This is a genomic window from Gemmatimonadota bacterium (assembly GCA_040388625.1).
Classification (GTDB): Bacteria; Gemmatimonadota; Gemmatimonadetes; order Gemmatimonadales; family Gemmatimonadaceae; genus Fen-1247.
Genome location: JAZKBK010000001.1, coordinates 346,029 through 403,699, shown reverse-complemented (window position 1 = coordinate 403,699; position 57,671 = coordinate 346,029). Strand labels below are relative to the sequence as shown.

Below are 57,671 nucleotides of genomic sequence, written 5' to 3'. Positions count from 1 at the left end.
CGGGATGATGTGCGCTGGCTTAACCGCGTAGTCGAATCGCGGCGAAAAGCAGATCGATATGTCCATCTGCCCGCGCGTGCACTTCACCTCCCGGTGAATCTCGGCGAGACCCGGACGCCGTCCGTCCTGCCCCACGGGCATGAAGTCGCACAGCTCGAGCGTGCCCGTACTGTCATGAAAGGCTGTAACGAGCACGTTGGTCGCAGGCAGATATCTCTGCTCGCTCGTGTGCGTTCCAGCAGGCACGATCTGAAAACGCCCGCCGCGCGACTCGTCCAGAATCGCCGCGAACGTGGACGGAGACGGGAACTCCGGCAGGCAGCACCAGTCGATCGATCCGTTGAGACCGACGAGCGCCGCAGTCCGCATGTCGCCGATCACTGCATACGCCGAGATCGGCGGGTACGCGGAAGTCGCAGCCGAAGACCACGCTGCCGGCGCCTGATTACTCGCCGAAGTCGCACCTGCAATCGCACCGCCAGTCGCGCTCTGCGAGGGTTGCAGCGCTGGTATCGACGTCGCTGTCATGATCTCGAGGCGGCAAGCAAATCCAGCAGGTCGTGGATTTCGCGGGGAGTGTCCACGGAGAATTGTGCATCTGTCGTTGCGTCCGGCGCCCCTACGCGAACGGTTGTCGCATGCGGAAACGCCCGCAATGCGCGAAAGCCATCTTCATCGGTCACGTCGTCGCCGGCGAACAGAATGGATGCATCGGGCGACTCGCCGCCGAGCTCGTGAACTATTTCCAGCACAGCATCGCCCTTGGTCAGACTCTCGCTGGCGAGGACGTTGATCACGCACTTGCCGGGTGCGAGCGTAACGCCGCGCTCCCGCGCGATCTCCGCAACGCGCGCGTCGAGTGCTGGAAGCAGCGCCATGTCCATTTCGCGGAAGTGTAGTGTCAAGCTGAACCCCTTGTCCTCGATACTGGTTCCGGGAAACCGAGCGACGACCGCGTCCAGATCCTTCCGGGCGTCGCGCAGCGCGAGTCCTGCATCTTCCCACCCCTCCGGCCCTGTAATGTTTCCCGACTCCGACAGGTGCTCCATTCCGTGATTCCCATAAATCGTCACGCCGCCGATCGACAGCATCCGGCGCGCATCTGCGACGGAGCGACCTGTGACAAACGCAACATGCACGCCGCGGTCGCGCCTGGCGATCAGCGCGCGTAGCGACTCGCGCGCTGATCCCGGGATGCTCGCCACGTCGGCACGTTCGACGATGTCACATAGCGTTCCGTCGATGTCCAGCAGGATGATGAGCGGCGTTCCTCTCAGCCTTCGCGCAATTTCGTCCGGCTCGGCGGGCGTCACGGGATCACAGAGCTGCCGCTCCGCCTTCCGCCGCGTGGTCGGCCGCCTCGGCAGCCGCGAGTATCCCTTCCAGCCAGTCCTCGATTGTGGCGTTGGTGACGCGGTCCCTGAGCGCAGTCATGCGCTCCACGCGTTCGTGCCGCGGCATGTCGAGCGCGACTGCGAGTGTATCCGCAAATGCGTCGATGAAAAACGGATTCACCAGCAGCGCCGCACTCAGCTCATCCGACGCACCGGCGAAGCGGCTCAGAACCAGCACGCCGTTTCCGTCGGTTCTGCAGGCGATGAATTCCTTGGCCACGAGGTTCATTCCGTCCTGAAGCGACGACACGACGCACACATCGGCAGCACGGTACACGGCAGCCAGCAGATCCGCGTCGACGTTCTCGTGCACGAGCACGATTGGCGTCCAGTCGAGCGTGCGGAATTCATCGTTGAGCCGCTCTATCGCTTCGAGCACGTCGCGCTCCAGCCTGGCGTACGCTGGAATGTCAGTACGCGATGGCGTCGCGACGATCAGCATCGTGAACGTTCCGCGGCGTTCCGGACTGTCCGTCCACATGTGTTCCAGCGCCCGCAGTCGCCGTTCGATTCCCTTGGTGTAATCCATTCGATCGACGCTGACGACCAGTTGCCTTTCGCGCGGTGCGTATCGTTGACGAAGCGTTCTGCACACATCCGTCGTGTGCGGCAACGCAGCCAGTCGTTGCCATTCCGCAACATCGATGCTGATCGGAAACGCTCCGACTCGCGTTTGCCGCCCATCCAGATGGATGACACTCTGATCCAGACTCACCTGGGCCTCCGGCAGAGTACGCGCGACACAATCCATGAAATTCCACGCGAAGCCATCCGTCTGAAACTCGATCAGATCGTTTCCCAACAGCCCACGCAGCAGCGAGTCCTGCACTCCGACCGGCAGAATGCCAAAGACATCCGGCGGAGGAAATGGAATGTGCCAGAATTGATGGATCAGTGCGTCCGGAACCAGTGGTCGTATCAGTGACGGCGCGAGCGCAAAGTGATAGTCATGCACCCACACCATCGGTGCGCCGCCCACGCGCTCGGCCTCCTGCACCACGGCTGCGGCGAACATTCGGTTCGCGTGCTCGTAACTCTCCCAATCACTTCGCCGGATATCGACCTTGCTCACGAACAGATGACACAACGGCCACAACGCACTGTTGGCGAAGCCGAGGTAGAAACCCTCGACGTCGTTCTCCGACAGCCACACGCGGCGTAGCGTGTATGACGGATCGCCAGGTGGAACCGCCAGGCGCCCGACGTCGTCCGCGACGGTGCGATCGGCATTTCCGGACGCCCACGCGACCCAGGTTCCGTGCGTACGACGGAGAATCGGATCCAGCGCCGAGACCAGACCGCCTGCGGGGAATCGCACTTCGATTCCATTGGGCTTGTGTACGTGCTCGTACGGCTCGCGATTGGAGAGCAGTATGAGCGGCCGGTCCAGCATTGCGTGAATTTTGGATTGCATCTAGATCCCTGCCTGAGCACGCACCATGCCCGTGCGGCTCTCATACACGACGAGCGGCGAGCCCTACTCCGACGTCTGCTCTCGCCGCGACACTTCTGTGACACCCTTCACGCGCCTGATTGCGCGCAGCGTCTTGCGGAGATGTGGAAGATTCTCGACCTGCACCTCTATCATGCCGAACACGCGCGCATCCTCGCTGCGCAGCTCGAAGCTTCTGATATCGGTCTTGGTCTCGCTGACCGCGGTCGCAATGTCCGCGTACAGCCCGCGGCGGTCGCTCGCCTCGACTGCCAACCGCACGAGGAATCGCTCGCCCTGTACCTCCTGCCAGTCTATTTCGAGCCTGCGCTCCGGCTCGTCGTCCAGGAGCATGAGGTTGGGGCAGTCGGCGCGGTGAATGCTCACGCCGCGTCCGCGCGTTACGTAACCCGAGACAGGATCGCCGGGCACCGGTTGACAACATTGCGCATAGCGCACGAGCAACCCATCGGCGCCCTGAATCCGCACGCCGCGACCGGTCCCCCGCACGCGATCGACCAACCGCTCCAGCCGATTCGGCCGCGGCGGCTCGAGTTCCGTATCGATTTCCGGATGCAGACTGCGGATGACGTCGCGACCACTCAGCTCCCCCTGACCGACGGCGCTCACGAGGTGTCCGCGATCGTTGAGCTTGAGCGTCTTCGCCGCCGTGTCGAGGTCGTCATCGGTCGGACGCAGCACCCGGCGACGCTTTGCTTCCTTGTCGATCATCTCGCGGCCCAGCTTGATCGACGCCTTCTGCTCCTCCATCCGGAGGCGCTGCTTGATGCGATGCCGCGCGCGGCCCGTGCGTACGTGCGCGAGCCAGTCACGATTCGGACGCGCCGACGGTGACGCGATTATCTCGACCGTGTCGGAGTTCTTGAGCTCGCGCGAGAGCGGCGCCATGCGCCCATTCACTCGCGCACCGTTGCAATGGAGGCCAACTTCCGTGTGCACGGCGAACGCGAAATCGATCGGCGTCGCGCCCTTGGGAAGCTGGATCACATCACCAGTCGGCGTGAATACGAATATCTCGTCCTGGTACAGATCCAGCTTCAGGAACTCGAGAAACTCGTCCGGCGTCTTGGCATCGAGCTGAAGTTCGAGCACCTGCCGGAACCACTGGAGATGCCGGTCGAGCTCGTCGGAGTTGCGCGCGTTTTCCTTGAAGCGCCAGTGCGCCGCGATTCCGTATTCCGCCGTGCGGTGCATTTCGCGCGTACGTATCTGGATCTCGAACAATTGCCTGCCGGGTCCGAATACAGTCGTGTGCAGCGACTGGTATCCGTTCGACTTCGGCTGCGCGATGTAGTCCTTGATACGTTCCTGAACCGGCGTCCACCCGTCGTGGATGACGCCAAGCGCGTGGTAACAATCAGGCACACTGTTCACGAGCACGCGAATCGCGAGAAGATCGTATATCTCCTCGTATGGCTTGTCGCGATTCACCATCTTCTTGTAGATGGACCAGAGATGCTTCGGTCGTCCGGTGATCTCCACGTCGGTGATTCCGGCTCGCGCCATTTCCGCGGTGAGCGGCTTCCGCATCCGCTCGACGAGATCGTCGCGCTCCGCACGCTTCTGCGCCACGAGACGCGCAAGGTGGCGATATGCATCCGTCTCGAGATGCTTGAACGCGAGATCCTCGAGCTCCCAGCGGACCTGCGCCATTCCGAAACGGTGGGCCAGTGGCGCGTACAGATCGCGCGTCTCCTGCGCGATGCGCCGGCGCTTCTCTTCCGGAAGCGACTCGAGCGTGCGCATGTTGTGCAGGCGATCGGCGAGCTTGATGATGATGACGCGCGCATCCTTGGCGATCGAGAGGAGCAGCTTGCGATAGTTCTCGACCTGCGCGTCGCGCGGCGCATGCGCCGGCAGGTGCTCGATCTTGGTGAGCCCATCCACGATCCCCGCGACTTCCTTGCCGAACTCCAGTTCGATGTCGGCGAGGGTGAAGCGGGTGTCCTCGATCACATCGTGAACGAGACCCGCGATGACGGTCGTGGTGTCGAGGTTGAGCCCCGCCAGGATCTTGGCGACCGCGACGCAGTGGAGTACGTAATCCTCTCCCGATTGCCGCTTCTGGCCCCGGTGCGCATCCTCGCTGAACCGGTAGGCGCGCAGAAGCTGCTCCACGTCGATCCGCTCGGGAAGCGGATCGACGACGAAGTCCCAGCCGGGGATGAGCCCGCTCCCGGCCATAACCTCTGGCCTACCGACACTGACCGCCATGTTTCAATATGACGCCATGACCGTGCCAGGCAAACTGGCTGGAGGCATATTTAGATCACAAAGATGGTTGGATCGGCGAGTCTGTCGCCGCATCACACGAGGATGCCGCTCTCCGCGAAGCTGGTGAACCGACCTCTGCCGATGATAATGTGGTCGAGGACGTCGATGCCGAGCAGCTTGCCGGCCGATACCAGCTGCGAGGTGACCACCCTGTCCTCCGGCGACGGAGTCGGGTCACCGGACGGGTGATTGTGGATGAGAATCACCGCATATGCGTTTTCCGCGATCGCCTGGCGAAATACTTCACGCGCGTGAACGAGCGACGAGTTCAGTATTCCCCGCGTGACGAGAATGTCGTTCTCGAGCCTGTGTTGTGCATCGAGCGTCGCTATGTGAAACTCCTCTACCGGAAGATCCTGCATCCGAGCCGAGTATGCATCGTACACGTCGCGCGCTTCGCGCATCGGCCTTCCCTGCTCCCGCTGCTCGGCCATCATTCTGCGGCCGAGTTCGAGCGCAGCGTGGACCGTGATCGCGCGCGCAGGTCCAACGCCCGCAACGGAAGTGAGTGAAGCGACGGGGCGCGATGACAGCCGTCGCAGAGAGCCTTGCGACGCTGCGAGAACGTCACGTGCGAGATCTATCGCGGACCGCCCCTCGCCACCTGAACCAAAGAGGATCGCGACCAGCTCGACAGCGCTCAGCGCCTGAGCACCATGTTGCTTGAGCCGCTCACGCGGGCGTTCGGTTACGGGAATTTCGCGAATTGAAATGGCGGACATGTGAGCTCCGGAATGGGGTCCCACATGAATACATGCAACTACGGCCGCTAAGATCGGGCAATCGCGAGCGGCCGGTGTCGATTTGACGCACGTAATTTCGAATGTCGATTGCGCGTAAATGGGCCAGGCGCGTGCTGGGTCATGATGACGCGACCGTCATCCAATTCCGATTGCAGCCGACCGGGCCAGGCGCGGATACGTCCGCGCCCTACGTATGACCACCAATTCGGTGCGTAACCGAGCGTCGTCGGGATGACCATCAATTCATCGCGCGGCGACGTTACGCCATCACGGCCCCGTGACACTTCTTGAACTTCTTGCCGGAACCGCACGGACATGGATCGTTGCGCTTCACGTTCGTCCAGTCTGCACCGGCGGGTGCGCCGCCGGAGACGCCTGGCACACCAGCGGGCGCTTGCGGCGTGAGCGACTTCTGCCGGCCCAGCCCGACGACCGCGGGATCGGCACGCGTTGCCGCGACTTCCTGCGTCGGGGTTTCCGCGGGACCGATGTCCATGTCCTCGTCGGTGCCCGTCGCCGCGCGCGTAACGTCTTCGACGTCTTCCAGAATTCCGAGCGCGTTGTAATGCCGTGTCGGGCGCGGCGGCGCTGGCGGTGCCGCGGGCTGGCCACCGTCGCCACCCTGCTGACCCTCGAACACAATCTGCGCGCGCGCGAAGCGCTCGGTGAACGTGTGCTGCATGTCCTGCATCAGGTCCACGAACATCGTGTACGCTTCCTGCTTGTACTCGACGAGCGGATCCTGCTGGCCCCATGAGCGATAGTGGATCGCGTTACGCAGCTGATCCAGATCGTAGAGATGATCCTTCCACTTCTCGTCCAAAACGTTCAGCATCACGAGCGACAGCAGACGACCGGCAAATTCGTTGAGTCCGCGCATCTTCGCTTCGAACGCCGCGATAGCCGCAGTCACCGCAGCCTGGCGCGCGGATGCGATCGTCGTCGGCCATTCGCCCGCCTTCTCGAACTCGGGAACGATCAGCATGTAATTCTGCATCAGCTCCTGACGCAGAAGCTCGATGTCGAATGCGCCGTCCTCCTCGGTCTCCGCAAGTGCCGTCTCGACGCGCTTGCCGACGGCCTTCTCGATCATGCGCTCCGCCTCGCCGCGCAGTTCCTCACCACCTTCCAGCGCGAACGACCGCAGCGAGTACACAACCTCGCGCTGCTGATTCATCACGTCGTCATATTCGAGCAGACGCTTGCGTGACTGGAAGTTCTGCAACTCCACGCGCTTCTGTGCCTGCTCGATCGACCGTGTAATGAGCGAGTGAGTGAGCACCTCGCCCTCCTTCGCCCCCATCGCATCCATCAGCTTCGCGATGCGATCGGATCCGAAGAGACGCATGAGATCGTCTTCGAGCGACAGGAAGAACTGCGAGGCGCCGGGATCACCCTGACGTCCCGCACGACCGCGCAACTGCCGGTCGATGCGCCGCGACTCGTGCCGCTCCGATCCGATTATGTGAAGTCCGCCATCCTCCATCACGTCGACGATCTTGCCCTCGGCGTCCTTCACCTTGGACGGCTTGGCCGTCGTTACACCTTCGCCAAGCTTGATGTCCGTTCCGCGGCCGGCCATGTTGGTCGCGATCGTGACTGCGCCGGGATGACCTGCCTCGGCGACTATCTCGGCCTCGCGCTGGTGGTACTTGGCGTTGAGCACGTTGTGCGGAATGCCGGCGCGCTTGAACAGCTTGGACAGTGTCTCGGAAACATCGACGTTCACCGTTCCGACGAGCACCGGGAAACCGAGCTCGTGCAGTCGCTGCGTCTCTTCAGCTATCGCGTTGTACTTCTCGCGGCGTGTCTTGAAGACGAGATCGTTGCGATCGTCGCGCACGACGGGACGGTTCGTCGGAATTACAGCGACACCAAGCTTGTAGATCTGATGGAACTCGGATTCTTCCGTCTCTGCTGTGCCGGTCATACCGGACAACTTGTCATACATGCGGAAGTAATTCTGAATCGTGATCGTCGCGAGAGTCTGAGTCTCGCCCTTCACGCTCACGCCTTCCTTCGCCTCGACGGCCTGATGCAGACCTTCCGACCAGCGGCGACCCGGCATGGTACGGCCCGTGAACTCATCCACGATCAGAACCTCGCCTTCCTGCACGACGTAGTTCACGTCCTTCTCGTACAGCGAGTGCGCACGCAGCAGCTGATGGATGATGTGCAGCTTCTCGGACTTGGCTGCGTACTCCGCATTGATCTTGTTTCGCTGCTCGATCTTCTCAGCCGGTGTCATCTCCGGATCGTGATCGATCAGATGAACCTGCTGCGAGATGTCGGGGAGGATGAACTGCTCGCGATCGTTCGGCGACATGAAGTCGATGCCGCGGTCCGTGAGATGGACCGCCTGTCCCTTCTCGTCCAGAACGAAGAGCAGATCTTCCTCGATGTCCCGCATTTCCTGACGGCTCGCCGTGACGCGCCGATCAGCGATATGCTTGAGCTCCATGCCCTGCACCAGCTGCTTGACCCCGGGCTCGTTCAGCAGCTTGAGGAGTCGCTTGTTCTTGGGGGCGCCTAGACGCGCCTTGTACAGCAGCGTCGCCGCGGTCTCGGTGTCGCCCTCGCGCAGCGCGCGCTCGCCGTCAGCGGCGAGCGTGTTGGCCATCTCGCCCTGCATGCGCACGAGCCGCGCGACTGCGGGGTTGTGACGTGCATACTCCTCATCCACCTCGTTACCGACCGGCCCCGAGATGATGAGCGGAGTGCGCGCCTCGTCGATGAGCACCGAATCGACTTCATCGACGATCGCGTACGCATGAGTCCGCTGCACGCGCTGATCCAGCGACACCACCATGTTGTCGCGCAGATAGTCGAAGCCGAACTCGTTGTTGGTACCGTACGTGATGTCGCACTCGTAGACCATGCGACGCTCGTAGCTGCCCGGCTCGGTATCGTCCAGACAGCCGACTGTCAGGCCGAGATACTTGTAGAGATGACCCATCCACTGCGAATCGCGGCGGGCCAGGTATGAGTTGACGGTGATGAGGTGCGCGCCGCGGCCCGGCAGCGCGTTGAGATACAGTGGCAACGTCGCGACGAGCGTCTTTCCCTCGCCCGTCGCCATCTCGGCGATGCGTCCGCGATGCAACTGGATTCCGCCGATGAGCTGCACGTCGTAGTGGACCATGTTCCACTCCTGATCGTGCCCCGTGACGTTCACCGTCGTGCCCAGCAGGCGGCGCGCAGCCTCGCGCACCGTGGCGAACGCTTCTGGGAGGATCTCTTCGAGCGTGCGCGCGACCACGTCGCGTAGCTGCCCCTCGAGACCGCCCCTGCCGTCCGATCCGCCCAGCTCGTCGTCCAGCTTCTCGCGCTCCGCCGCGGAGCTCGCCACGTGCTTCTGCTCCTTCAGCTCGGCGATGCGTGCTTCGAGCTCGCCCGTGACTTCCTTGATGTGCGCGCGGAACTTGGCCGTCTGGCCGCGCAGCTCGTCGTCCGACAGCGAGTGCAGTCGCTCGTATTCAGCGTTGATCTGATTGACCAGTGGCTGCACACGCCTCCGTTCCCTGTCGTGCCGGGTGCCGAAGACGTTCTTGATCAGACCAGTAACCTCTGTCACCATTGATACAACCTTTCCGATTCGATGATCTCAGCGACCGCGTCCAGCACGAAGCCGCGCACCGACTTCCCCGCACGCGCCCGCGCGCGGACCTCAGTCGATGAAACCTCAACAACGCGGCCGGCGAATTCACTCTCCGTCTTCCGCGCAAGAATCTCTATATGAACGAGCGTTCGAATAGTCTCCGGCTCGCGCCATTCGTCGAAGCGCGACCAGGCATCTTCCCCTATGAGCAGATACAGCTCCACGCCCGGGAATGCCGCCACAAGCGATTGTACGGTCGCAACCGTGTAAGATAACCCGGGCCGGTCGATTTCGATCCTGCTCGCCTCGAAGATCGAGTTCTCTGCAACCGCAGCCTGTACCATTCTGAAGCGCTGATCAGCCGACGCGACGTGCTGCGCTCCGGCCTTGAGCGGCTGCTGGGCGGTCGGCACCCACAGCATGCGATCAAGCCCCAGGCGCTCGGCGGCATCCACTGCCGCGAGATAGTGCCCTATGTGCGGGGGGTCGAAGCTTCCGCCGAAGACGCCGAGCCGCACTGCTTGGCAACCTCCTTGTCATTGGGGTAGGCCTTGAGCGCTGCTGTACAGAGATCCTTCGCATCTGCGTCGTACTTGATCGCGCGATACGCCGTCAGCAAGTCGAGGTACGCCTTATGTGTCGCCGTGGCCGTCGGGTGCTTCTTGATGACGTCCTTGAGGTAGATGATCGCCGAATCATATGCGCCACGTCGGAGATAGTGGTCGCCGACGTCCAGATCCTTGGTCGCAAACATGTTGTCCAGACGCGCGATCGCGGCGTTCGCCTGCGGCACCAGATGCGAATCCGGATACAGTGACACCAGCGACTCGAACGTATTCAACGCAGACGTGCCATAGGTGGGATCGAGCTCCGGCTTGCGCCACATCTTGGCGTACGACCGCCCGCCGGCGAGAAGTGCCGTGGGAGCAAGACTGTCGTCGGGGAACGCGTCCGAGATGCGAGTGAAGCTCTGCGCAGCCAGAAGGTGGTCACCGTTCTTTTCCTGAGACTCTCCCAGGTAGTAGTAGGACAGCGGCAGCAACGCGTCGCGGGCAGGCAGGTCGTGCGTGAGCTGCTCGAAGCCCTTGGCCGCGTCGTCGTAGTGATGCGAGTTGAACTGCTTGAGTGACGCCGCAAATAGCGACTCGGGATTGCTGGCGTACACCTTTGGATCGAAGTTGCCGTGGCACGCCGTAGCGAGGGCGAGCGCCAGGAGCGGTCCGAGAACTACAAACGAGTGGCGAGCACGGTTCACGCGGTTTTTTCCTGGGCGCCGTTGTGCTGGCGTCCTATCGAGTAGTAAGTGATTCCGACATTGGACATCTTTTTGGGATCGTACAGATTGCGACCGTCAACCACGATCGGCCGCTTGAGCGTAGCCTTCAGACGGTTGAAGTCCGGGTGCCGGTATTCGTTCCAATCCGTAACGATTACCAGCGCATCAGCGCCGGCCAGAGCATCGTACCCCGTTTCGGCGTAGCAGATCTTGCCCCCGCGATCGCCGATCCGGCGACGAGCTTCTTCCATTGCCGCAGGGTCGTGCGCGCAGACAGTTGCGCCCCACCCAAGCAGCTGTTCGATCAGAACGAGTGCAGGTGCTTCCCGCATGTCGTCGGTTCCCGGCTTGAACGAAAGCCCCCAGACGGCCACGCGAACGCCTTTGAGGTGATTGTTTTCTGAATCGCCCAAATCGCTATCCGGCAACAATTTATCGCGCCCTGGTTCATGTACTACATGAGACAGTAAGGCGTGACGGACTTTCTCGCCGAGCCGTCGCTTCTGACGCTCGTTGGAGCTATCGACCGAGCTGAGTATCTCGAGCGGGACGCCGGACTGCGCACCGGTGCGCACCAGCGCCTTTACGTCCTTGGGGAAGCAGCTTCCGCCATACCCTGGCCCCGGGAACAGAAAGCTTGGACCGATGCGCGTATCGCTCCCGAGTCCTCGGCGAACCTCATCGACATCCGCACCGGTCGCCTCGCACAGCGCGGCGATCTCGTTCATGAAGCTGATCCGGGTCGCCAGCATCCCGTTTGCGGCGTACTTGGTCATCTCAGCAGACGCGATGTCCATGTAGATGACCGGGCGGCCGGTGCGCACGAACGGAGCGTAGAGCTCGCCCATGACAGTGGTGGCGAACTCGCTCTCGACACCAAGGACTACGCGGTCAGGCTTGAGGAAGTCCTCGACAGCGGCGCCCTCTTTGAGAAACTCGGGATTGCTGACGATGTGGAACGGAAACCGCGCGTGCCTGGCGACCGCCTTCTTGACCAGCGGAGCGGTACCCACGGGAACGGTGGATTTGGTAACGACGACCGTCTCGCGCGTGATCGAGCGCCCGACGGTGTCGGCGACGGCAAGGACATGGGACAGGTCAGCGGATCCGTCTTCGTCCGGCGGCGTGCCGACCGCGATGAACACCACTTCCGCATCCGCGATGGCGGCTTCGACGTCCGTGGTGAAGACGAGCCGGCCGTCAGCTTGGTTCCTTTCGACGATCGCGTCCAGGCCGGGCTCGAAGATCGGGATCTCGTTTCGCTTGAGGCGTGAGATCTTCCCTTCGTCCAGGTCGGCGCAGATCACCGCGTTGCCCGTTTCAGCGAGGCACGCCCCGGCGACCAGGCCGACATAGCCCGTTCCTATTACAGCGATGTTCATGTTGCGCTAGGCCGCGTCTGCCGACAGCGGCACGATGCGCCCGGTCTTGGACGTGAGACCCTTGGTGGCATTGCGTGCATCCACTACGACAGGCGCCAGATCGACGACTCGCTGATAGTTCACCGCGTCGTGATCGGTGACGATGACCACTGCGTCCGAGTGCTTGAGCACGGCATCCGTCAACTCGACGCTCGTGAAGGTGTGACCGTCCTCCCTGAACGTCGGCACGTGCGGGTCGTGGAACGAGACCTTTGCACCACGTCCCTCCAGCAGCTTGATCACGTCGAGTGCCGGACTCTCACGCATGTCGTCGATGTTCTTCTTGTAAGCGACGCCGAGCACGAGAACCTTGCTGCCATTCACTGATTTGTGCTCGTGATTGAGTGCCTGCGCGACCTTTTCGACGACGAGGGCCGGCATCTGCGAATTGATCTCGCTGGCCAGATCGATGAAGCGCGTCTTGTAGTTGAGCGTGCGCATCTTCCAGGCGAGGTAGTGCGGATCGAGCGGGATACAGTGGCCGCCGATTCCAGGGCCCGGTGTGAACTTCATGAAGCCGAACGGCTTGGTGGCCGCGGCGTCGATCACTTCCCAGACGTTGACACCGAGCTTCTCGCAGACGATCGCCATCTCGTTTGCCAGCCCGATGTTGACCGAACGGAAGGTGTTCTCGAGCAGCTTGACAAGCTCTGCAGTCTCGGTCGAAGTGACCGGCACGATGGTGTCGAGGCAGCTCTGGTACAACGCAGTCGCTACTTCCGTGCAGGCGGGCGTTATTCCGCCGACCACCTTGGGTGTGTTCTTGGTATGCCAGACCGGATTGCCGGGATCGACGCGCTCGGGGCTGAAGGCGAGGAACACGTCGCTACCGATCTTGAGACCGGCGGATTCGAGCTTCGGCTGCATCAGTTCGCGCGTGGTGCCGGGATACGTCGTGCTCTCGAGCACTACGAGCATGCCGGGATGTGCGTAGTCGCTGATGGTCGCGGTCGCGGCGACGACGTAGCTCATGTCGGGGTCGCGTGTCTTGACGAGCGGAGTCGGAACGGCGATCGAGACGCAATCCATCTCCTTGATGCGCTTGGGATCGGTCGTGGCCTCGAACAACTTCCTGCCGACAACGTCGGCGAGCTCAGCCGATGGAACGTCCTGGATGTGTGACTTGCCGGTATTGAGCATGTCGGTCAGGCTCTTGGTTACGTCGAAGCCGATGACCTTGAATCCGGCTTTCGCGAACTCGACCGCGAGCGGAAGTCCTACGTAGCCAAGTCCGACAACGCCGATGACGGCGGTGCGGTCGGCGATTTTGTCGAGAAGACGCTGCTTGTTATCCATTCGTTTGGAGGGCCCTCAACGGCCGTAGAAAGCGCGAACCGCCGAGATTACCTCGTCGCGCTGTGAGTCGGTAAGCTCCGGGTATACCGGCAGCGATACAACTTCCTTTGCCGCACGCTCGCTCTCCGGAAAATCGCCTTCCTCGTAGCCGAGGTAAGCGAAGCACGGCTGGAGATGCAGCGGCAGCGGATAATAGACAGAGTTGCCGATGCCGCGTTTCTTCAGAAATTCCTGAAGCTCGTCGCGGCGCGCGGCGCGCAGCGTGTACTGGTTGTAGATCGACTGATTCCTGCTGTCGATCACGGGGGTACGCACACCGTCGAGATCCGCGAATGCCCTGTCGTAAAGCGATGCGTTACGACGACGCGCGGCGCTCCATGCTTCCAGGTGCGGCAGCTTGGCCGACAGCACGACGGCCTGCAGCGCATCGAGTCTGCTGTTGTAGCCGACCTCTTCGTGAAAGTACGTCTTGACGCTGCCGTGAGTCCTGAGTCTCCGGAGACGCGCGGCGAGCTCATCACTCTGAGTGACGGTCATGCCGCCGTCGCCGTAACCGCCGAGGTTCTTGGAGGGAAAGAAGCTGAACGTACCGATGTCAGCGATCTCACCGGCCATCACCTGACGTCCATCGACGTGTCTGCTTGCGCCGATGGATTGCGCGGCGTCCTCGATGACGGGCATTCCCTGCGGGAGCACGTTCCGGATCTCGTCGATCGCTGCCATCTGTCCGAACAGGTCGACCGCAATGACAGCCTTGGCGTCGGGCGTGCTGCGCACCGTTTCGTCAACGGCTTCGGGAGAGATGTTGAACGTATCGGGATCGATGTCGGCGAAGACCGTTCGCGCACCGACGTTGTGAATTGCGCCGGCGGTCGCGAAGAACGTGAACGGAGTCGTGACGACTGCGTCGTCGCGTCCGATGTCAAGAGCGCGCAGCGCGAGCAGGATCGCGTCTGTGCCGTTGGCACAACCGATCGCGTGCGTCGTGTGCGAGAGCTGGGCAACCTGTTTCTCGAGGCGTTCGACAGGCTCGCCGAGTATGAAAGTCTGCCCGTCGACGATGGGCATGATTGCGGCGAGGACTTCGTCGCGAATCGTCCCGTGTTGGGCTTTGAGGTCTAGAAGGGGTACGGCCATGATATTCGGGGTTGCGGGCGCCGTCCAGCGAGGAGGCTGGACAGACGACGATACAGCCTGGAAAGATCGCCGGTCGGAGCGCCCTAAGTCAATTAATTTCCGCTATGGGCGCCAGGTGTGCGCCCCCGCAACTCTTGCCGCGAGGAAGGATGGATCCGTACACCGCCCACACTATCATCCGCGATGTCACTTTCATTGCCATCGCGGCGATCGCGGGAATCGGCTATCCCATGGCGCGAGCCTATGGCAAGCGGGTCGAGAAGGGGATCGCCAACCTGCCACGGTCGCTCCAGTCAGCGGAGGCTGCCGAGGCGCGGATGGAGCGGATAGAGAGGGCCGTCGAGGCGATGGCGCTGGAAGTGGAACGGATGGCGGAGGGCCAGCGATTCATGACCAAGTTGCTGGCGGAGCCGGGCCGGCTCAAGCCGCCGGAGAATAAGGACTGACCCGTCAGATCGTGATTCCCGCCAACGCGTGGCATCGCCTGCCTTTCCCTACAGACTGACTACCTTCCCGGTCCGGGCCGACTCGTAGATCGCGAGAATGATCTCCAGCGACTTCCGCCCTTCCCGCCCATCCGTATCCGGCACGGCCTCTCCCCTGAGCACGCGGAGGACGTTCCGGTAGTAGCCTTGGTGGCCGAACCCGTAAACTGTCGGGGGCGTGGTAGCCGCTGATTCGATCAGCTTGTCGTCGTCGTCGTAGTCCTCGAACAGCCACGTATCGACCCGGTTGACGGCTGTGCCGCCGATCTTCACGGAGCCGCGGTCGCCAAGGATGGTGAGCGAGCCTTCCAGGTTCTTTGGATAGGTCAGCATCGTCACGTCAAGCACGCCGATCGCGCCGTTCTGGAACCGCAGCACGGCCGCTCCGGAGTCCTCGGCTTCGATCTTCCGCTCCTGCGTGGCGGTCATCGCTGCAACGCTCTCGACCGGCCCTGCAAGCCACTGAATCAGGTCCACGTAGTGCGAGGCCTGGTTCATGAACGCACCGCCGTCCATGGCCCACGTACCGCGCCACGGAGCCTGGTCATAGTACTCCTGAGGCCGTGCCCAACGGACGGTGCAGTTGGCGGAATGGATCCGTCCGAAGCGGCCCTTCTCCACTGCACGCTTCACGAGCTGGATCGCCGGGTTCAACCGGTTCTGCTTCACCACGAACAGCCTCACACCGGCTTCGGAGCACGCATCGATCAACGAGTCTGCACCGGCCAGTGAGATGGCCATCGGCTTCTCGCTCACCACGTGCTTCCCCGCGCGCGCGGCTTCGATTCCGTGCACGGGATGCAATCCGGACGGCGTCGCAACGGTAACGACGTCGCACTCTACCCCCGCCAGCATTTCCGCGAGTGACGCGAAGGCAGGAACGCCATTCGCAGTCGCCGCGGCTTCGGCGCGCGACGGAACCACGTCGGCGACCGCGACGAGATCCAGCCCGTCGACGCGCGCTATCGCGTCGAAATGATTCTTCGCGATGCGTCCGCATCCGACCAGCGCTACGCGAAACTTCTCAGACACGAGCAATGGAGTTGCCGTGATTCACATATTGCTTGCCGCATGCTTCGCACCCGGGCGCATCTCCAGCGGGAAGCTTCTCACCGCACTCGCACACCCAGCCCACCCGGCGCGCCGGCACGCCGACCATCAGCGCGTACGCCGGAACATCCTTCGACACGACCGCTCCCGCGCCAATGAAACAGAACTCACCCAGGGTCGAGCCGCAGATGATCGTTGCGTTGGCTCCGATGGACGAACCGCGCTTCACGAGAGTTGCGCGGTATTCGTTCTTCCTCGACACATGGCTGCGTGGATTGATGACATTGGTGAACACCATCGACGGTCCACAGAACACGTCATCTTCGAGCGTCACACCTTCGTAGATGGACACGTTGTTCTGGATCTTCACGTTGGCGCCGATACGCGTGCCGTTCATCACGACGACATTCTGGCCGAGCGAGCATCGCTCGCCGATTACCGCACCGCCGAGTATGTGACAGAAGTGCCACACCCGAGTTCCGGCGCCGATCTGCGCGCCTTCATCGACGAACGCCGATTCGTGAATGAAAACGTCGTCGCTCATCGCGCCTCGACGGGGCGCTCGATCCGCGAGTGCCATTCCTGCAGCGAAGTGACCGACGCGGGGCGCGATCGCATGGCCAGCACGGCGTCACAAGCGGCGCTGGCCGCAGACAGTGTCGTGGTGTACGGTACGTGGTGCGCTATGGCCGCCTGGCGCATGGAGTAGTCGTCCTTCTGTGCGCGCTTGCCCATTGGCGTGTTGATGAGAAGCTGGACCGTTCCGTTGACGATGAGGTCGATCACGTGTGGCCGGCCCTCATGCACCTTGTATACCCGCGTCACAGGAATGCCGAGCTTGCGCAGATGACGGCCGGTCCCCTCGGTTGCATGGACGGTGAAGCCGAGCTCGTGGAATCTGCGCACGATCGGCGTAACCGATGCCTTGTCGGAGTCATTCACCGAAACGAATATGCCGCCACTCATCGGCAAGCCGTTATCGGCGGCCAGCTGCGCCTTGTAGAACGCGGTTCCGAACGACTCGGATACACCCATCACTTCGCCCGTCGATCGCATCTCGGGCCCCAGAATGGGATCGAACTCGCGGAACTTGTTGAATGGGAAGACTGCTTCCTTCACGGCGACATACGGCGGAAGCACTTCTTCAGTGAAACCGATGTCGGCGAGCTTCTCGCCCGCCATGACACGCGCCGCGATCGACGCGAGTGGAACACCGATTGTCTTCGACACAAATGGAATCGTGCGACTGCCGCGTGGATTCACTTCCAGCACGTACACCACGCCGTTCTTGATGGCGTACTGCACGTTGATCAGCCCGATGACGCCGAGCGCCTCGGCTAGCGCAACAGTATGAGCGCGCATCGCTTCCTGCTCATCCTCGCCGATCAGGTACGGAGGGAGAACGCACGCGGAATCGCCGGAGTGAATGCCTGCATCCTCGATGTGCTGCATGATTCCGCCGATGACAACCTGATCACCATCGGATATCGCATCGACGTCGGCCTCGAATGCATCTTCCAGAAACTGGTCGATCAGAACTGGCCGGTCTTCCGATACACGCACCGCGCGCTCGAAGTAATCGCGCAGAGAATCCTCGTCGTACACGATTTCCATCGCCCGGCCGCCAAGTACGTACGACGGTCGTACCAGCACCGGATAGCCGATTCTCGTCGCGGCTTCCACCGCGCCAGCGATGCTGGTGGCCGTTCCGTTTTCGGGCTGCCGAATTCCGAGCTTGCGCGCGATCGCGTCGAAGCGCTGCCGGTCCTCGGCGATATCGATCGCGTCGGGCGATGTACCGAGTATCGGAACTCCTGCGGCTTCGAGACCACGCGTCAACTTGAGCGGCGTCTGACCACCGAGCTGCACGATCACTCCGACCGGATGTTCACGGTCGACGATTTCGAGAACGTGCTCGAGCGTCAACGGCTCGAAATACAGCTTGTCCGAGATATCGAAGTCGGTCGAAACAGTTTCCGGATTCGAGTTGATCATTATCGTCTCGAAACCCTGCTCGCGCAGCGCGAGTGACGCGCGCACACAGCAGTAGTCGAACTCGACACCCTGACCGATGCGATTCGGACCGCTGCCGAGTATCACGATGGACTTCCGGCCCGTTGGCGGCGCCTCGCTCTCCTCGTCGTACGAGCCGTACAGGTACGGAGTCGCAGACGGAAACTCGCCGGCGCACGTATCCACCATCTTGTAGGCCGGACGCACGCCGAGCGCCCAGCGCTGTGCGCGCATCTCGCCCTCGGATACGCTGCGCAGGTCGCCGAGCTGGCGATCGGAAAAACCCATGCGCTTCATGCGGCGCATTTCGGTCGCCGTGACTTCCGGCAACGCAGTCCACCTGCGCTCCGCTTCGGTCAGCTCGTGCAGCTGCTCCAGAAACCATGGATCGATCCACGTCAGCTCGAATATCTCGGCAACAGTAAAGCCGGCGAGCATGGCGCGCTTGATCTGAAACATTCGCTCCGGCGTCGGCTGGCGCAGCGCGGCACGCAACGTATCCGCGGAGTCATCGGCGAGGCGATCATCGATGAGACGAGCGCCAACTTCCCAACCGGAGCGGCCAGTCTCGAGTGCGCGCAGCCCCTTCTGGAATGCTTCCTTGAATGTACGGCCGATCGCCATCGACTCACCGACAGATTGCATCTGCGTGGTGAGGTGTGCCTTTGCGGAGGTGAATTTCTCGAACGCGAAGCGTGGGCACTTGACGACTACGTAATCGAGCACGGGCTCGAACGACGCCGGCGTGGTGCCAGTGATGTCGTTCGGGATCTCGTCCAGTCTGTAGCCGACAGCGAGCTTGGCGCCTATGCGCGCGATCGGGAATCCGGTAGCCTTGGACGCGAGTGCGGATGAGCGCGACACGCGCGGATTCATCTCGATGACGATCATCTCACCGTCGGCAGGATTCACCGCGAACTGGATGTTGCATCCGCCGGCTGCGACGCCGATCTCGCGTATGATTGCCACGGAAGCGTCGCGCATCACCTGGTACTCGCGATCGGTGAGCGTCATCGCTGGCGCGACTGTTATCGAGTCGCCCGTGTGCACACCCATCGGATCGATATTCTCGATGGAGCATACGATGACGACGTTGTCCGCCGCATCGCGCATCACTTCCAGCTCGAATTCCTTCCACCCGATGAGGCTGCGCTCCACGAGCACCTGGCTCATCGGCGAAAGATCGAGTCCGCGCTTCACTATCTCCTCGAACTCATCGCGGTTGTAAGCGATGCCACCGCCGCTGCCGCCGAGCGTGAACGCAGGTCGGATGATCGACGGGAAACCGGTGTCCTCGACCAGCACGAGTGCTTCCTCGAACGTCGTCGCCGTTCCGCCGCGAGCGACCTGCAGTCCGATGCGTTTCATCGCCTCGTTGAACAGCGCGCGATCCTCGGCAGTGCGTATCGCACGCTGGTCGGCGCCGATCAACTCGACACCGTATTTCTCGAGCACGCCGTTCTGTGACAGCGCCATCGCGACGTTCAGCGCGGTCTGGCCACCCATCGTCGGCAGCAGCGCATCGGGACGCTCCTTCTCGATCACGAGCTCGACGAACCGGGGCGTGACGGGCTCGACGTACGTCGCGTCCGCGAACTCCGGGTCGGTCATGATGGTGGCGGGATTCGAGTTGATGAGAATCACCTCGTATCCCTCTTCCTTCAAAGCCTTCGTCGCCTGGGTGCCCGAGTAATCGAACTCGGCGCCCTGACCGATGACGATCGGTCCGGAGCCAATGACGAGGATGCGGTGGATATCAGTACGCTTGGGCATTTCGACCTTCTAAGATACAAAAACGGGGCGACTGACGAGTCGCCCCGAATGAGGAGGAATCTGAAGCCGGCACGGCGTTCAGGCTACCGCCTGACTCCGCGGCGCGCGGACAACCTTGCCGGCGGCGAGACAGCTCGTGCAGACCTTGACCTTGATGATCTTGTCGGCGACGGCGACGCGTGCTACCTGAAGATTTGGCTTCCAGGTGCGGCGCGTCTTGTTGTTGGCGTGCGAGACGTTGTTACCGAATGTAACGCCCTTGCCGCATGCGTAACACTTGTTCCGCTCGATCGCCTTGGTGCGCTTTTCAGCGAGTTGGCTCTTGATCTTCACTTGGTCTCCGGCATGAGCTCGATACGGGCCATCTCGGCGCCGTCACCCTTGCGATGGCCAGTCTTGAGGATGCGTGTGTAGCCGCCCTGGCGCGTCGCGAACTTGGGTGCGACTTCCTGGAACAGCTTATCGTTCACGGTGCGCTGCTGCACGTGACGAGCCGCAAGACGGCGCGAGTGAAGCGTGCCTTCCTTCGCCTTCGTGATGAGCTTCTCGACGAAAGGCCGCAGCTCCTTGGCCTTGGCTTCCGTCGTTTCGATCGCGCCGTGCTGGATCAGCGACTGCGCAAGGTTCCGAAGCAGAGCGAGGCGCTGCTCGGGGGTGCGCCGAAGTTGCCGGCCGACTTTTCTATGTCGCATCTGGATATCCTCTAAAATCCATGAACTACAAACCTGTAAGGGCAGGCCCCCGCGCCTGCCCATTTTCTGGCTGGCACCAAGCTTCAATCGTCGTCGTGCTGCGGGCGGGCATCGAGGCCCGCACCTACAAAATCCACCTACCGCTACTACTAATCCTCGTCGTCGCCGATGGCGGCCTCGGCGAGCGCGGCGCGGTTCGGGGGGGTGCCCCGATCCGTGATCCGCACGCCTTCTTCCGACTGCTCGAACTTCATGCCGAAGTTCAGATTCTCGCGCTCGAGCAGCTCTGCAATTTCATTGAGCGACTTCTTGCCGAAATTCTTCACATCGAGGATCTGATCCTCGGTGCGCTTGACGAGATCGCCGAGCGTCCGGATCTCGCTGTTCTTGAGCGAGTTGACCGAGCGTACGGAAAGCTCGAGGTCTTCGATCGGCGTCGAGAGCAGCTGCGCGAGCCGGGCTGCGTCGTTGCCGCCCATCTCGCTGGCCGCCGTGATCGGAGCCGAGGTGTGCGAGCCGAAGCCCGCGAAGTACTGGAAGTGCGTCTGCGCCAAAGCTGCGGCATAGCTCACCGCTTCTTCGGGCGCGATCGTGCCGTTGGTCTCGACGAGCAGCGTAAGACGATCGTAGTCCGTGCGCTGGCCGACGCGGGTCGCGTCAACGCTGAAGTTGCAGCGACGAACCGGATTGTAGATCGAGTCGATGCGAACGAGGTCGACCGGAAGATTCCGGTCGGCGACGTGCTGATCGGCCTCGACATAACCGCGGCCGTGATTCACGTACAGCTCGAAGGTGATGTCGCGATCGTCCTGCAGCGTGAAGAGATGATGGTCGGGCTCGAGAACCGTGAGTCCGGCCGCTCCGGTGATGTCGCTGGCCTTGATCGCTGCCGGTCCGGTCTTGGTGACGCGAACGACGGTGGTCTCGGTCGCATCGTCGAGGCTCAGGACGAGCGTCTTGAGGTTCGCGATGATTTGATGGACGTCTTCCACGACACCCGGAATGGTCTGGTGCTCGTGTACGACGCCGTCGATGCGGAATCCCCAAACGGCAGAGCCGCGCAGCGATGACAGAAGCATGCGGCGCATTGCGTTGCCGAGTGTGTAGCCGAAGCCGCGCTCGAGCGGCTGCAGCCGGAACTCGGCGACATTGGGTGTGTCCTCGCGCTTGGTGGACTCTACCAGCTGCGGGCGTACGAGCCCGCGGAGATCGATTGCGTTAGCCATGATGTTTGTCTGATTTAACCGTTACCCCGCCCCTAACGCGTGGTAAGTCGGTACGAAGGTTAGGGCCTCGTCACTACACCTGCCGGGTGCCTGATCGATACGGAAATCGTAAGGGCAGGCCCCCGTGCCTGCCCCATCTCCGGGCTGGCACAAATCCTAAAACGTCGTCGAACGGCGGGCGGGCACGGGGCCCGCCCCTACAACATCCACGCCCTACTTGGAATACAACTCGACGACCAACTGCTCCTGGGCCGCGATCGGGATGTTCGGACGCGTCGGGCGCTCGAGCATCCGGCCGCTGAACGACTCCTTGTCGACTGCGATCCACGAGAGCGGAGCGCCGCGCGAAGCCTGATCCATCGAAACGATGATCGAGGCCTGCTCGCGCGACTTGGCGCGAACGCGCACTTCCTGTCCGGGCTGCACGAGGAAGCTGGGCACGTCTACCGACTTTCCGTTCACCTCGACGTGACGGTGACGAACGAGCTGGCGAGCTGCCTTGCGGCTCTGCGCGAAGCCCATGCGGTAGATGATGTTGTCCAGACGGCTCTCGAGTGCGGCGAGAAGATTGTGTCCGGTCACGCCAGGCAGCGTCGTGACGCGCTCGAACGTGTTGCGGAACTGCTTCTCACTCACGCCATAGATGCGCTTGATCTTCTGCTTCTCACGCAGCTGCTTGGAGTACTCCGAAACCTTGCGGCGACGGGCAACGCTCGCGCCATGCTGGCCGGGCGGTGTCGGGCGACGCTCGACGGGGCACTTCTCGGTGAAGCACTTGGTGCCCTTGAGGAAGAGCTTGGTCCCCTCTCGGCGGCACTGACGGCAGCTTGGTCCTGTGTAACGCATGTACTAAACCCTCCGCCGCTTGGGCGGACGGCAACCATTGTGTGGAATCGGTGTTACGTCGCGAATCGACTTGACCTGCAGACCAGCGGTGGCGAGCGCCTGAATGGCGGACTCGCGACCGGAGCCCGGTCCCTGCACGCGCACGTTCACGCGGCGGACACCAGCCGAGAAGGCCTCGCGTCCAGCCTGCTCGCCCGCAACAGTCGCGGCAAACGGCGTGGACTTCTTGGACCCCTTGAATCCGGCCTTTCCTGACGAGCTCCACGAGATCGTGTTGCCGCGGTTGTCCGTGATCGTGATGGTCGTGTTGTTGAACGTCGCCGACACGTGAGCGAGGCCCTCGGCCTCGACGATCTTCTTTACTTTCTTCGCAGTTGCCATGTGTTACTTCGTGACCTTCTTCTTGCCGGCGATCGCGCGGCGCGGCCCCTTCTTGGTGCGGGCGTTAGTGTGCGTGCGCTGCCCACGAACCGGCAGACCGCGGCGATGACGCGTGCCGCGATACGAGCCGATGTCCATGAGGCGCTTGATGTTCATCGCGACTTCGGTCCGAAGAGCGCCCTCGACCTTGAGGTCGCGCTCGATGGCCTGACGAAGCTTGTTCGTGTCAGCATCGCTCAGATCGCGGACGCGCTGCGACGGACTCACTCCCGTCGATTCGAGAATGGACTGAGCGGTCTTGCGACCGATGCCGAATATGTAAGTAAGCCCGATCTCGAGCTTCTTGTCGCGCGGAAGATCCACGCCCGCAATACGAGCCATTAGTTAACCCTGACGCTGCTTGTGCTTGGGATTGCGGCTGCAGATGATCCTGATCACGCCCTGGCGCTTGATCACCTTGCAATGCTCGCATATCGGCTTGACGCTGCTACGTACTTTCACGAACTGCTCCGAATTTTGGGTCAGCCTTTGAAAATAGTCCGGTCAGGCCAGGGACGCAACCGCCTGATCCATCGCTCCGGCAGGGTCATGCGCCGACGTAACGGTCCGGCCCAACACGACATACGTGGCGCCCGCCCGCGCCGCCTCGGCCGGCGTCACAACGCGACTCTGGTCCCCCCGGTCGCTACCGGGCAGCCGGACCCCGGGCACCAGGAGCTTGAGGGCCGCGCCGAAGCTGTCCCGGAGCACCGGAGCCTCCAGCCCGCTGCAGACCACCCCCGCTGCGCCGGCCCCCTGCGCCAGCCTGGCCAGCCGCAGGACATCGGGCGTGAGATCGGCCGATCCATCGCCGCGGTCCCCGCCCCACGCGGCGTCCAGATCGGCACCGGTAAGCGACGTCAGGACGGTCACCGCGAAGACCTCGCAATCCGGTCCCGCGATTTCCACCGCCGCCCGGATCATTCGTACGCCGCCGCTCGCGTGAACGGTGACTATCGAGGCGCCCAGCTCCGCGGCCGCGGCGACGGCCTTCTCGACGGTATTCGGAATGTCGTGAAACTTGAGATCGAGAAAGACCCGCTTGCCGCGCGCCACCAGCTGCCGGACGATGGTCGGCCCCGCCACGGTGAAGAGCTCGCCTCCGACCTTGTAGAAGTCGCACCGGTCGCCAAGCAGATCGACCATCTGCAGGGCAGCGTCGGGCATCCAGAAGTCCAGAGCGACGATCGGCGTCACGCCACCGGCTCCCGTCACGCCGGCCACTGCAGAGTACCGATGATGTCCTGGATCGCACTCACATCGTGCTCGTCACACCAGTGCGACAGATCGCGCACGACACGCTCCGCCGTACGCGGATCGCGCAGGCTTGCGGTGCCGATTGCGACCAGGGATGCGCCAGCGATCATGTATTGAAGTGCGTCGCTCGCGGATGTCACCCCGCCCACACCGATAATCGGAAGCGACACCGCGCTGCGCACGCGGTGCGTCGCCAGCACGCCTACGGGGAGCAGTCCCGGCCCGCTCGCGCCACCGCTGCCGAACCCGATCCGCGGGCGACGGGCATCGATGTCCACCACGAGTCCCGGCAGGGTGTTCACGACTGTGATTCCGTCAGCGCCAGCAGCCGCAGCCGTGAGCGCCGCGTCGCCGATATTCGGCAGTACGGGTGACAGTTTGACGAAGATCGGTTTTCGCGTCGCCGATCGGGCGCCGGAAACGACTGCCGCGAGCGACGTGCTGTCGGCGCAGAATTCGATTCCGCCGGCGCGAACGTTTGGACAGCTGACGTTGAGCTCGAACGCGCTGATGATGTCGGCGTCATCGAGATGACGCACTACATCCGCGAAGTCTTCGGTCCGGCTACCCACGACGTTCACGATCACGCGCGCGCGCTTCACGTGCTCGGCGAGCCACGGCAGATCATCTCGCTTCACCGCCTCGACGCCGGGATTGGCGAGTCCCACAGCGTTGAGCATGCCGCCTTCGAACTCCGCGACGCGAGGTGCCAGGTTGCCGCCTCGTGGCTCAAGGCTTACGGCTTTCGTGACGACGCCGCCGAGCGCATCGAGATTTACGACACCGTCCAGCGCGCGGCCGAATGCAGCGGTTCCGGATGCAAGGATGATCGGGTTCTGGAACCGTACACCAGCTGCCGTCACCCGAAGGTCGGTCACTTGGTAGCGCTCCCGCCGCCAACGCGTGCGTCGTATCTATCCATGTACGCCATTATCGACTTTGCTATCGACCGCGCGATCTTTCGCTCATTGTCCGGATCACTAATGTACGCAGCCTCGGACCTGTTGGTGCCGAACCCGATCTCGACCAGCACAGCAGGCATGAATGCACCGCGCAGGACGGCGAAGTTGGCTTGCTGAACGCCGCGATCCGGGCCGGGATGGAAGGATCGGAATCCCGACTCGATCTGCTCTGCGAGATCGGCGCTTTCGCGCAGGTGCTCGTTCTGCGCCATGTCGTTGAGAATGAAGTTGAGCGGATCGCCCTTCTTCGTGTTTGGATCGGCGGTCTCGAAGCGCACCGCTTCGTTTTCCATGCGTTCCACACGCTTTGCATCTTCCGTCTTCGCTTCGGCAAGGAAGTACGTCTCATAGCCGCGGTCGCGCGCAGCGGCGGCGCCGCGCTGGCCGGTTGCGTTGACGTGAATCGAAACGAAGATGTCGCCGCGCGCCTTGTTCGCAATCGGGCCGCGATCGTAGAGACCGATCAGCGTGTCGGTGGTGCGCGTCATCAGCACATCGGCACCATCCTCCCGCAGCGCAGTAGCGAGCATTTTCGACACTGCGAGGGTGATGTTCTTCTCCAGGATCTGCGGGCCGCCACCGATCGGTCCATGCATGCCGGGATCGACGCCGCCATGTCCTGCATCGACGACGATCAGCCGATGGCCCGGCCGCTTGACCCGGACGGGGGTCTCCGATGCGACCCGTGCTATGGCCGCAGACTCGCCGATCTCGCGCGGCGTGGCGCCAGCCGCGGGCGTATCGGGTGGCGCTGTCGCTGGCGCCTGCACTCGGCGCGCAGCACTGTCGAACTGCCGTACCTCGTGCAGGTCCTGGTCGTACATGTAGCCCGAAAAAAAGCGCGGGACCAGCTCCGTCACGACGAAGAACGGGAGGATGACATTCCTGCCGACGACGCGCGGCGGTGACGTCAGCGGAACTATCGTCGAGTCGTCGCCCGCGAACGGCACCGCATCGGTGAAGCTGATGTGCGAGTCGCCGACGGTCAGTGAATAGTGGCTTGGCGATGTAAGCTTGAACGTTCCGCCGAGTGCGGCTGCGAGCTTGCCGGCATCGACGCCGACAACGCCAGCTGTGTTGACGAGCCGCAACGTGGTTGTACGTGCCGGCGTGCGCACGACGACCGACTCAGGAGGCGCCGGAACAGGCTGCGCGCGAGCGTTCGTCTGACGACCAACGGTTGCAGCTGTCTGGAGCAGGAGAACGAGCCCCGCTACGATCATGAACGCCTCACGAACGCCTCACGAACGCCGCATGGCGCGCGCCATGTCACGTTCGTCGTCGCGCTTGCGAGCGTCTTCGCGCTTGTCGTGAAGTTTCTTGCCCTTGCCGAGCGCGAGAGCGACCTTGGCGCGGCCGCCCTTGAAGTAGAGCTCCAGGGGAACGAGTGTAAGGCCCTGCCGCTCAACGGCTCCGATCATCTTGCGAATCTCCTTCTTGTGCAGCAGAAGCTTGCGCGTGCGCGTCGGCTCGTGGTTGACGTAGCCGCCGCGCTCGTACGGAGAGATGTGGAGATTGAGCAGATAGACTTCACCATCGCGAACAATGCCGTAGGCGTCGGAGATGTTAGCCTTCCCGTCACGCAGCGCCTTTACTTCGGTACCGGTGAGCGCGATGCCGGCTTCCCAGGTCTCGAGGAGTTGATAGTCGTGCGACGCCCTGCGGTTCTTCGCAATTGACTGGCGCGCCGGCGTGGCGGTAACGTCGGGCATGGCTGTCAAGTTAGGTGTGTGGGGCGGCGTTGCGCCACCCTGTCCGTGCGGCTATGTTGAGAGGCTTCCGGTGAGTGGTACACCGCTCTCGGTATTTGGCGTCCGGTTCGGGCTGGTTTTCGAATCGAAGGCGGCGCACTGCGGCACTCAGCCGCTTCGCTCGGGTGGTGAAACTGGTATACACGCAGCGCTCAGAACGCTGTGGCCGAAAGGCCGTGCGGGTTCGAGTCCCGCCCCGAGCATGCGCGCCTGCAAAATGGATCCGTGCCAGCCGCCAGCCGCCCGCTGGCGCGCCCTGTCCAGGAACGGGCGATCCGAACCTGTTAGACCGTTTCCAGAATGGGCAGCCCGATGCGCTCGCGCACGGTCGGCTCGTCGTGCAGGAGATCGGACAGGTGAACGCTATCAAGGACGTTATCGATCTTCTGCTGGAGCATCACCCAGATCGGGCGGATGCTGCAGTTGTGTGACGCAGCACAACGCGTCTCCTCTACGGGATGACTGACGCAGTGCAGGTCGAACGTCTCGAGCTCGGAGGCGTGGATCACGTCGCGGATGGTGATCTCGCTGGACGGCCGCGCCAGCATGTAACCGCCGCGGGCACCGCGGACGCTCTTGATGACGTCGGCGCGACGGAGCCTGAGGAGGATCTGTTCGACATAATCCGCCGGCAAGCGCTCCTGTGCGGCGATGTCGCGTCCGGTCACGGGACCGTCTTCGGACCGACGCGCCAGGTGCAGCGCGCAGATTACACCGTATTCAGCCCAAGTAGTGATCCGCATCCTTGGAGGATACCGGCCGGCAGGGCTCCGAGCAAGGCCTTGCGGCCGAGGCTCAGGGCACGTTGCTGGAATGAGCGATCGAATACGAGTAGACGGCGACGACGACCAACTGCGCCAGAAGGGCCGCAAGGAGCGGCTTCAGGGCTGACTGTGGAAACGCAACCGCACCGATCATCCCGAGGATTCCTGCCGTGACCATGCCATACCCGCCAGCGCGTTGGGTTCGACGCCATACCTCCTCACTTGCGTACGCCCACGGAAAACGCACGCCGATGAACGCGTTGCGCCGCGTTACCTGCGGGAGGTAGTTGCCTATCAGGATCATGGCTATCGAGACGATCAACGCGAGGAGAAGCGGGAGTCTTCTCTGCGCGACCAGTCCGAGCGAACTCGTTATCGCGAACGCGTGTATCGCGAGCATCGATGCGATGACGGCAACGATGACGACGTTGTACGCTGGACGAGCAGTGGAGTCATCCGATTCGCGGTCGTCATACCTGATGAACAACGATCGATCGTAACGCGGCACGAAGCCCACGATGATCCACGCGGCCAATATCACCACTGGAAGAAGAAATGCGCCCTGGACCCTGCTGCCAAAGTGATCCGGCGCTCCCGAAATTCCCCAATGCGTCGGGACAATCGCAGGCAGATGCGGAAATGCCACGATCGAAATCGCAAACGCCGCAACGACCATTAGAAACGAAATCAGTCGACCGTGGTCACGCATCTTGTTCCGACTCCACTGCCTGAGGTTTGGTCCACGACGCGAGCTTCTGCAGCACATCCTGAAACACCGTCGTCGCCAGTTCGTAGCGCATGAACTGTCCTTCCTTTTCCGCGTTGATGAGACCTGCGTCTTTCAGTACGCTCAGATGACGCGATATCGTTGGCCACGATGAACCGAATTGCTCCGCGATTTCTCCCGATGTGAGCGAGCCGCCGCGGAGAAGGTCGAGAATCGCGCGGCGGGTCGGATCTGCGAGTGCGCGGAAGGCGTCAGTCACCGCGCGTGTGGTGCGGCGCGAACATACGCCACGATCGCGGACACGACTTGGGGCGCGATCGGAATTCCCGGATCGGAATACACCGTCGTCGCCTGCTCCGCCTTGTCAGCCGCCCCGAGCTTCAGGACGTGCGTCATTCCGTCGACCGTGACGAGCGTCGCACCGGGCACGGCCGCCAGCAGCGCGGCGTCTTTGGCAGATACCTGCACGTCGTGCGTCCCCTGAATCACGAGCGTCGCGTACGGCAACTTCTGGAGCTCGGCGGCCGGATCGTACTTGAACCACGAGATCATGTAAGGCTGCACACTCGCGCGGAACAATGAAGCGAGTGCGGGCGGCGTGCTTGCGACTGTCTTGCCGGCAACGAGCGAATCGAGCGTGGATTCGAACATTGCCGGTGGCACTCCGGCCGCCGTGAGCTGCTCCCGCAGTATGGCGGCAGCGGGACGCCCTGCACCCTCGAGCGAGACGAATCCGTCGGCTTGCGCGCGTTGTGCTGCGACCATGCCGACCAGCGACCCTTCACTGTGGCCGACCACGACGACCCTGGAGAACCGCGGATCCGCGCGCAGCATGCGGATCCAGGCAGCGGCGTCGTCCACTCCCATGTCGAACCGGTAGTCATCCTCCTTCATTCCCGACATCGCTTTCGCGCTTGCACCAATTCCGCGCTTGTCGTAACGCACCGACGCGATGCCGTTCGCCGCGAGCGCCTGGGCAAGCAGCTTGTAAGAATCCGTGTCGAGCGTCCTGCCCGGAGCGACCGGCGCGGGCGAGTTTCCGTCGCGATCCGTGGGGCCGGATCCGGCGATGATCAGGACGACCGGCTGCGGGGCTGTTCCGGGCCCGACCACCAGCGACCCGGCGATATCGCCCGTTGGCGTTGTCAGAGTGATGGGAACGGACGGAATGCTGTCCTGGCGGGGAGACATTGGCGCAAGCGAGAGTGCGGTCAGGAGAAGCGCTGTGAGCATCGGAGTCTCAGGGATTAGTTACTTAGCATATTAGCTAATTGCTGCCCGCGAGACAAGAGTTCAACTGGCGCTACCGCAGCTCACCACCCGCACGGATGGCGAGCGAATGCGGGGCACGAATGCATCCGTGCCTGTCACCAAGATTCGTCAGTGCGTTCCAGGCACCCCGATCTCTGTCATCCGCTTGAGATCCAGCACGTCGTCGATCTCGCTATCCGACAGCACGTGCTCGCGCTTGACGAGATCTCGAATCAGAACTCCTTCCTTGACCGATCGCTTGCTGATGTCGGCCGCCTTCGCGTAACCGATCTGCGGCGCGAGTGCGGTCGCGAGGGCTGCTGAGCGCTCGACCCAGTACGCGCACTGATCTGCGTTGGCCTGAATTCCGGCGACGCACTTCTCCGCAAACGTGCGCGACGCGGTGGCGAGTATGTGCTCGGCGAGCAGAACATTGTATGCGATCACCGGCATCATCACGTTCAGCTCCAGCTGACCGTGCTCGGCTGCCGCTGCAACACAGGCGTCGAGACCAACGATCTGGAAGCAGACCTGGTTCACCATCTCGGCGATGGACGGATTGATCTTGCCGGGCATGATCGACGAACCCGGCTGTACAGCCGGCAACGTAATCTCGTCGAGACCCGTTCGTGGACCGCTCACCATGATACGGAGATCGCTGGCGATCTTGCTGAGATCGAGCGCCAGCACCTTCATCGCCGCGCTGAATGCAGCGGCGTCACCCATGCTCTGCATGAGCTGGATTCGATCCGACCCTGCGCGGAGGTTGCCGTCCATCATGGTGTTGAGGTACTTCACCATCAGCGCGGGATACTGCGGCTCGACGTTGACGCCCGTGCCGACGGCGCTGCCGCCGATTCCCAGATCACGCAGATAGTCGGCGGACTGGTTCACGCGCTTGAGATTCCGCGCGAGCGTTCCGGCGAATGCAGTGAACTCCTGTCCCAACCGGATCGGCATCGCGTCCTGAAGATGCGTGCGTCCGGCCTTCACTATGCCGTCGAATTCCCGTCCCTTCTTTGCCAGCGCGTCGATCAGCGACTGAATCGAATCGTTCAACTGTGGAAGCTGCGCGATGCACGCGATTCGGATCGCAGTTGGAATCACGTCATTCGTGGACTGCGCCATGTTGACGTGATCGTTCGGATGAACGGGTGAATACTTGCCGCGCTCGCTGCCGAGCATCTCGTTGGCGCGATTTGCGAGCACTTCGTTGATGTTCATGTTATGCGACGTGCCGGCGCCAGCCTGGTACACATCGACGATGAACTGGTCGCGCCACTTGCCGCCGAGCACTTCGTCGGCCGCTGCGACGATTGCGTCGGCCAGGCGAGCTTCCAGGCGGCCGGTTTCCTTGTGGGTCAGTGCTGCCCCCCGCTTGATACGTACGACCGCATCGACGAACGCGGGAAGCGGACGAATACCGCTGATAGGGAAGTTCTGGGCCGCGCGCAGAGTCTGCACGCCGTACATCGCGTCAGCGGGTACGGCAAGCTCGCCCAGTGGGTCCTTCTCAGTCCGCGTTGCGTTTGACATTTGCTATTCCGTTCAGAAAAGGGTTGCTGTTGAGCTCGTCGCCGATCGTCGTCGGGGCGCCATGGCCGGGATAGACGACGGTCTCACGAGGAAGTGCTGCCATCGTGCGCAATGATTCTTGCATGTGTGCGGGATTCGCCATCGGGAGATCGGTGCGTCCGATCGATCCGGCAAACAGAACATCGCCGCCCAGCACGATGCCATGTCCGCGGAACACGACGTGGCCGGGGCTGTGACCCGGTAGATGAAGGACGTCGAACGATAGATTCCCGACACGGAGAACGTCGCCGTGGGCGAGATCCTCGTCAGGTGGCCCCGGTTGCTCGAACGGCACCTGATACGATTCCGCGAAGAACGATTGGGCATCGTAAACGGGCCGGTCAACGGGATGAAGGTGCACTGGCACGCCCGCAAAGCTGCGACGGATCGCGGAGACAGCGCCGATGTGATCCAGATGCGCATGCGTGATCCAGATCGCACGAAGCGTCGCGCCGCTCGATTCGATCATGTCCAGAAGCTCGTCCGCATCGGCACCGGGATCGATGATCACGGCATCGCCGGTCTCCTCGTCGACGACGAGATACGAGTTCTCCTGGAACGCGCCGACGGTACGCGACAGAATCTTCACACCGCGTATCCGCCCGTCGCCACGATTCGGCCGACGGACGAATCGCGCAGTGAAGCGAGATATTTCTCGGCAGCTATCGCTGCGGTCGTTCCGTCACCCGCTGCGGTTGTGACCTGGCGCGTGAGCTGGGACCGCACGTCACCCGCCGCGAACAGTCCGTCGATCGACGTCTCCATGTTCGTGTCGGTCAGCAGATAGCCCATCTCGTCGTGATCGACGTGGCCTTCGATGATGCCCGTATTGGGACGGAACCCGATGAACACGAACATCGCAGTGGCGGCAAGATTGCTCTCGGCGCCCGTCTTCACGTTGCGGAGCTTGAGATTGTTCACGAATCCCTGCTCGTCCGCCTCGACGCGTTCGACGAGAGTGTCCCAGATCACTTCGATCTTGGGGTTCTCGAACAGCCGCTTCTGCAGAATTTTGGAGGCGCGCAATTCATCGCGCCGATGGATCAGATAGACCTTCTCCGCGTAGCGCGTGAGGAAGTCACTCTCTTCAGCGGCGGCATCACCACCGCCGACAACGGCGATAGTGTGGCCCTTGAAGAACGCGCCGTCGCAGATGGCGCAGTAGGAGACGCCCTTCCCCGCATACTCGGTCTCGCCCGGGACGCCAAGCTTGATCGGCGTGCCGCCGGCTGTGATGATCACGGTCGGTGCGTGGTAGATGTCGCCCGACTCCGTCTCCACCTCGAACGTCGCATCCTCGAGGCGTCTTACCGTGAGCACGACGCCCTGATGAAATTCAGCGCCAAATTTCTTTGCGTGGTTCTCGAAGCGCTGCGCGAGATCCCAGCCCTCGATGTGCTCGAAGCCCGGATAGTCCTCGATCGCTTCGGTGTTGAGCAGCTCTCCGCCCGAACCACCGCGCTCGATGATGACTGTCTTCAACATCGACCGCCCGGCGTACATCCCCGCGGTCATTCCAGCGGGACCGGCACCGACGATTATGACGTCATATTCAAAAGTCTTGCTCATGAATTTCTATGAGGTTTCAGCGCCGACGTGAAGTATGTTGAACGCACCGTGGCAATGAGAAACTGTCCCGACGAGCACGTTCGCGGCTGAATCAGCGGCCACGCGTTGGACCAGCCTGTCGGCGGCGACCACGTCGCGCGTATCGAACATCCCAACGCCGAACGCACGGTGGCTACAGTGAAATATAACCGGCCCCTGCAACGGCTCGCCCGCGGCGGTGGATCTCTCTACGAGCTCGACCGCGGCACTCGGCATGGTCCAGGTTCGCTCGCCTCGCGTATGCGGGCAGAGGCGCGGCTCCACGCAATTGATGGGACAGGTCCAGGTCGCAAAACTGGCGTAGAACGTTCCGTCCGGCGCCGCGCTCTTCCACGGCGTGTCGGGCTCCAGCGTCAAGGCGCGAGTCTCGACCATGCGTTGCGGCCAACGCGATCTCGCTCTGTCCCGCAGCCACTGGTACATCAGGTGCGGCATCAGCGGTGAGGGAACTATCGCGTCGCGATTGTCTTCCGGCGCGGAACCGAGATAATCATCGAAGAAGTCAGTCCACTCCGCAATCACGATCTTGGCGTCCGATTCGATTTTCGCGACCGCGCATTCCGCCGAATGGTCGACGACGAGCACCTTCTCAAAACTGATTGCGCCTGCTTCGCGGGCACGATCGAGCTGCCGTACATAGTAGGAGCCGTAGCATCCGCCGCCGACGATAACGATCGTGCCGTAGTCGCCCGCCTCAGGTCCGGACATGGCGTCCGCCGTCGACCAGCAGTGTATCTCCGGTCACATAATCGGCACGCAGAAGATACAACATCGCCTCGACCACATCGTTCGGCGATCCTATCCGGCGCAACGGGGTCGTGGTGGCGAAATGAGCGCGCGTCGCGTCGTCCCAGTTATCCGGCAACAGCACTGCACCGGGCGCAATCGCGTTGACACGCACGTCGGGGGCGAACGCGCGCGCCAGTGCGCGTGTCATCTGCACGACGCCCGCCTTGCTTATCCCGTGCGGTATGTATTCAGGCCACGTTTCGAATGCAGCGAGGTCCGCGAGATTGACGATGCATCCCCTCGTACTCCGCAGGTGTGGCCGCGCTGCCTGCGCCAGAAAGAACGGTGCGCGCAGATTCAGCGCGAACATCGAGTCCCATTCAGCGACGGTCACGTCATCGACGGGAGTACGGCGCATCACAGCGGCGGAATTGATCAGGACGTCGAGTCCGCCGAAGTCGCGTGTTACGGATTCAACGAGCGATCGCGGCGCATCGGGTTGTGTGAGATCAGCCTTGTACCCGCGGCAATCGTGGCCGCCCGCCGACAGTTCGCGCACGAGCGCATCGGCTTCCTCACTCGCAGCGTTGTAATTGATCGCGACGCGCATACCGGCATCGGCGAGCGCGACGCTCAGCGCGCGCCCAACGCGATGTGCGCCTCCAGTGACTAGCACGCTGCGGCCGCTGATCTCCATGCTCTCCCCCCGTTCCGCGCTACGATACGCGCGTTACAAGCCGCACATCCTGCAGATCCAGCCACGCCTCGGGAACGTGCATGTTGCCGAGCGTGCGATAGCCTTCCGTGGCACCGTGCCAGTCCGAGCCGCCGCTTGGCACCAGATCCAGCTCGCCGGCGAGGCGGCCAAGTCGCTGCGTGTCTGCCGGAGTGTGACCGGGATGCCGCACTTCGACGCCGTCCAGTCCGAGCGCGGCCAGTCGCGCGAGTCGCTCGCGCGTTCCGTCGCGGCCCGGATGCGCCCAGACTGCCAGCGCACCGGCGGAATGCGCGAGCCCGATGGCATCGCCGACGTCGAGACGAGGCTTGGGGACGTACGCGCACTTGCCCGCACCGAGATACCTGTCAAACGCATCGCGATGATCGGCGACGTGTCCTGCGCGAATCATCGCGCGTGCAATATGCGGTCTTCCGAGCGCGCCGCCGGCCGCCTCGACGAGAACATCCTCGATGCTCACAGGCACGCCCGCGACGGCGAGTCGTTCCACGATCGCGTGGCCGCGGTCAACGCGCTCGCGCTGAAAGCCTTCGAGGCTCGGCCGGATCGCGTCTGCGTAGCGTATGTGCAGCGCGAGCAGATGAACTTCGAAGTCACCGTGGTACGCGCTGAGCTCGCAGCCGCGCACGACTCTTATCCCGAGGCTGGCACCGGTGGCGAAAGCCTCGTCGTTGCCCGCAATGGTGTCGTGATCGGTGATCGCGATCGCCTGAAGTCGCGCGCGCGACGCGGCCTCGACGAGCTCGGCCGGCGACACCGCTCCATCGGAGGCCGTTGAATGTGCGTGCAGATCTACATAACGCTCATCAAGCGGCTCAGCGCCGCGGTCACTCATCGAGCGTAGAACGCCTCGGGCGAAGTCGCGCTTGGCTGCGACTGAGCAAAGAGTCTACGGAGATCGTCGTCGCTGAGCGCCGCGAACGACTGCTCGCGCCAACGCGATCCAACCGGCGAGTAGCGAACCACGCGCGTCTCGCGATCGGCGCCCGTGCCGCGTGCGAAGATGAGAGCGAATTCATCCTTCGTGTTCGCGGTCACGTAACCCGTGGGTTGTACGCGCCATGCGGCGCCGTCAACTGTAACCGTACGAAAGGGCATCTAGAACTCCACTTGATGGTAAATGCGCAGAGGGCCCGACCCGGGACCGGGCGCCGACGCAACAGCCTCGGCGAGAATCACCGAATCGTCGGCCTCCGTAAATTCAACGAATGCGTTGCGCAGGCCTGGATCTTCGAAGACCCAGAAACGACAGCCGGCCGCGGCGTAGTGTGCCGCGCGCTCGGTAAGACGCGTCAGATATCGCGCGCGCTCACTCGGCGGTATGGTGGTCCGCTGAATCGTGAGCACACGCGACACGGTCAGATCACCCCAGTCTCTGGGAACGACTCGATGTTCCGTTTGATCTGCGCCAGGAACTGATCAGCCACTGCACCATCGATCACACGATGGTCGAACGAGATCGAGAAATACGCGCAGGTGCGAATCGCAATCGTATCCTCACCATCCGGCCCCGTTATCACCTTGGGTCGTTTTTCGATGGCACCAATACCCATGATCGCCACCTGCGGCTGGTTTATGATCGGCGTTCCCATGAGGGAGCCGTACCCACCCGGGTTGGTGATCGTGAACGTGCCGTCCTGCACTTCCTGCGGGGAAAGCTTCTTGCTGCGCGCACGGTTGGCGAGATCGTTGAGAGCGCGCGTGAGACCCGTGAGTGACAGATCGTCCGCGTTCTTGATGACGGGCACGAGCAGACCCCAGTCGAGCGCGACAGCAATTCCGATGTTGACCGGACGACGGTAGATAACGTTGGTGCCGGCGACGGACGAGTTCATGATCGGATATTGCTTGATCGCGTCCACCGTCGCCTTGATGATGAAGGGCATGTACGACAACTTCTCGCCCGTCGCGGTCTCGAACTCGCGTCGCTTGTTCGCGCGGATCTTCGCGATGCGCGTGAAATCCATCTCCATGAACGACGTCACGTGTGCGGACGTGCGGCGGGATGCGACCATGTGGTCGCTTATGAGGGCGCGCATCTTCGACATCGGCTCGACACGATCGCCGGGCCATGGCTCAGGAATCGGCCCGTGGAACTCGCTTGCGCCGCCGGGTGCGTGCATGGATGCAGCTGGCTGCGGTGCCGGTCCGCTCGCGAGATGATCGAGCAGATCGCGCTTCGTCACACGGCCGGCGATGCCGCTCCCATTCAGACCGGTGATATCGACGCCGTGCTCTGCAGCCATCTTGCGGACTAGCGGCGATGACTTGGAGCGCAGACGTCCCTCGAACGAGTCCGGCGCCGGACTGGAACCGTTACCGTTCCCGTGAGCCGGCGGCGCACTTGCAGCAGCGGCGGCTACTGGTGCCGCGACAGCGGCCGTAGCGACGGCTGGGGCAGCAGACGCTGTGGCACGAGCAACTGCGGCGGGCGCGGTGGCAGCCACCGGGGCGCCCTTTTCTGTCTCGATCCTTGCAACCAGCGTCTGGACCGCGACCGTCTTGCCTTCCGGAACCAGGATCTCGGCGAGTGTTCCAGCGGTTGGTGACGGGATTTCGGCGTCCACCTTGTCGGTGGAGATCTCAAAGATCGGCTCGTCGCGCTTGACCTCGTCGCCGACCTTCTTCAGCCACTTCGAAAGGGTGCCTTCCGCGATCGACTCGCCCATCTGCGGCATTGTCACATCTATACGAGCCATCTATGACCTCCGGCTTGTCAGCCTGATAATCGATACCAGCGGAAGCAGCACCACCCCCGCAATCATACCGACGAGCGCGTATGATCCCCAGTTGCAAGCCGGGATCCCCTCGGGCGGCTTGCAGCCCTGATAGGACCCGACGAACTTCGCAACCAGAACAGCGATCATGCCGCCGCCGAAAAATCCCGCCACGGCGGAAAAGCAACCGGCCCCGACCAGGGCGCCCACCGAGAGCCGGTCCGAGCCTGCCGGATCTTCACTCATCAATAAGCTACAATGCGCCGGAGCGCGCGTACTATATCCGACGTCTGCGGGAGCACGTAATCCTCGAGCGGCGGAGAATACGGCAAGGGCACGTCAGCAGCAGTGACCCGAAGCACGGGGGCATCCAGCCACTCGAAGCACGTCTCGTTGATCCGCGCCGTAATCTCGCCAGCGATACCGCCCGTCCTTGTATCCTCATGCACGATCAGAACCCGGTTGGTCTTTCTGACCGTCCCGACAATGGCTGCATCGTCCAGTGGCAACAGGGTCCGAAGATCGATCACCTCGACCGACACACCGTCTTCCGCCTGCATGATTTCGGCCGCTTCCAGCGCCTTCCAGAGCGTCGCCGAATACGTGATTATCGAAACGTCCGTTCCTTCCCGGGCTGTACGGGCCTTCCCGATCTGCACGACATGATCGCCGGCCGGCATCTCTTCCTTGATGCGCCGATACAGATACTTGTGTTCGAAGAAGAGCACGCAGTCGTCGTCGCGGATTGCTGCCTTCATCAGGCCCTTTGCATCGGCGGCGCTCGCCGGACTCACGATCTTGAGCCCCGGCGTGTGAAAGAATGCAGCCTCCGGATTCTGGGAATGGAACGGCCCGCCGCGCACGTAGCCCCCGCTCGGGCCGCGCACGACCATCGGACATCCGAGGCCGATTCGGTAGCGCGCGGTGGCGACGTAGTTCGTGAGCATGTCGTACGCATTCGAAACGAAATCCATGAATTGCATCTCGCACACGGGCCGCATTCCCATATGCGCTGCGCCCGCGGCAGCGCCAACGATGGCGATCTCCGAGATCGGCGTGTCGATCACGCGCGATGCGCCGAACTTCGCCTGCAATCCCTCCGTAACCTTGAATGCGCCGCCATACGCGCCGATGTCTTCACCGAGACAGAAGACGTTGGGGTCGCGCTCCATCTCTTCGAAGAGCGCCTGCCGAATCCCTTCGAGGTAGGTGACCTCAGACATCGTACGTCCCCCACCCTGACGCGCGCTCGTGGCTGTCCACCGCGCTACTCACATCTTCGCGAAACCACAACGGCGGCACGTTCGCCTGATTGGCGTACACACCGCGGAGCGCCTCGACGGGCTCCGGCATCGGTGATGCGTCAGCGACATCGGTCGCAGTGTCTATTTCCGTCCTGACACGATCGTCGATCGCAGTGAGCTCCGATGCTTTCACGTTTTCTGCACGGAGCACCTTCACGAATCGGTCGATCGGATCGTTCTCCGCGGCCCAGCGATCGATCTCGCCCTCCGGGATGTACGATTGGTTGTCGTGCTCGGCGTGGCCCTTTCTGCGGTAGGTGATGAGCTCGATGAGCGTCACGCCTTCACCACGCCGCGCGCGATCGACTGCACGCCTGGTGACGTCGTACACTGCAAGCACGTCGTTCCCATCCGCCTGCTCGCCCGGAATCCCATAACCGATCGCCTTGTCGACGAACGACCTGGCGGCGGTTTGCTTCGCAACGGGAGTCGAGTATGCGTAACCGTTGTTCTCGACGATCACGACGAGCGGACAGCGCTGCACCGCAGCAAAGTTGATCCCCTCGTGGAATGCACCGGTGGACGTGGCGCCGTCTCCAACGAAGACGAGACCTACGCGATCCTCGCCGCGCATCTTTGCCGCGAGCGTGACGCCAGCCATCACCGGCACCATGTCACCCAGGTGCGAGATCTGTCCGACGAACCCGCGCTCGATGCCACCGAAGTGGATGTTGAGCTCCTTGCCCTTCGTCGGCGAATCGCCCTTGGCCATGTACTGCTTGATGACCTCGGTCGGCTCCGCGCCGCGCACGAGCATCGCGCCCAGATTGCGAATGAGTGGCGAGAGAATGTCGCCCTTGGACTTGTCGAGTGCGTATGCCGCACCGACGGCGTCGGCTTCCTGTCCCAGTGAGCGGAACAGACCTCCGATCACCTTGGTCTGCCGATAGAGATTCACGAGGCGCTCTTCGAGCGAGCGCGTGAGCCGCATGAAATAGTACAGCTCGAGCTTCTGCTCGCGCGTCAACGTCATGACGCCGCCTAGTATGAAGCAGTAAGCTTGTACGCCGGATCTTCGGCCCGATGCAGCTCGACGAAGAACTTCTTGGCGTTGCGATCCAGTCGGCTCTCGCCAGTCTGGTCCGTGTCGATCTGCACGAACGTGTAGTGACCACCTTCCATCTTCACGCTCAGTTTGAGCGCGCCGAGTGGACCGGAAAAATCACGAGTACGGTTCGCCGATGCCGTTCGGTTTTCCTGGATGGTCGGAAAGAACGTGTCCGCAATTGCGAGGACCTGATCGGGCTTCAGATGAGATCTGAAAAAATGGCGCATTTGTCAGCGTTTGGTCGTATCTGTGCTCTGGCCGAGCGGTGGAGCTGGCAGAACCTGCTGCTGCCAGTCCTGCGTGCGCTCGAGCTTGCTTGTTGAATCCCGCCGGAACTGCAGGCCGACGGCCCAGTCGCCTGACACCGGAAAGCGAACGTGCGCGTAGTACGTGCCGACTTCCGCTCCCTTTGCAAGGCCGTCGCCCGTCTGCGCGTGCTCCTGGCTCGTCGCGAAGATGCGTCCCTGCCCCGCCTGGATCGGCTGGCCGCTCTCCTTGTCCGACACGACGACCTTGAACACCGTCATCTCCTCCGAGATCGGCGGAGCTGGCACGACGCTGATGCGGAAAGCCATGTCGTCGGTCCACTGCCGAATCTCGCCCGCGCGGTTGTTGTTACCACCGCACGATGCCAGAGAAACGGACGCGGCCGCGAGCAGTGACGTCCACATCAGCGTCGCTGTCTTCATTATGCGTAGTACTCGAGTCCGAGGTGTGTTATCTGATCCTCGCCCATGAGATGCCTCAGCGTGTTCTTCATCTTGGTCTGCTGGATGAAGAGATCGTGCTCGGGCTGCAATCCAGGCGCCGTCATCGGGCTCTTGTAGAAGAACGACAGCCACTCCTGGATTCCCTTCATTCCGGCCCGCTGAGCGAAGTCGCTGAACAACGCGACATCGAGCACCAGAGGCGCGGCGAGAATGGAGTCGCGGCAGAGGAAGTTGATCTTGATCTGCATGGGATAATTCATCCATCCGAAGATGTCGATGTTGTCCCAGCCTTCCTTGTTGTCGCCGCGCGGCGGATAGTAGTTGATGCGAACGACGTGCGAGAAATCCTTGTACAGATCCGGATACTTCTCCGGCTGAAGGATCGTGTGCAGCACCGACAGCTTGGACTCTTCCTTGGTCTTGAACGACTGTGGATCGTCGAGCACTTCTCCGTCGCGGTTGCCCAGGATGTTGGTCGAGTACCATCCAGCAAGTCCCAGCATGCGAGCCTTGAGTCCTGGCGCGATGACGGTCTTCATCCACGTCTGGCCCGTCTTGAAATCCTTGCCGGAAACGGGAACGCCACGCTGCTGCGCGAGCTGGAGTAGCGCGGGAACGTCGGCGGAAAGATTCGGCGCGCCGTTCGCGAACGGCACGTTTTCCATGATCGCTGCATACGCGTACAGCATCGATGGGGCGATCGCTTCGTCGTTGTTGTCCATGGCGCGCTCGAACTGCTCGATCGTCGCGTGCTGCGGACCCGCCTTGATGAATATCTCGGTCGAAGCACACCAGACGATCACTACCCGGTCGAGCTTGTTCTTCGCCTTGAAATCACGAATGTCCTGACGCAGCTGCTCCGCGAGATCACGCTTCGTCTTGCCCGTCTTGACGTTGGTCCCGTGGATGCGCGTCACGTAATGATTGTCGAATACCGCAGGCATCGGCTTGATCGCCGCCAGAAAGTCCGCGATCGGAGCAACGTCCTTCTCTTCGAGAACCCCTGCCTTGCGAACGGCCGTCAGAGCGTCATCCGGAATCGGATCCCATGCACCGAACACAATGTCATTGAGATTCGCGAGCGGAACGAAGTCCTTGATGAGCGGAGCGCGGTTGTCGGTCCGCTTTCCGAGGCGGATCGTCGCTGTCTGAGTGATCGAGCCGATCGGCTTGGCGAGCCCTCGGCGAATGCTCTCGACTCCAGCTATGAACGTCGTGGCCACGGCGCCGAGGCCGGGCGTGAGGATACCGAGCTTGCCTGAAGCCGGCGCGATTTTGGGTACAGCTGAGCTGTTAGACATTCACCAGTGGTTTCTTGGATGTTGCGCGATGGACGAAGCTGATGCGCTGGACTGCCGTTATCCATGCTGTAACCGTCAACAGGACAACGATCGCCATGAGGACCCAGCCATGCAGCGCCAGGCCGAAAAATGCCTGTGGTACGGATAATAACACTACGCGCTCCGGTCGCTGCATCACCCCGACCTTGGCATCGATTCCGAGGGCCGCCGCACGGGCGCGAGTGTATGAAACGAGGAAGGTGCCGATGATCCCGAGCAGGCACACCACGAGCATGTAGATGTTGTGGTATAGCGCGGACGAGGCGTAGAAGACCGCGAGCCCCGCCATGACTCCGCCGTCGGCCACCCGATCCAGAGTCGAGTCGTAGAAGGCACCAAAAACGCTCGATTGGCCGGTGCGGCGTGCTACAGTTCCGTCCAGCACGTCGAACAGCGCCGTAAGCCCGATGATCCAGCCGGCTGTCATGATGTGGCCGGTAGCGTACACGACCGCGCCGGTAAGGGTGCATATCGTCCCAACTGTCGTTATTGCGTTCGGATTTACCCGCCGCCGGACCAGAAAATCAGCGGCAGGTTCAATGACCCGCAAATAACCAGCTTTTATCGCCTCCCAGATCGCCTTCATCGGCGTGGAAGGTAGCCCGCCGGAGGCTATCGGGCTAGGTGTTTGACCGCGAAGCGCGCTGCAACCGCTACGGTATCTGCCATTGGTACAATCCCGACAGCGTTACGTTGTCGCGCGTGTAGGAGCGGGAGCCGTCGATCGGTGTCGCCTTCAATCCTACCGTGGCGCCAGCGGAGATACCCGGCACATTCATGGTCTCCGTGCTGTTCGCCCCGACCTGCTTGAGAAAGATGTCGCTGCCGCTGCTGACCACGTAGATGTTGGCCGCCTGAGAGAGGTTGTTGGTCACCTTGAGCGTTACCTCGCTCACCGGCTGCGGTCCCGTCTTGACCTCGACCTGTCTCGGGCCGCAGGCCGTCGCGGCCACCGCGAGGCCCAGCATGACTATCAGTTTCTTCATTGATGCTCCGGGAAAATGGTCGATTCGTGCACCTCGGCTACTATGCTCTTAGTAGATGAGATATTTCGATACACGCTGACGAAACGCATACGCCGGGCCGTAGGTCGAATCGATGACAGCGTCGGGGTCGGCCCCGCTCAGGATCGCCCGTCTCGCGGACGGGGATCCGAACAGTCGATCGAACCGCGTCGAATCGATCGTGAAATCGGTCGGATAGGCCTGGTGGATCGCTGCGAGCAGTCCGGCGGCCAGCCGGCTCGTCTGCAGCTGGCTGCGCTCCGTCACCTCGATCCTTATCCCGTGGACCAGCTGGCCGGGATACTTGTTGTCGCCCGGAGAAACCGGAGTAAAGTCGACGGCAGAGAATCGCACGCCGCGAATCGGGCGGTCCTTGAGCAGTTCGATCACACGCTTGGGATCCATCCACGGCGCTCCGATCCGCCGGAACGCCTCGTTGGTTCCGCGGCCCACTGACAGATTGGTCGCCTCGAACGGGACCAGACCCGGGTAGAGCATGATGGCGGGAAACGACTGCAAGCTTGGCGAAGGAGCGACGAACGGAAGCCCGGTTCGGTCGAACCAGACTTCGCGGCTCCACCGTGCTGCGGGCACAACGTGCAAGTCAGCTCCGATCTTGAGCTCGGCGTTGTAAAACCGCGCAAGCTCGCCCATCGTCATACCGTGCCGGAGCGGAATCGGATATAGCGCCCATGCGAGTCCGGGCTTGCCCGGCGCAGGGTCATCTGCATTCGAGAGTGCCGAGTCGAGCATGGGCCCTTCGACGAGCGATCCGGTGATCGGGTTGGGACGGTCCAGTACCACGATCGGCTTGTGCGCCCGCGCAGCTGCGCGCATCGCGTAAACCACGGCGCCATCGTATGTCCAGGTGCGCGAGCCGACATCCGGGAGGTCGACGACGAAAACGTCGATCGCGCGAAGAGTCGTATCGGGGGGCGGGATGGTCTGGTTGGTGTACAGGGAGATGACAACCAGCCCGGTCGCCGGATCGATTCCGGACGCGATGCCGGTCCTGTCCAGAGTAGTCGCGAACCCGTGCTCGGGCGAAAACAGCTCGACGAGATGGACGTTGGATCTCGTGGCGCGCTTATCCGTCATGAGCAGCTTGACGTCGCTTCTGCCGTGCTCATCTACCCCGCTGGCGTTCGTCAGCAATCCGACCCGTTTGCCCGCGACGAGGGCGATACTGTCACTCAGCAACACCGATATGCCGGGCCGCACGTTCGCTTCGGGGAGGCCCGTTGGATCGTCCAGCTTGTGGTACACGACTGAGCATCCCGCGGTGAAGAGCAGAAGCACGAACAGCGGTCGGACGAGTGGTCGCGGCATCACGTGGGATTCCGAAGGTTGTGGGGTGAGGATATAATCGCAAAGGGCGAGCCTTCCTGCCATTACCGCGGCTGTAAATAATTGGTCCGTCCCCGGAACCGGCCATCCACCGTGGGTGTAACGGGGCGCTGGAAAGTCGTATTTTCCGTTTATATTTCAGCTACACCAAAGGAGCGAGCCATGGCGGTATCCAGCCAACCAGAAATCAACCTGACCCTGACTCCATCAGCAGGCGTCGAGGTGCAGAAATTCATGGAGATCGAGAAGGTCTCGCCTGACGAAGGCGGCCTTCGCGTCAGCATCCAGCCCGGCGGCTGCAGCGGCTTCAAGTACTCGCTGTTGATCGAGGACAAGCCTGCGGACGACGACCTGATCCTCTCGCAGGACGGCTATCGCGTCTTCGTCGATCCGTTCTCCGCGCAGTATGTCAACAACGTGACGATCGATTACGTGACGTCCATGCAGGGATCGGGCTTCACCTTCAAGAACCCGAACGCGACGGGCGGCTGCGGCTGCGGATCATCCTTCTCGGCGTAGTCGAGTTTCCGTGCACTACCGAGGGCGGTGAATGAAGAACTCATTCACCGCCCTCGACCTTATTGTACTCGTTGCGTACCTGGTCGGAACGACGCTGCTGGGCGTCTATCTGGGGCGCAATCAGAAGAACACACGCGACTACTTTGTCGCCGACCACACGATTCCGTGGTGGGCAGTTCTCTTCTCGATCGTGGCGACCGAGACCAGCGCACTCACCGTCATCTCGATTCCCGGCCTGGCCTACATCGGGAACCTGGGCTTTCTCCAGATCGCCGCGGGATACATCGTCGGCCGAATAGTTGTCGCATACGTACTCCTACCACGCTACTACGGCGGCAATCTCGTAACAGCGTACGCGTTGCTCGAGAACCGCTTCGGCGTGTCGACGCGTCGATTCGCTTCGGTCGTCTTCATGTTCACGCGCGCCTTCGCGGATTCGGTCCGTGTCTTCGCAACTGCGATTCCAATCGCGCTGATCCTGTCACCGATTCTTCCCGCGACAGTGGTCATGCCGATCGCGATTCTGGTACTGGGCGCTCTCACGTTGATCTACGCGTATTTTGGCGGCGTGCGCGCCGTCGTCTGGACTGACGTCATCCAGACCTGCGTGTATCTCCTCGGCGCGGCGGCCGCCGTGGTAATCATCGGACGCGGAGTTGGGGGTGGTTGGAGCCATATCATCCACTCTGCCGCAGCGGCTGGAAAGCTCCAGGTAATCGATCTCTACACCGGTTTCGACAAGCCGCAGACCCTGATGGCGGGCGTGCTCGGCGGTGCATTCCTGTCGATGGCGTCACACGGCGCCGATCAGGTGATCGTGCAACGGCTCATGACTGCATCGTCGCTGCGTGATGCGCGGCGCGCGCTCATAGGGAGCGGCTTTGCGGTATTCTTTCAGTTCGCCATCTTCCTCATGATAGGCGCGGGACTGTGGGCGTACTTCGGTGCTCACACCTTCGACTCGCCCGACAAGATCTTTCCAACGTTCATAGTGACGGCGATGCCGACGGGCCTGATCGGCCTGCTGGTGGCGGCGATTCTGGCGGCAACGATGAGCGCTCACTCCGGCGCGATCAATTCGCTGGCCGCCGCGACAGTGCACGACATCTACCTGCCGCTCACCCATCGCGACGCCAACGACCCGCGCACACTCAAGGTGGCGAAGCTGGTGAGTCTGGCCTGGGGCTTGTTGCTGCTCATCATAGCGCTACTGTACAAGCAGCAGGGTACGCCCGTGGTCGTCGTGGCGCTCTCGATTGCGTCGTTCACGTACGGCGCGTTGCTCGGTGGTTTTGCGCTCGGCATTATGTGGGCCCGCGCGCAGCAGCGTGACGCCATTACGGGAATGGCTGTAGGCATTCTCGTGATGAGCGTGGTCGTGTTCGCGAAGCAGCTCTCCGCGCTGTGGCCGGCACTCGCGCCAATCGGCTCGATTGCCTGGCCGTGGTACGTTTTGATCGGGACGGTGGTAACAGTCGGTGTCGGAATATTCACGTCGCTCTTCCCGCACGGAAGCGCGCGAATCAGGGTTGATGACGCAGAATGAGTGATTCGGAATCGGAAATCGTAGTAGGTATCGACGCCGGTGGAAGCAAGACGCGCGTCATCATCGCATCGCTCTCTGGCGACCAGATCGCGGAGAGCGTTGGGCCCGGCGCTGCAATGGCGCCCGGCAACGCCGACGCCTGCGCGGATACAATTGCGGCGGTTGTCGTCGCTGCGCTCGAGAGCGCGGCGCTGACCGGCGTCGTGCCGCGCGTGTTGTATGCCGGCGTTGCAGGCACTGGCCGGGAGAGCGAGCAGATCGCGTTGCAGGATGCGCTGTCGCGCATGGAGATTGCCGACGAAGTCGTCGTCGAGACCGACGCGAGCATCGCGCTCGCGGATGCATTCGGCGATCGCTCCGGTGTGATTCTCATCTCCGGAACCGGGTCGATTGCGTTTGGGCGCAGCCCTGCCGGGATGCTGGCTCGCTGCGGCGGGTGGGGCTTCACATTCGGTGATGAGGGAAGCGGCGCATGGATCGGCCGCCGCGCGCTCAGTGTCGTTGCTGCATCGCACGACGGGCGTGAACCGGAGACGACGCTCACCGGCGCCATACTCACCGCCGCGCAGGTGAACGAGGTCGAACAACTCATTCCATGGGCGCTTGCCGCCGATAGAGAGGCGTTGGCGGCGCTTGCGCCATCGGTGCTCGCAATGGCGATGCAGGACGACGTGCGTGCGAACAGCATCGTGGACATGGCGGTGGAAGAGCTTGTGCTGCACGTGCGCGCGCTGGCGCGAAAACTGTTTGTCGACGACCGGGCAGCCTTCGATCTGGCCCTGACCGGCGGCTTGCTTCACAAGGGATCGCTGCTCCGGAAGCGTCTGGAGCGCAGGCTCCGCGTCGCTGTTCCCGGTGCGACTGTTCATGTTGAGGAGGTTGACGGTGCACGCGGCGCGATCAAGCTCGCGCTCCAGGCTGCTTCAGCCATAGCCTGACGCGCGCGATGTCGAGCCCCTTCTCCAAACCGGGATCGATCCGGCACATCGAAGTACTCAGGCCCGGCGGGCCGGACGAGATGCATCTGACGGAGGGAGCCGTTCCGGCGCTCGGCCCCGATGACGTGCGCATCCACGTAGAAGCAGCCGGCATCAACCACGCCGATCTGCTCCAGCGCGCAGGCAAGTACGCGGTGCCGAGCACCGCATCGCCAATACTCGGACTCGAGGTCGCAGGCTACGTCTCTGGTGCCGGTGAGCGCGCTGCGCTGGTGTGGAACATCGGTGAGGAGGTATGCGCACTGGTGGACGGCGGCGGCTACGCGACCGAATGCGTTGCACCGTCGATGCAATGCCTCCCGATCCCAGAAGGTTTCTCGATGGTGCAGGCTGCAGCGCTTCCCGAGGCGCTTTTCACGGTGTGGTACAACGTGTTTCAGCGTTGCCGGCTTTCCGCGGGCGAGACGTTGCTCGTCCACGGCGGCACCAGCGGCATCGGCGTGATCGCCATCCAGATGGCGCGCGCGATCGGCGCGAAAGTATTCGCGACGGCCGGTTCAGCTGAAAAGTGCGGCGTCTGTGTCCGACTCGGTGCGGAAGTCGCGATCGACTACCACGAAGCCGACTTCGCCGCAGTCGCGCTCGAGCGCAGCGGAGGCCGCGGTGTCGATGTCATACTCGACATGGTCGGCGGTGAATATGTCGAGCGCAATTTTCGAGCGCTTGCGATGGAAGGCCGCCTGGTCAACATCTCGTACATGGCTGGCAGTCGCGTCACCGTCGATCTGAGACCGATCATGCAGAAGCGACTGACGGTGACCGGCTCGCTGATGCGCCGCCTACCGCCGCAGGAGAAGGCCGTGATCGCCCAGGAGCTGATGCTGCGTATCTGGCCGTTGCTGGAGCGCGGGCTGATCCTGCCAGTCATTGATTCGACCTTTCCGCTGTCCCGTGCGGCGGATGCACACAGACGCATGGAACAGCCGCACATAGGCAAGGTCGTACTGACAAATTAGCGCGGTGTAGGAACGACGATACATGCACTGTGTAAGAGCGGCCGCTCCGCCCGCCATCGACGACGGTGACGGCGCCTACGCCGTCACCGTGTCCGTCTTGCTTGCCGGCGCGAGCTCCCCTTCCCATCTCGCCATCACGGCGCTCGCGAGGCAATTACCGATGAGATTCACCGACGTCCGCGCCATGTCCATGAATGCGTCGACACCGAGGATCACCGCGACGGCCTGAAGCGGCAATCCAAACATGGTCAGCGCGCCGGACAGAATCACGAGCGATGCGCGCGGCACGGCAGCAACACCCTTGCTCGTGAGCATGAGCGTCAGCATCATCACGATCTGCTGACCGAGCGTCATGTGGATTCCACCGGCCTGCGCAGCGAATACCGACGCGACCGCCAGATACAGCGTGCTTCCGTCGAGGTTGAACGAATATCCCGTGGGCATCACGAACGCCACGATGCGGGCCGGAACGCCCATGGCTTCCATGTTCTCCATCGCTAGCGGAAGCGCTGCTTCTGAGGAAGCGGTCGAGAACGCGATCAGCGCCGGTGCCCTCACAGAGCGAAGGAATGCCTTGAGGGGAATCCGGGTGAGAACGGCGATCGGCAGCAGCACGACGAGCGCGAATACGATCAGCGCGCCGTAGAGCGTCGCCACGAGCTTGCCGAGACCGAGCAGCACGCCGATACCGCTATGGCCGACTGTGACGGCGAGCGCTGCACCGATACCGATGGGTGCATACGCCATCACGATCTCCGTGAACTTGAACATCAAGTCTGACGTCGCGGCGCAGAAGTCGAGCATCAACTTCTTCTTTTCGCCCTTCTGCCGCGTGAGCGCTACGGCGAACAGAATCGCGAAGAATACAATCTGCAGCACTTCGTTATGGTAAGCCGCTTCGAAGAAGCTCTGCGGAACCATGTGCTCCAGCACGCCACCGAATGTAACCGGGTGCGACGCAAGCTCAGTCCCGGTAGCCGCGGTCGCGCCGCCCAGCGACACGCCGATTCCAGGCTTTAAGACGTTGACGGCCGTCAATCCGATAACGAGCGCGCCAGTCGTCACGAGCTCGAAATAGATCAGAGACCGCAACGCGAGGCGGCCCACCTTGGCCATGTCGTCGCCGTGACCGGCAATGCCCACCACGAGCGTGGCGAAAATCAGCGGTACAATCAGCGACTTGATCATGCGCAGGAAGATCTGCGACAGCGGATCCAGCTTGACCGCGAACGCGGGGAACGCGATCCCGATGATGATCCCGACTATTGCTGCGACGACAATCCACTGCGTCAGCGAGACGCGTCGCAGACCGCGCCGCGCCGTCGCGCTCTTGTCCGATCCTGCGCTATCCATGGCCGTTCACCCGGCGGTTACGCAGCGTCGAGTGGCCATAGCCGTAAGTAAAGTAGAGTACGAGGCCCACAGCGAGCCAGATGATGAAGCGAATCCAGGTGATACCCGGCAACTGCGTCATGAGATAGAAGCACGCCACAATGGAGATCAACGGCGTGAACGGAACCCACGGCACGCGGAACGGCCGCGGTCTGTCCGGATCGGTGCGGCGAAGCACAATCACGCCCGCCGACACCAGCACGAACGCGAACAGCGTCCCGATATTCGTGAGATCGACCACTTCGGCGATGTTCGCGAATGCGGCAAAGACGGCTACGAAGATCCCCGTTATGATCGTGCCGACGTACGGCGTCTTGTAACGTGGATGTACTTTCGCGAGCACCGGAGGAAGCAGTCCGTCGCGTGCCATCGAGAAGAAGATTCGCGGCTGCCCGAGCTGAAAGACCAGCAGCACGCTGCCCATCGCTATCACGGCACCGAGCGCGACGATGAATCGCGAAGCGTTGAGAAGTGCCGGCGGTCCGGCGGCGTACCGGAGCGCGGTGATCATCGGCTCCGCTGTTCCCAGTTGCTGCCATGGCGCCATGCCAGTCATCACCACCGAGATCGCGATGTAGAGCAGCGTCGTCACGACAAGGCTCATGATGATCCCGAACGGCATGTCCTTGCCCGGATTGCGCGTCTCTTCCGCAGCCGTGGATACGGCATCGAAACCGATGTAGCTGAAGAAGATGATCGCAGCTGCCGCGCTGATGCCCGCCATGCCGTTCGGCACGAAGCCGCCGGTCGCTGGATTGGTCCAGTTGGACGGGTGGATCAGGAAGAGGCCAACCGCGATGAAGAACAGTATGATCCCGACCTTGAGCAGCACCATCGCGTTGTTGGCATCCGCCGACTCCTTGATACCGATCACCAGGACAACCGTTATCAGCGCAACAACCGCCGCGGCGGGAAGATTGATGATCAGCGGGAGACCGAGAATGTGCGGCGCGGATGTCCACGCTGACGCGATGTACCGCGTAGTCGCGTCCACCGTGCTGCTCGCGGCGCCCAGCTGAACGAACGCGGAATGCGCCGATCGATAATCTGTCGCCAGCCACGACGGGAGACTCCAGCCGAAATGCGCGATCAACTCTCGAAAGTAGCCGGACCAACCGATCGCGACGCCGATGTTGCCGACGGCGTATTCTATGACCAGATCCCAGCCGATTATCCAGGCGATGAACTCGCCAAGCGCCGCATATGCGTACGTATACGCGGAGCCGGAGATCGGCACCATCGCGGCGAACTCGGCGTAACACAACGCCGCAAAGCCGCACGCGACCGCGGTCAGCAGGAACGAAAAGATGATCGCAGGTCCGGCACCGGGACGAAGCGGATCGCCGACGATGGCGGTTCCCGTGGTGACAAAGATTCCCGCGCCAATCGTGGCACCGACGCCGAGAGCAGTCAGGTGCCACTTGCCGAGCGTGCGTTTTAGCCCGCCATGTGAAACGACGTCCGCCTCGAAGTCCGCAACGGACTTGCGTGCAAACAGGCCCCGCATCAAATGAACAGCGGTGCAAGGACCAGAGTGATCGTGCTCAACAGCTTGATGAGCACGTGCAGCGACGGACCAGCCGTATCCTTGAACGGATCACCGACCGTATCGCCGACCACAGCTGCCTTATGTGCGTCTGACCGTTTGCCACCGTATGCGCCGGTCTCGATGTACTTCTTCGCATTGTCCCACGCGCCGCCGCCGTTGTTCAGGAAGCCCGCCATGAGAATTCCAGCGATAGTACCGATCATGAGGAACGCTGCAACCGCTTCCGCGCCAACGCCGAACTGCTTGAATACCAGTCCGACAGCGATCGGGAACAGCACTACAAGTGCACCGGGCGCGATCATCGCCTTCAACGCACCCACCGTCACGATGTCTACGGCCGTTCCGTAATCCGGACTTTCGGTTCCGAGCATGATCCCCGGACGCTCGCGGAACTGGCGACGCACTTCCGTGATCACCGACGATGCGGCCTTGCGTACTGCCGTGAGCGCCAGCGACGAGAACCAGAAGACGAGCATCGCGCCAAGCAGACCAGCGACGAACACCTCCGGGCGCGCCAGATCGACCTTGATCGGAACGCCGCCGCGATAGTTGCGAACTTCGTCCAGATACGCGGAGAAAAGCAGGAACGCGGCCAGTGCCGCGGACCCAATCGCGTAACCCTTGGTGAGCGCCTTGGTGGTATTGCCGACAGAATCAAGCCGGTCGGTGATGTTGCGGATTTCTTCCGGCTGCTTGGACATCTCGACGATGCCGCCAGCGTTGTCGGTGATCGGTCCGAAGACATCCATTGCCAGGATGTAACCCGCCGTGCCGAGCATTCCCATGGTAGCGACGGCGGTCCCGAACAGGCCCGCCTGCGCGACTCCGCTCGCCTCGCCGAGATGATAACTCGCGATGATCGCAATCGCGATCGTGATCACAGGAAGAACAGTCGACTCCATCCCAACTGCGAGGCCGGCGATGATGTTCGTCGCCGGTCCCGTCTGGCTCGCTTCCGCGATCCCAAGCACCGGGCGGTAGCGATACTCGGTGTAGTACTGCGTGATGAAGACGAACGCGATGGATGTCGCGATGCCGATCAGTCCGCAGATGAAGAAGTGCCACCACGCATCCGGGGCGGATATCGGATTGAGCAGCCAGCGCGTCGCAAAGAAGAATACGATCGTTACGAGCGCCGCCGTCACGTAGTACCCGCGGTTCAGCGCCTGCATCGGATCCGCATCTTCGCGCGTGCGAACAGACATCACTCCGACGATCGAGCACAGCAGACCGAGTCCACCGATCACGAGCGGGAACAGAATTCCTGCGATACCGAACTGGCTGAACAGAATCACGCCAAGAATCATCGCACCGATGTTCTCCGCGGCGATGCTCTCGAACAGATCGGCACCACGGCCGGCACAATCGCCGACGTTGTCACCGACGAGATCAGCGATCACCGCCGGATTCCGCGGGTCATCTTCAGGAATGCCGGCCTCGACCTTGCCGACCAGATCGGCGCCGACGTCGGCGGCCTTGGTGTAGATACCACCGCCCAGCTGCGCGAACAGTGCCACGAACGAGGCGCCGAAGCCGTAGCCGACGATGAGATACGGGATTCGCTGTGCCCAGACATCGGGTGCGAGACCCGGCGGCACAAAGTTGTTGATCACGGCAAAGAGCCCGCCCACGCCCGCGAGACTCATCGCGACGGTGAAGAGTCCCGACACCGCACCGGACCGAAGCGCAGTCTGAAGCGCACCGTTCAGTGACGTGGTCGCGGCCGCGGCGACACGGATGTTGGCTCGTATCGAGATCCACATCCCCATGTATCCCGCAATGCCGGAACTGAGCGCGCCAAGCAGGAACGACAACGTTATGTAGATCGCGAGCAACGTCGAGCTGCTCACCGGATCGGTCGGAATGCTCGTCCTCAACACGCCGTAACCGACCGCCAACACGATCGCAACGACCAGCGCGAGTGCCGCGATTGTCTTGTACTGTCGCGCCAGATATGCCTCGGCGCCCTGCTGAATGGCGTCCGAGATCTTCTGCATGTCGGCGTTGCCGCGCCCGCGCGAAAGAACCCATCTTGAAAGCCAGATCGCGAAGAGCAGTGCGAATGCGCTGCAGCCGAGTACGATCCAGAGGAGCGATGATTGCGAAACGGTCATGAACGGTCGGTGATGAGGACTGAAGCGGGAACTGTCATTCAGTATTGCGCGCAGCGTCGCCCGCTACACCGCGCCACAGAAAGTACACAGGAACACCAATGAGAACGATGATCAGTCCGGCCACGGACTGCGTTCTCGTATCCGGCGCCAGCAGGAGAGTTAGAGCAACTGCCAGCGCCAGCACCACATACAACGCCGGCAGCACGGGGTACCCGATCGCCTTGTACGGACGCTCGGCGTCGGGACGCGTGCGACGTAGCACGAAAAGACCCGTTGTCGTCGCGGCGTAGAACAGCAGCTGAGCAAAGATCACATATGCCAGCAGCTGGTTGTACGTCCCCGTGAGGCACAGGAAGCTGGTCCAGATCGCCTGGGTGATCAGTCCGAACGCGGGGACTTCGCGTGCACTCAGTGTGCCCGCGCGAGCGAAGAAGAGACGGTCGCGTGCCATCGCCCAGTACACGCGAGCACCGGACAGGATGAGCCCGTTGTTGCAACCGAATGTGGATATGAGAATCGCCGCCGCGACTATGCTCCCGCCAGCGGCGCCGAAAATCACTTCGGCAGTTGCCGTCCCGACGCGATCCTGCGTGGCGAACTGGATACCGCGCGCGAGCACCGTCGCACCATTGGCCGTGCCGTGCAGCGGAAGCACGCTCAGATAGGCGAAGTTGCCGAGGATGTAGAGAACCGTCACCATCCCCGCGCCGATGGCGAGCGACAGCGGGAGGTTGCGCTTGGGATTCTGAACTTCGGCAGCAGCGAACGTCACGTTGTTCCACGAATCGCTGGAGAAGAGCGAGCCGACCATCGCCGCGCCGAACGCGACGACGAACGCTCCGTTGAGATCGACGTGTGGCGCGAAATTACCCGGCGAGAAATTCGCGAGAATGGCGGTCGCGTTCCGCCCGATGGTGAGTCCGAGAATGACGAGAAGGGCGAGGACACCCACCTTGGCAATAGTCAGCGTCGTCTGAACGAGCTTTCCTTCACGCACGCCCCGAAGATTGATCCAGGTGAGTACCCACACCGTGACCAGTGCGATGAGACGCTGCGGCGACAGTCCGACGTCCACCGGTGCGCCCGTGAGCGTGAACGAGAAATGAGGAAACCAAGAGTACAGATCCGGCGTCATCGCCGGCCAGAGCACGCCGAGAAACTTTCCGAACGCAACGGCGACCGCTGCGATCGTGCCCGTTTGTATGACAACGAAAAGAGTCCAACCGTAGAGAAATCCTACGATTGGACCCATGGATTCACGAAGAAATACATACTGTCCGCCCGCTCGCGGAAACATCGCGGCAAGCTCGCCGTAGGCGAGTGCGCCGAGCAGCGTTATGACTCCAGTGAGCACCCAGACTGCGATGAGCCAGAGTGGCGACTGGACCTTTCGCGCGATGTCTGCAGAAACGATGAAGATGCCCGACCCGATCATTGTCCCCGCCACGAGCATCGTGGCGTCGGTCAGGGTCATCGCCTTGACGAAGTTGGATTCGGCCGTAGCCGTATCCGCTCCGGTACCGGAACGGCTGGTTTTATTGCTCACCCATGCCCTCCGGCTCCGGGTCGGCGCTCTGCATTTATGTATGAGCAGAGCGGAAAATTCGCGTGAATGTAACGCTCTGCGCAGAGCGAGGCTAGACTCTGGCGATGTGTACGAGGATGTGCGCACACGGCTGCTTTATATCACAGAGTACTAGGCACCACCGAGTACTTTGCGCAATTGTCACAAAGATGATTGCGGGTGAGGTGGGTTAGAACAGAACCTGGATGTCCACCGTGTCGCGGATCGCGACACCGTCAGCCCGAACCGCGGGCCGGAATCGCAGCGCGAGCAGCGTCTCGCGCACTCTGTCGTTGTAGCCGCGGTCGGGAGTTGGCGTGAAGCGCAGCAGTGTGGCCTTGCCGGTCGAGTCGACGTCGAACCACGCAGTGAGCTTGAATCCGCGCACGCTCGCCGGAGTCGGGAGTGGAGGGAGCACGAACTGCTTGAGCGTCGGCGGATAGTTCTTTGCTGCGCCGCCTCCCGTGCCGGGCCCAACGCCACTTCCCTTGCCCGGCCCCTCGCCCGACCCGACACCACCGCCGCTGCCGGGGCCGGCACCCGCGCCGCCGGTCTTTCCGATACCGCTTCCTGCGCCCGCCGTCGCGGAAGACGCTGCTGCACCTGTCACGGCAGTTGCCGGCGGCGCAACTGCAGGCGGCGCCGGCTTTGGCTGGGGAGGGGTTGGAATTGGCGGAAGTACAGCCGGCACCGGCGTGACCGGAGTTGCGCGCGTTACAGCTGGCGCCGGCGCTGCCTGCGGCGCGATCTGCACGAAGCGCAACCGCGGTGCGGCATTATCGCCCAGGCCACCGCCACCACCGCCCGCGGGACCGGAACCACCGGCTCCATCCCGGTGACCGTAATCGATCCCCGAATCCAATGCTGGACGAAGGAGAAACAGCAGCAAAAGCAAATGCGCCAGCAGGGAGAATAACCACCCTTGCCAGCGCCTTTGCTCCCGCCGCGGAATTCCAACGGGCGGACGGTACATGTGAAACCCTTACTGCGTCGACTTTGGCGTTATGCCAATGACGAGAACACCAGAGCCACGAGCGATGTCCATCGCCTGGATGATCTGCTGATACTTGGCGGCCGGATCACCCTTGACGAACATGATCTTCTCGGGCCGCTTGTCGAACGTGTTGTGAATCATCTGGCTGAGGCCGTTCGCACCGCCAGGGACCGGCTGCTTGTTGATCAGATACGTGCCGTCCTTGGCCACTTCCAGCACGATCTGATCTGTGCTGGGCGAACTCGTCGGCTGGACAGTCGGATCTGGAAGCTGGACGTCGATCGCCTTCCGCGCCGTTGGCACGATCACCATGAAGATGATGAGAAGCACCAGCAACACGTCGATCATCGGGGTCAGATTCGGCTCGGACGTAAAGCCGCCGCGACCACCACCTGTTGACATCGCCATTACTTTGGCCCTCCACTGCTCGGCGTGCCAGCGCTTGTCGCCTCGATGTTATCACTCGGAATCAACGAATGCGTGCCAGCCTGCTGGTCCGTGACCATGGCCGTCATGCGAACGCCACTCTTTGCCGCAATATCGAGCGCATCGAGGATCTTGCCGTAGTCGAGATTCTTGTCAGCCTTGACGTAGAGAATCTTGTCCTCGGTGCGCTTGCTGTAGATATCGGTGAGCGCGGTACTGAGTGATGCGTTCGGGATCGCACTGCGATTGAGATAGTACTGGCCCTGATTGTCGATACCAAGAAGCTGGTCCTGATCCTGTTGCGGGTGCGGCTTGAGGTTCTGGCCAGCTGGCGGCTGCGCGTTGACGCCCGACACCAGCGTCGGAATGATGACCATGAAGATGATCAGCAAAACGAGCATGACGTCGATCATCGGAGTCACATTTGGATCCGCGCGAACCGCGTTCCCGCCCGATGTTGACATTGCCATAAATACGAATCCCTCGAAAAGTGTGGAACCGCGCCCCGTCGTCTACTGCCGGACGGGGCGCCGGCCCTTCCATCTGCGGGTACGGATGAATCCGCCACCCTTCAATCACAGGCGCGGATATCCGCGCCCTACGTCGTTTGGAATGAAACGTTACTTGGAAATTGGCGCGTTGCCGGCCGTGGCCGTCGTATTGAACTCGCGCGTGAAGCGGCTGCGACCGAACTCGCCCGAAACGTTCTTGATCAGATAGTCGATCATTTCCTTGGACGTGTAGGTCATCTCGGCCGTGAGATTGTCGACCTTGGTCTGGAAGTAGTTGAAGAGCCACACTGCCGGAATTGCGACGAGCAGACCGAGAGCGGTCGTGATGAGTGCCTCGGAAATACCGCCGGAAATCGCGGACAGACCGCCTGAACCGGAAACTGCCATGCCCGTGAAGGCGTTGATGATACCCATGGTCGTTCCGAGCAGTCCGACGAACGGAGCAGTTGCACCGCTTGTCGCGAGTACGCCCAGGCCGCGCTTGAGATCGGTGATCGTCATCAGCATTTCGCGCTCGATTGCGCGCTCTGCGGAGTTGATGTCGGCGATCGTTACGGAACCATCCTGTACGAGTGCGCGGGTCTCGGAGAGCGCACCGGCCAGAACGCGTGCAACGTGCGACTTCTTGTAGCGCTCGGAGAGGTTTGCGGCCTCAACGAGATTGTCTTCTTCGAGGAACTGCGAGAACTCGGGCGCGAACTTGCGTGTCTCGTTCTGGGCCGACTTGAGATCCCACCACTTCTTTATCGAAATCGACAGGGTCCAGATCGACATGATCGCGAGCGTGTAAACGATGCCGCGGGCGAAACCGGCCATCTGGCCCCAAAGGTCAATCAGCGATAGATGCATTGTTCGTTACTCCGTGGAATGGTGGGACGGTTAATGAGTGATCGTGAACGTGAACGGTTGCTGCACGAGCTGTCTGACCTTGTGCCCACCGATCTCCGCAGGATAGAACTTCATGCGCGGCAGGGCCGACTTGACGGCGGCGGCGAACAGATCATTTGTAGCCTTGTTGATCTTGATCCCCGCGGCCTGATCCACGCGGCCCGTGGTGTCCACGGTGAACTCCGCGTCGACTTCTCCCTCGATGCCCGCGCTGCGAAGCGTCTCGGGGTATTGTGGTGTCACGGTTCCCGACGCCATCGCGGCGGGCTTCTCTACCTGAAACGAG

General features: G+C 62.2%; 61 protein-coding genes and 1 tRNA gene (2 of these 62 cut by a window edge). 6 read left to right on the top strand and 56 right to left on the bottom strand.

Annotated elements, in window-relative coordinates; translation table 11 throughout:
* From V4529_01840 to V4529_01790, 11 genes are all read right to left on the bottom strand, one after another.
* Positions 1-528, bottom strand: partial view of a glycoside hydrolase family 15 protein gene (locus V4529_01840; protein MES2357061.1) — the 5' portion only. The gene continues 1,380 nt to the left of window position 1, outside the view; the window shows 528 of its 1,908 coding nt (coding positions 1-528); the start codon lies at positions 526-528; its stop codon lies beyond the left edge, outside the window.
* Positions 525-1,313: a trehalose-phosphatase gene (gene otsB, locus V4529_01835; protein MES2357060.1), complete on the bottom strand. Its 789-nt coding sequence runs from the start codon at positions 1,311-1,313 to the stop codon at positions 525-527. Before otsB ends, V4529_01840 begins: the two co-directional genes overlap by 4 nt.
* Positions 1,314-1,317: 4 nt before the next feature.
* A complete protein-coding gene (locus V4529_01830; protein ID MES2357059.1) occupies positions 1,318-2,808 on the bottom strand; it encodes a trehalose-6-phosphate synthase in 1,491 nt (496 codons plus the stop codon).
* A 63-nt stretch (positions 2,809-2,871) separates the two neighbouring features.
* Positions 2,872-5,031: a bifunctional (p)ppGpp synthetase/guanosine-3',5'-bis(diphosphate) 3'-pyrophosphohydrolase gene (locus tag V4529_01825; GenBank protein MES2357058.1), complete on the bottom strand. Its 2,160-nt coding sequence runs from the start codon at positions 5,029-5,031 to the stop codon at positions 2,872-2,874.
* A gap of 122 nt (positions 5,032-5,153) precedes the next feature.
* Complete coding sequence (gene radC, locus V4529_01820; protein ID MES2357057.1) at positions 5,154-5,843, bottom strand: DNA repair protein RadC; 690 nt, start codon at positions 5,841-5,843, stop codon at positions 5,154-5,156.
* A gap of 280 nt (positions 5,844-6,123) precedes the next feature.
* On the bottom strand, positions 6,124-9,438 hold the full coding sequence (secA, locus tag V4529_01815; protein ID MES2357056.1) for a preprotein translocase subunit SecA: 3,315 nt from the start codon (positions 9,436-9,438) through the stop codon (positions 6,124-6,126).
* Complete coding sequence (gene nadD, locus V4529_01810) at positions 9,435-9,980, bottom strand: nicotinate (nicotinamide) nucleotide adenylyltransferase (GenBank protein ID MES2357055.1); 546 nt, start codon at positions 9,978-9,980, stop codon at positions 9,435-9,437. The genes secA and nadD overlap by 4 nt, the downstream gene beginning before the upstream one ends.
* Positions 9,935-10,717, bottom strand: coding sequence for an outer membrane protein assembly factor BamD (gene bamD, locus V4529_01805; protein ID MES2357054.1), 783 nt, complete (start codon positions 10,715-10,717; stop codon positions 9,935-9,937). The genes nadD and bamD overlap by 46 nt, the downstream gene beginning before the upstream one ends.
* Complete coding sequence (locus V4529_01800) at positions 10,714-12,120, bottom strand: UDP-glucose/GDP-mannose dehydrogenase family protein (GenBank protein MES2357053.1); 1,407 nt, start codon at positions 12,118-12,120, stop codon at positions 10,714-10,716. The genes bamD and V4529_01800 overlap by 4 nt, the downstream gene beginning before the upstream one ends.
* 6 nt (positions 12,121-12,126) lie before the next feature.
* On the bottom strand, positions 12,127-13,455 hold the full coding sequence (locus V4529_01795; GenBank protein ID MES2357052.1) for a nucleotide sugar dehydrogenase: 1,329 nt from the start codon (positions 13,453-13,455) through the stop codon (positions 12,127-12,129).
* Between the two features lie 15 nt (positions 13,456-13,470).
* Positions 13,471-14,592 (bottom strand): DegT/DnrJ/EryC1/StrS family aminotransferase, encoded by a 1,122-nt coding sequence (locus V4529_01790; GenBank protein ID MES2357051.1) that lies wholly within the window; start codon positions 14,590-14,592, stop codon positions 13,471-13,473.
* A 149-nt stretch (positions 14,593-14,741) separates the two neighbouring features.
* Between V4529_01790 and V4529_01785 the strand changes: the two genes are divergently transcribed.
* Positions 14,742-15,038: a hypothetical protein gene (locus V4529_01785; GenBank protein ID MES2357050.1), complete on the top strand. Its 297-nt coding sequence runs from the start codon at positions 14,742-14,744 to the stop codon at positions 15,036-15,038.
* 48 nt (positions 15,039-15,086) lie between these two features.
* Here the strand turns inward: V4529_01785 and V4529_01780 are convergent, their stop codons facing one another.
* The 14 genes from V4529_01780 to smpB all read right to left on the bottom strand — a co-directional run bounded on the left by V4529_01780 (position 15,087) and on the right by smpB (position 27,028).
* On the bottom strand, positions 15,087-16,109 hold the full coding sequence (locus V4529_01780; GenBank protein MES2357049.1) for a Gfo/Idh/MocA family oxidoreductase: 1,023 nt from the start codon (positions 16,107-16,109) through the stop codon (positions 15,087-15,089).
* A complete protein-coding gene (locus V4529_01775) occupies positions 16,102-16,671 on the bottom strand; it encodes an acyltransferase (GenBank protein MES2357048.1) in 570 nt (189 codons plus the stop codon). The genes V4529_01780 and V4529_01775 overlap by 8 nt, the downstream gene beginning before the upstream one ends.
* Entirely contained in the window at positions 16,668-19,913 is a 3,246-nt protein-coding gene (gene carB, locus V4529_01770; GenBank protein ID MES2357047.1) for a carbamoyl-phosphate synthase large subunit, read from the bottom strand. The genes V4529_01775 and carB overlap by 4 nt, the downstream gene beginning before the upstream one ends.
* Before the next feature lie 78 nt (positions 19,914-19,991).
* Positions 19,992-20,204 carry a 50S ribosomal protein L28 gene (rpmB, locus tag V4529_01765; GenBank protein ID MES2357046.1) on the bottom strand — a complete coding sequence of 71 codons (213 nt, stop codon included), beginning with the start codon at positions 20,202-20,204 and terminating at the stop codon, positions 19,992-19,994.
* A 38-nt stretch (positions 20,205-20,242) separates the two neighbouring features.
* Positions 20,243-20,605: a 50S ribosomal protein L17 gene (gene rplQ / locus V4529_01760; protein ID MES2357045.1), complete on the bottom strand. Its 363-nt coding sequence runs from the start codon at positions 20,603-20,605 to the stop codon at positions 20,243-20,245.
* A 149-nt stretch (positions 20,606-20,754) separates the two neighbouring features.
* Positions 20,755-21,831, bottom strand: coding sequence for a DNA-directed RNA polymerase subunit alpha (locus V4529_01755; protein MES2357044.1), 1,077 nt, complete (start codon positions 21,829-21,831; stop codon positions 20,755-20,757).
* A 213-nt stretch (positions 21,832-22,044) separates the two neighbouring features.
* Complete coding sequence (gene rpsD, locus V4529_01750) at positions 22,045-22,677, bottom strand: 30S ribosomal protein S4 (protein ID MES2357043.1); 633 nt, start codon at positions 22,675-22,677, stop codon at positions 22,045-22,047.
* A 3-nt stretch (positions 22,678-22,680) separates the two neighbouring features.
* Positions 22,681-23,058, bottom strand: a complete 378-nt coding sequence (gene rpsK, locus V4529_01745; protein MES2357042.1) for a 30S ribosomal protein S11 — start codon at positions 23,056-23,058, stop codon at positions 22,681-22,683.
* A 3-nt stretch (positions 23,059-23,061) separates the two neighbouring features.
* The gene (rpsM, locus tag V4529_01740) at positions 23,062-23,439 is read right to left on the bottom strand and encodes a 30S ribosomal protein S13 (GenBank protein MES2357041.1); all 378 of its coding nucleotides are present in this window, start codon (positions 23,437-23,439) and stop codon (positions 23,062-23,064) included.
* Positions 23,440-23,442: 3 nt separating this feature from the next.
* Positions 23,443-23,559 (bottom strand): 50S ribosomal protein L36, encoded by a 117-nt coding sequence (rpmJ, locus tag V4529_01735; protein MES2357040.1) that lies wholly within the window; start codon positions 23,557-23,559, stop codon positions 23,443-23,445.
* Positions 23,560-23,601: 42 nt separating this feature from the next.
* Complete coding sequence (pyrF, locus tag V4529_01730; GenBank protein ID MES2357039.1) at positions 23,602-24,321, bottom strand: orotidine-5'-phosphate decarboxylase; 720 nt, start codon at positions 24,319-24,321, stop codon at positions 23,602-23,604.
* A complete protein-coding gene (locus tag V4529_01725) occupies positions 24,309-25,232 on the bottom strand; it encodes a dihydroorotate dehydrogenase (GenBank protein ID MES2357038.1) in 924 nt (307 codons plus the stop codon). The genes pyrF and V4529_01725 overlap by 13 nt, the downstream gene beginning before the upstream one ends.
* Positions 25,229-26,539, bottom strand: a complete 1,311-nt coding sequence (locus tag V4529_01720; GenBank protein MES2357037.1) for an N-acetylmuramoyl-L-alanine amidase — start codon at positions 26,537-26,539, stop codon at positions 25,229-25,231. Before V4529_01720 ends, V4529_01725 begins: the two co-directional genes overlap by 4 nt.
* 18 nt (positions 26,540-26,557) lie before the next feature.
* Positions 26,558-27,028 (bottom strand): SsrA-binding protein SmpB, encoded by a 471-nt coding sequence (gene smpB / locus V4529_01715; protein MES2357036.1) that lies wholly within the window; start codon positions 27,026-27,028, stop codon positions 26,558-26,560.
* Positions 27,029-27,186: 158 nt separating this feature from the next.
* Here smpB and V4529_01710 point away from each other — a divergent pair.
* A tRNA-Leu gene (locus V4529_01710) sits at positions 27,187-27,270 on the top strand.
* A gap of 81 nt (positions 27,271-27,351) precedes the next feature.
* Here V4529_01710 and V4529_01705 read toward each other — a convergent pair.
* From V4529_01705 to V4529_01600, 22 genes are all read right to left on the bottom strand, one after another.
* The gene (locus V4529_01705) at positions 27,352-27,810 is read right to left on the bottom strand and encodes an Rrf2 family transcriptional regulator (protein ID MES2357035.1); all 459 of its coding nucleotides are present in this window, start codon (positions 27,808-27,810) and stop codon (positions 27,352-27,354) included.
* A gap of 52 nt (positions 27,811-27,862) precedes the next feature.
* Positions 27,863-28,540 (bottom strand): DUF1648 domain-containing protein, encoded by a 678-nt coding sequence (locus V4529_01700; GenBank protein MES2357034.1) that lies wholly within the window; start codon positions 28,538-28,540, stop codon positions 27,863-27,865.
* Positions 28,533-28,817, bottom strand: a complete 285-nt coding sequence (locus tag V4529_01695) for an autorepressor SdpR family transcription factor (GenBank protein ID MES2357033.1) — start codon at positions 28,815-28,817, stop codon at positions 28,533-28,535. Before V4529_01695 ends, V4529_01700 begins: the two co-directional genes overlap by 8 nt.
* The gene (locus tag V4529_01690) at positions 28,814-29,791 is read right to left on the bottom strand and encodes an alpha/beta fold hydrolase (protein MES2357032.1); all 978 of its coding nucleotides are present in this window, start codon (positions 29,789-29,791) and stop codon (positions 28,814-28,816) included. The genes V4529_01695 and V4529_01690 overlap by 4 nt, the downstream gene beginning before the upstream one ends.
* Before the next feature lie 147 nt (positions 29,792-29,938).
* Entirely contained in the window at positions 29,939-31,345 is a 1,407-nt protein-coding gene (locus V4529_01685; GenBank protein ID MES2357031.1) for an aspartate ammonia-lyase, read from the bottom strand.
* The gene (locus V4529_01680) at positions 31,323-31,973 is read right to left on the bottom strand and encodes an MBL fold metallo-hydrolase (GenBank protein MES2357030.1); all 651 of its coding nucleotides are present in this window, start codon (positions 31,971-31,973) and stop codon (positions 31,323-31,325) included. Before V4529_01680 ends, V4529_01685 begins: the two co-directional genes overlap by 23 nt.
* Positions 31,970-32,953 carry a thioredoxin-disulfide reductase gene (gene trxB / locus V4529_01675; GenBank protein ID MES2357029.1) on the bottom strand — a complete coding sequence of 328 codons (984 nt, stop codon included), beginning with the start codon at positions 32,951-32,953 and terminating at the stop codon, positions 31,970-31,972. The genes V4529_01680 and trxB overlap by 4 nt, the downstream gene beginning before the upstream one ends.
* Before the next feature lie 6 nt (positions 32,954-32,959).
* Positions 32,960-33,700, bottom strand: a complete 741-nt coding sequence (locus V4529_01670) for a hypothetical protein (GenBank protein MES2357028.1) — start codon at positions 33,698-33,700, stop codon at positions 32,960-32,962.
* Entirely contained in the window at positions 33,687-34,418 is a 732-nt protein-coding gene (locus V4529_01665; GenBank protein MES2357027.1) for an SDR family oxidoreductase, read from the bottom strand. The genes V4529_01670 and V4529_01665 overlap by 14 nt, the downstream gene beginning before the upstream one ends.
* Positions 34,419-34,437: 19 nt before the next feature.
* Positions 34,438-35,292, bottom strand: a complete 855-nt coding sequence (locus tag V4529_01660; GenBank protein MES2357026.1) for a PHP domain-containing protein — start codon at positions 35,290-35,292, stop codon at positions 34,438-34,440.
* Entirely contained in the window at positions 35,289-35,555 is a 267-nt protein-coding gene (locus V4529_01655; protein MES2357025.1) for a hypothetical protein, read from the bottom strand. The genes V4529_01660 and V4529_01655 overlap by 4 nt, the downstream gene beginning before the upstream one ends.
* Complete coding sequence (locus V4529_01650) at positions 35,556-35,813, bottom strand: hypothetical protein (protein MES2357024.1); 258 nt, start codon at positions 35,811-35,813, stop codon at positions 35,556-35,558.
* Positions 35,814-35,815: 2 nt separating this feature from the next.
* Entirely contained in the window at positions 35,816-37,156 is a 1,341-nt protein-coding gene (locus tag V4529_01645) for a dihydrolipoamide acetyltransferase family protein (GenBank protein MES2357023.1), read from the bottom strand.
* Positions 37,157-37,420: a hypothetical protein gene (locus V4529_01640; protein MES2357022.1), complete on the bottom strand. Its 264-nt coding sequence runs from the start codon at positions 37,418-37,420 to the stop codon at positions 37,157-37,159.
* Entirely contained in the window at positions 37,420-38,397 is a 978-nt protein-coding gene (locus V4529_01635; GenBank protein ID MES2357021.1) for an alpha-ketoacid dehydrogenase subunit beta, read from the bottom strand. Before V4529_01635 ends, V4529_01640 begins: the two co-directional genes overlap by 1 nt.
* Complete coding sequence (locus tag V4529_01630) at positions 38,390-39,451, bottom strand: thiamine pyrophosphate-dependent dehydrogenase E1 component subunit alpha (protein ID MES2357020.1); 1,062 nt, start codon at positions 39,449-39,451, stop codon at positions 38,390-38,392. Before V4529_01630 ends, V4529_01635 begins: the two co-directional genes overlap by 8 nt.
* 8 nt (positions 39,452-39,459) lie before the next feature.
* Positions 39,460-39,753 (bottom strand): hypothetical protein, encoded by a 294-nt coding sequence (locus V4529_01625; GenBank protein ID MES2357019.1) that lies wholly within the window; start codon positions 39,751-39,753, stop codon positions 39,460-39,462.
* Between the two features lie 3 nt (positions 39,754-39,756).
* Positions 39,757-40,215, bottom strand: a complete 459-nt coding sequence (locus V4529_01620) for a hypothetical protein (protein ID MES2357018.1) — start codon at positions 40,213-40,215, stop codon at positions 39,757-39,759.
* Positions 40,215-41,537 (bottom strand): inositol-3-phosphate synthase, encoded by a 1,323-nt coding sequence (locus V4529_01615; protein ID MES2357017.1) that lies wholly within the window; start codon positions 41,535-41,537, stop codon positions 40,215-40,217. Before V4529_01615 ends, V4529_01620 begins: the two co-directional genes overlap by 1 nt.
* On the bottom strand, positions 41,530-42,162 hold the full coding sequence (locus tag V4529_01610; protein ID MES2357016.1) for a CDP-alcohol phosphatidyltransferase family protein: 633 nt from the start codon (positions 42,160-42,162) through the stop codon (positions 41,530-41,532). The genes V4529_01615 and V4529_01610 overlap by 8 nt, the downstream gene beginning before the upstream one ends.
* Before the next feature lie 67 nt (positions 42,163-42,229).
* Positions 42,230-42,562 (bottom strand): hypothetical protein, encoded by a 333-nt coding sequence (locus V4529_01605; GenBank protein MES2357015.1) that lies wholly within the window; start codon positions 42,560-42,562, stop codon positions 42,230-42,232.
* A gap of 48 nt (positions 42,563-42,610) precedes the next feature.
* Positions 42,611-43,909, bottom strand: coding sequence for a DUF1343 domain-containing protein (locus V4529_01600; GenBank protein MES2357014.1), 1,299 nt, complete (start codon positions 43,907-43,909; stop codon positions 42,611-42,613).
* A 180-nt stretch (positions 43,910-44,089) separates the two neighbouring features.
* Between V4529_01600 and V4529_01595 the strand changes: the two genes are divergently transcribed.
* Genes V4529_01595 through V4529_01580 form a run of 4 tightly spaced genes read left to right on the top strand, consistent with a single transcriptional unit; the run spans position 44,090 to position 47,946 of the window.
* Entirely contained in the window at positions 44,090-44,446 is a 357-nt protein-coding gene (locus V4529_01595) for an iron-sulfur cluster assembly accessory protein (protein ID MES2357013.1), read from the top strand.
* Between the two features lie 31 nt (positions 44,447-44,477).
* Entirely contained in the window at positions 44,478-45,992 is a 1,515-nt protein-coding gene (locus tag V4529_01590; protein MES2357012.1) for a sodium:solute symporter, read from the top strand.
* Positions 45,989-46,930, top strand: a complete 942-nt coding sequence (locus V4529_01585; GenBank protein ID MES2357011.1) for a BadF/BadG/BcrA/BcrD ATPase family protein — start codon at positions 45,989-45,991, stop codon at positions 46,928-46,930. Before V4529_01590 ends, V4529_01585 begins: the two co-directional genes overlap by 4 nt.
* 8 nt (positions 46,931-46,938) lie before the next feature.
* Complete coding sequence (locus V4529_01580; GenBank protein MES2357010.1) at positions 46,939-47,946, top strand: NAD(P)H-quinone oxidoreductase; 1,008 nt, start codon at positions 46,939-46,941, stop codon at positions 47,944-47,946.
* 75 nt (positions 47,947-48,021) lie between these two features.
* Here the strand turns inward: V4529_01580 and V4529_01575 are convergent, their stop codons facing one another.
* The 9 genes from V4529_01575 to V4529_01535 form a co-directional block, all read right to left on the bottom strand.
* The gene (locus V4529_01575) at positions 48,022-49,299 is read right to left on the bottom strand and encodes a cation:dicarboxylase symporter family transporter (protein ID MES2357009.1); all 1,278 of its coding nucleotides are present in this window, start codon (positions 49,297-49,299) and stop codon (positions 48,022-48,024) included.
* Positions 49,292-50,845 (bottom strand): amino acid permease, encoded by a 1,554-nt coding sequence (locus V4529_01570; GenBank protein MES2357008.1) that lies wholly within the window; start codon positions 50,843-50,845, stop codon positions 49,292-49,294. Before V4529_01570 ends, V4529_01575 begins: the two co-directional genes overlap by 8 nt.
* Positions 50,845-53,001 (bottom strand): sodium-translocating pyrophosphatase, encoded by a 2,157-nt coding sequence (locus V4529_01565; GenBank protein MES2357007.1) that lies wholly within the window; start codon positions 52,999-53,001, stop codon positions 50,845-50,847. The genes V4529_01570 and V4529_01565 overlap by 1 nt, the downstream gene beginning before the upstream one ends.
* A 34-nt stretch (positions 53,002-53,035) precedes the next feature.
* Positions 53,036-54,547: an amino acid permease gene (locus V4529_01560; protein ID MES2357006.1), complete on the bottom strand. Its 1,512-nt coding sequence runs from the start codon at positions 54,545-54,547 to the stop codon at positions 53,036-53,038.
* A gap of 208 nt (positions 54,548-54,755) precedes the next feature.
* A complete protein-coding gene (locus V4529_01555; GenBank protein ID MES2357005.1) occupies positions 54,756-55,427 on the bottom strand; it encodes a hypothetical protein in 672 nt (223 codons plus the stop codon).
* 120 nt (positions 55,428-55,547) lie between these two features.
* A complete protein-coding gene (locus V4529_01550) occupies positions 55,548-55,967 on the bottom strand; it encodes a biopolymer transporter ExbD (protein ID MES2357004.1) in 420 nt (139 codons plus the stop codon).
* Positions 55,967-56,455, bottom strand: a complete 489-nt coding sequence (locus V4529_01545; protein MES2357003.1) for a biopolymer transporter ExbD — start codon at positions 56,453-56,455, stop codon at positions 55,967-55,969. The genes V4529_01550 and V4529_01545 overlap by 1 nt, the downstream gene beginning before the upstream one ends.
* A 150-nt stretch (positions 56,456-56,605) precedes the next feature.
* Positions 56,606-57,346 (bottom strand): MotA/TolQ/ExbB proton channel family protein, encoded by a 741-nt coding sequence (locus V4529_01540; GenBank protein ID MES2357002.1) that lies wholly within the window; start codon positions 57,344-57,346, stop codon positions 56,606-56,608.
* A gap of 30 nt (positions 57,347-57,376) precedes the next feature.
* Positions 57,377-57,671 carry the 3' end of a TonB family protein gene (locus V4529_01535; protein ID MES2357001.1) on the bottom strand. It continues 419 nt past the right edge of the window, so 295 of the gene's 714 nt are visible here — the last part of the coding sequence; its start codon lies off the right edge, out of view; its stop codon occupies positions 57,377-57,379.

Coding starts and splice junctions, on each gene's coding strand:
- V4529_01830 (MES2357059.1), bottom strand. CDS start 2,808: ATGCAATCCAAAATTCACGCAATGCTGGACCGGCCGCTCATACTGCTC.
- V4529_01825 (MES2357058.1), bottom strand. CDS start 5,031: ATGGCCGGGAGCGGGCTCATCCCCGGCTGGGACTTCGTCGTCGATCCG.
- radC (MES2357057.1), bottom strand. CDS start 5,843: ATGTCCGCCATTTCAATTCGCGAAATTCCCGTAACCGAACGCCCGCGT.
- V4529_01800 (MES2357053.1), bottom strand. CDS start 12,120: ATGAACATCGCTGTAATAGGAACGGGCTATGTCGGCCTGGTCGCCGGG.
- V4529_01795 (MES2357052.1), bottom strand. CDS start 13,455: ATGGATAACAAGCAGCGTCTTCTCGACAAAATCGCCGACCGCACCGCC.
- V4529_01790 (MES2357051.1), bottom strand. CDS start 14,592: ATGGCCGTACCCCTTCTAGACCTCAAAGCCCAACACGGGACGATTCGC.
- V4529_01785 (MES2357050.1), top strand. CDS start 14,742: ATGGATCCGTACACCGCCCACACTATCATCCGCGATGTCACTTTCATT.
- V4529_01775 (MES2357048.1), bottom strand. CDS start 16,671: ATGAGCGACGACGTTTTCATTCACGAATCGGCGTTCGTCGATGAAGGC.
- carB (MES2357047.1), bottom strand. CDS start 19,913: ATGCCCAAGCGTACTGATATCCACCGCATCCTCGTCATTGGCTCCGGA.
- rplQ (MES2357045.1), bottom strand. CDS start 20,605: ATGCGACATAGAAAAGTCGGCCGGCAACTTCGGCGCACCCCCGAGCAG.
- V4529_01755 (MES2357044.1), bottom strand. CDS start 21,831: ATGGCTAACGCAATCGATCTCCGCGGGCTCGTACGCCCGCAGCTGGTA.
- rpsD (MES2357043.1), bottom strand. CDS start 22,677: ATGCGTTACACAGGACCAAGCTGCCGTCAGTGCCGCCGAGAGGGGACC.
- rpsK (MES2357042.1), bottom strand. CDS start 23,058: ATGGCAACTGCGAAGAAAGTAAAGAAGATCGTCGAGGCCGAGGGCCTC.
- rpsM (MES2357041.1), bottom strand. CDS start 23,439: ATGGCTCGTATTGCGGGCGTGGATCTTCCGCGCGACAAGAAGCTCGAG.
- V4529_01720 (MES2357037.1), bottom strand. CDS start 26,539: ATGATCGTAGCGGGGCTCGTTCTCCTGCTCCAGACAGCTGCAACCGTT.
- smpB (MES2357036.1), bottom strand. CDS start 27,028: ATGCCCGACGTTACCGCCACGCCGGCGCGCCAGTCAATTGCGAAGAAC.
- V4529_01705 (MES2357035.1), bottom strand. CDS start 27,810: ATGCGGATCACTACTTGGGCTGAATACGGTGTAATCTGCGCGCTGCAC.
- V4529_01700 (MES2357034.1), bottom strand. CDS start 28,540: ATGCGTGACCACGGTCGACTGATTTCGTTTCTAATGGTCGTTGCGGCG.
- V4529_01690 (MES2357032.1), bottom strand. CDS start 29,791: ATGCTCACAGCGCTTCTCCTGACCGCACTCTCGCTTGCGCCAATGTCT.
- V4529_01685 (MES2357031.1), bottom strand. CDS start 31,345: ATGTCAAACGCAACGCGGACTGAGAAGGACCCACTGGGCGAGCTTGCC.
- trxB (MES2357029.1), bottom strand. CDS start 32,953: ATGAGCAAGACTTTTGAATATGACGTCATAATCGTCGGTGCCGGTCCC.
- V4529_01670 (MES2357028.1), bottom strand. CDS start 33,700: ATGTCCGGACCTGAGGCGGGCGACTACGGCACGATCGTTATCGTCGGC.
- V4529_01665 (MES2357027.1), bottom strand. CDS start 34,418: ATGGAGATCAGCGGCCGCAGCGTGCTAGTCACTGGAGGCGCACATCGC.
- V4529_01660 (MES2357026.1), bottom strand. CDS start 35,292: ATGAGTGACCGCGGCGCTGAGCCGCTTGATGAGCGTTATGTAGATCTG.
- V4529_01655 (MES2357025.1), bottom strand. CDS start 35,555: ATGCCCTTTCGTACGGTTACAGTTGACGGCGCCGCATGGCGCGTACAA.
- V4529_01645 (MES2357023.1), bottom strand. CDS start 37,156: ATGGCTCGTATAGATGTGACAATGCCGCAGATGGGCGAGTCGATCGCG.
- V4529_01640 (MES2357022.1), bottom strand. CDS start 37,420: ATGAGTGAAGATCCGGCAGGCTCGGACCGGCTCTCGGTGGGCGCCCTG.
- V4529_01635 (MES2357021.1), bottom strand. CDS start 38,397: ATGTCTGAGGTCACCTACCTCGAAGGGATTCGGCAGGCGCTCTTCGAA.
- V4529_01630 (MES2357020.1), bottom strand. CDS start 39,451: ATGACGTTGACGCGCGAGCAGAAGCTCGAGCTGTACTATTTCATGCGG.
- V4529_01625 (MES2357019.1), bottom strand. CDS start 39,753: ATGCGCCATTTTTTCAGATCTCATCTGAAGCCCGATCAGGTCCTCGCA.
- V4529_01620 (MES2357018.1), bottom strand. CDS start 40,215: ATGAAGACAGCGACGCTGATGTGGACGTCACTGCTCGCGGCCGCGTCC.
- V4529_01615 (MES2357017.1), bottom strand. CDS start 41,537: ATGTCTAACAGCTCAGCTGTACCCAAAATCGCGCCGGCTTCAGGCAAG.
- V4529_01610 (MES2357016.1), bottom strand. CDS start 42,162: ATGAAGGCGATCTGGGAGGCGATAAAAGCTGGTTATTTGCGGGTCATT.
- V4529_01605 (MES2357015.1), bottom strand. CDS start 42,562: ATGAAGAAACTGATAGTCATGCTGGGCCTCGCGGTGGCCGCGACGGCC.
- V4529_01600 (MES2357014.1), bottom strand. CDS start 43,909: ATGCCGCGACCACTCGTCCGACCGCTGTTCGTGCTTCTGCTCTTCACC.
- V4529_01595 (MES2357013.1), top strand. CDS start 44,090: ATGGCGGTATCCAGCCAACCAGAAATCAACCTGACCCTGACTCCATCA.
- V4529_01590 (MES2357012.1), top strand. CDS start 44,478: ATGAAGAACTCATTCACCGCCCTCGACCTTATTGTACTCGTTGCGTAC.
- V4529_01585 (MES2357011.1), top strand. CDS start 45,989: ATGAGTGATTCGGAATCGGAAATCGTAGTAGGTATCGACGCCGGTGGA.
- V4529_01580 (MES2357010.1), top strand. CDS start 46,939: ATGTCGAGCCCCTTCTCCAAACCGGGATCGATCCGGCACATCGAAGTA.
- V4529_01575 (MES2357009.1), bottom strand. CDS start 49,299: ATGGATAGCGCAGGATCGGACAAGAGCGCGACGGCGCGGCGCGGTCTG.
- V4529_01570 (MES2357008.1), bottom strand. CDS start 50,845: ATGCGGGGCCTGTTTGCACGCAAGTCCGTTGCGGACTTCGAGGCGGAC.
- V4529_01565 (MES2357007.1), bottom strand. CDS start 53,001: ATGACCGTTTCGCAATCATCGCTCCTCTGGATCGTACTCGGCTGCAGC.
- V4529_01550 (MES2357004.1), bottom strand. CDS start 55,967: ATGGCGATGTCAACAGGTGGTGGTCGCGGCGGCTTTACGTCCGAGCCG.
- V4529_01545 (MES2357003.1), bottom strand. CDS start 56,455: ATGGCAATGTCAACATCGGGCGGGAACGCGGTTCGCGCGGATCCAAAT.
- V4529_01540 (MES2357002.1), bottom strand. CDS start 57,346: ATGCATCTATCGCTGATTGACCTTTGGGGCCAGATGGCCGGTTTCGCC.